The organism is Pseudomonas sp. NY15374 (assembly GCF_048068255.1).
GTDB lineage: Bacteria > Pseudomonadota > Gammaproteobacteria > Pseudomonadales > Pseudomonadaceae > Aquipseudomonas > Aquipseudomonas machongensis.
Genome location: NZ_JBLUPZ010000002.1, coordinates 114,834 through 172,504 on the forward strand (window position 1 = coordinate 114,834; position 57,671 = coordinate 172,504).

Annotated in this window: 48 protein-coding genes (2 of these 48 cut by a window edge); 20 read left to right on the plus strand and 28 right to left on the minus strand. The window is 63.0% G+C overall.

Features of this window, described 5'->3' with window-relative positions:
- Together ACNFHO_RS04865 and ACNFHO_RS04870 are read right to left on the minus strand one after the other, a co-directional pair.
- Positions 1 to 1,509: the 5' portion of a formate dehydrogenase beta subunit gene (locus ACNFHO_RS04865; protein WP_414154010.1), read on the minus strand. Its footprint begins 42 nt before the window's first position; 1,509 of the gene's 1,551 nt are visible here — the first part of the coding sequence; the start codon lies at positions 1,507 to 1,509; its stop codon lies off the left edge, out of view.
- Positions 1,506 to 1,988: a formate dehydrogenase subunit gamma gene (locus ACNFHO_RS04870; protein WP_416765479.1), complete on the minus strand. Its 483-nt coding sequence runs from the start codon at positions 1,986 to 1,988 to the stop codon at positions 1,506 to 1,508. The genes ACNFHO_RS04865 and ACNFHO_RS04870 overlap by 4 nt, the downstream gene beginning before the upstream one ends.
- Before the next feature lie 528 nt (positions 1,989 to 2,516).
- Between ACNFHO_RS04870 and ACNFHO_RS04875 the strand changes: the two genes are divergently transcribed.
- From ACNFHO_RS04875 to ACNFHO_RS04885, 3 genes are all read left to right on the plus strand, one after another.
- Positions 2,517 to 5,834 (plus strand): type III effector HrpK domain-containing protein, encoded by a 3,318-nt coding sequence (locus ACNFHO_RS04875; RefSeq protein ID WP_416765481.1) that lies wholly within the window; start codon positions 2,517 to 2,519, stop codon positions 5,832 to 5,834.
- A 490-nt stretch (positions 5,835 to 6,324) separates the two neighbouring features.
- A complete protein-coding gene (locus tag ACNFHO_RS04880) occupies positions 6,325 to 6,573 on the plus strand; it encodes a hypothetical protein (RefSeq protein ID WP_063545599.1) in 249 nt (82 codons plus the stop codon).
- Between the two features lie 13 nt (positions 6,574 to 6,586).
- On the plus strand, positions 6,587 to 6,826 hold the full coding sequence (locus ACNFHO_RS04885) for a DUF3077 domain-containing protein (RefSeq protein WP_416765483.1): 240 nt from the start codon (positions 6,587 to 6,589) through the stop codon (positions 6,824 to 6,826).
- A gap of 158 nt (positions 6,827 to 6,984) precedes the next feature.
- Here the strand turns inward: ACNFHO_RS04885 and ACNFHO_RS04890 are convergent, their stop codons facing one another.
- Positions 6,985 to 8,226 carry a M20/M25/M40 family metallo-hydrolase gene (locus ACNFHO_RS04890; protein ID WP_200602819.1) on the minus strand — a complete coding sequence of 414 codons (1,242 nt, stop codon included), beginning with the start codon at positions 8,224 to 8,226 and terminating at the stop codon, positions 6,985 to 6,987.
- A gap of 137 nt (positions 8,227 to 8,363) precedes the next feature.
- Entirely contained in the window at positions 8,364 to 8,549 is a 186-nt protein-coding gene (locus ACNFHO_RS04895; RefSeq protein ID WP_081255346.1) for a hypothetical protein, read from the minus strand.
- 325 nt (positions 8,550 to 8,874) lie between these two features.
- On the opposite strand from ACNFHO_RS04895, the gene dusA reads away from it, so the two are divergent.
- From dusA to ACNFHO_RS04910, 3 genes are all read left to right on the plus strand, one after another.
- Entirely contained in the window at positions 8,875 to 9,894 is a 1,020-nt protein-coding gene (gene dusA, locus ACNFHO_RS04900; protein WP_416765485.1) for a tRNA dihydrouridine(20/20a) synthase DusA, read from the plus strand.
- A 195-nt stretch (positions 9,895 to 10,089) separates the two neighbouring features.
- Positions 10,090 to 11,016: a transaldolase gene (tal, locus tag ACNFHO_RS04905; protein ID WP_063545613.1), complete on the plus strand. Its 927-nt coding sequence runs from the start codon at positions 10,090 to 10,092 to the stop codon at positions 11,014 to 11,016.
- 202 nt (positions 11,017 to 11,218) lie between these two features.
- Positions 11,219 to 13,111 carry an alkaline phosphatase D family protein gene (locus ACNFHO_RS04910; protein WP_416765487.1) on the plus strand — a complete coding sequence of 631 codons (1,893 nt, stop codon included), beginning with the start codon at positions 11,219 to 11,221 and terminating at the stop codon, positions 13,109 to 13,111.
- A 28-nt stretch (positions 13,112 to 13,139) separates the two neighbouring features.
- Here the strand turns inward: ACNFHO_RS04910 and rssC are convergent, their stop codons facing one another.
- The 5 genes from rssC to ACNFHO_RS04935 form a co-directional block, all read right to left on the minus strand.
- The gene (rssC, locus tag ACNFHO_RS04915; RefSeq protein WP_054894422.1) at positions 13,140 to 13,622 is read right to left on the minus strand and encodes an anti-sigma factor antagonist RssC; all 483 of its coding nucleotides are present in this window, start codon (positions 13,620 to 13,622) and stop codon (positions 13,140 to 13,142) included.
- Positions 13,619 to 14,803, minus strand: a complete 1,185-nt coding sequence (gene rssB / locus ACNFHO_RS04920; RefSeq protein ID WP_054894423.1) for a two-component system response regulator RssB — start codon at positions 14,801 to 14,803, stop codon at positions 13,619 to 13,621. The genes rssC and rssB overlap by 4 nt, the downstream gene beginning before the upstream one ends.
- 332 nt (positions 14,804 to 15,135) lie before the next feature.
- Entirely contained in the window at positions 15,136 to 16,176 is a 1,041-nt protein-coding gene (gene mgrA / locus ACNFHO_RS04925) for an L-glyceraldehyde 3-phosphate reductase (protein WP_416765489.1), read from the minus strand.
- Positions 16,177 to 16,330: 154 nt separating this feature from the next.
- On the minus strand, positions 16,331 to 17,239 hold the full coding sequence (locus tag ACNFHO_RS04930; protein ID WP_416765491.1) for a LysR family transcriptional regulator: 909 nt from the start codon (positions 17,237 to 17,239) through the stop codon (positions 16,331 to 16,333).
- A gap of 142 nt (positions 17,240 to 17,381) precedes the next feature.
- A complete protein-coding gene (locus ACNFHO_RS04935; RefSeq protein ID WP_416765493.1) occupies positions 17,382 to 18,089 on the minus strand; it encodes a VacJ family lipoprotein in 708 nt (235 codons plus the stop codon).
- Positions 18,090 to 18,288: 199 nt separating this feature from the next.
- Between ACNFHO_RS04935 and ACNFHO_RS04940 the strand changes: the two genes are divergently transcribed.
- Both ACNFHO_RS04940 and ACNFHO_RS04945 read left to right on the plus strand, forming a co-directional pair.
- Positions 18,289 to 18,852, plus strand: coding sequence for a phosphonoacetaldehyde phosphonohydrolase-related protein (locus ACNFHO_RS04940; protein WP_414154024.1), 564 nt, complete (start codon positions 18,289 to 18,291; stop codon positions 18,850 to 18,852).
- 123 nt (positions 18,853 to 18,975) lie between these two features.
- Positions 18,976 to 19,239, plus strand: a complete 264-nt coding sequence (locus ACNFHO_RS04945; RefSeq protein ID WP_063545619.1) for a DUF4404 family protein — start codon at positions 18,976 to 18,978, stop codon at positions 19,237 to 19,239.
- Between the two features lie 88 nt (positions 19,240 to 19,327).
- Here ACNFHO_RS04945 and queF read toward each other — a convergent pair whose 3' ends face one another.
- On the minus strand, positions 19,328 to 20,158 hold the full coding sequence (gene queF, locus ACNFHO_RS04950) for an NADPH-dependent 7-cyano-7-deazaguanine reductase QueF (protein WP_416765494.1): 831 nt from the start codon (positions 20,156 to 20,158) through the stop codon (positions 19,328 to 19,330).
- A gap of 67 nt (positions 20,159 to 20,225) precedes the next feature.
- On the minus strand, positions 20,226 to 20,720 hold the full coding sequence (locus ACNFHO_RS04955; RefSeq protein ID WP_416765495.1) for a cupredoxin domain-containing protein: 495 nt from the start codon (positions 20,718 to 20,720) through the stop codon (positions 20,226 to 20,228).
- A 207-nt stretch (positions 20,721 to 20,927) separates the two neighbouring features.
- On the opposite strand from ACNFHO_RS04955, the gene cinR reads away from it, so the two are divergent.
- Together cinR and ACNFHO_RS04965 are read left to right on the plus strand one after the other, a co-directional pair.
- Positions 20,928 to 21,608, plus strand: coding sequence for a two-component system response regulator CinR (gene cinR, locus ACNFHO_RS04960; RefSeq protein ID WP_063545622.1), 681 nt, complete (start codon positions 20,928 to 20,930; stop codon positions 21,606 to 21,608).
- Positions 21,605 to 22,942, plus strand: coding sequence for a heavy metal sensor histidine kinase (locus tag ACNFHO_RS04965; protein WP_416765871.1), 1,338 nt, complete (start codon positions 21,605 to 21,607; stop codon positions 22,940 to 22,942). Before cinR ends, ACNFHO_RS04965 begins: the two co-directional genes overlap by 4 nt.
- A gap of 83 nt (positions 22,943 to 23,025) precedes the next feature.
- Here ACNFHO_RS04965 and ACNFHO_RS04970 read toward each other — a convergent pair whose 3' ends face one another.
- The 3 genes from ACNFHO_RS04970 to ACNFHO_RS04980 are packed head-to-tail and all read right to left on the minus strand — an operon-like array spanning position 23,026 to position 26,268.
- Positions 23,026 to 24,270 (minus strand): lipoprotein-releasing ABC transporter permease subunit, encoded by a 1,245-nt coding sequence (locus tag ACNFHO_RS04970; protein ID WP_416765496.1) that lies wholly within the window; start codon positions 24,268 to 24,270, stop codon positions 23,026 to 23,028.
- A 56-nt stretch (positions 24,271 to 24,326) separates the two neighbouring features.
- On the minus strand, positions 24,327 to 25,010 hold the full coding sequence (lolD, locus tag ACNFHO_RS04975; protein ID WP_172964760.1) for a lipoprotein-releasing ABC transporter ATP-binding protein LolD: 684 nt from the start codon (positions 25,008 to 25,010) through the stop codon (positions 24,327 to 24,329).
- Positions 25,011 to 25,017: 7 nt separating this feature from the next.
- Positions 25,018 to 26,268: a lipoprotein-releasing ABC transporter permease subunit gene (locus ACNFHO_RS04980; protein WP_416765499.1), complete on the minus strand. Its 1,251-nt coding sequence runs from the start codon at positions 26,266 to 26,268 to the stop codon at positions 25,018 to 25,020.
- Positions 26,269 to 26,361: 93 nt separating this feature from the next.
- Here ACNFHO_RS04980 and ACNFHO_RS04985 point away from each other — a divergent pair, with 93 nt between their 5' ends.
- Together ACNFHO_RS04985 and ACNFHO_RS04990 are read left to right on the plus strand one after the other, a co-directional pair.
- Positions 26,362 to 26,946: a PilZ domain-containing protein gene (locus ACNFHO_RS04985; RefSeq protein WP_416765501.1), complete on the plus strand. Its 585-nt coding sequence runs from the start codon at positions 26,362 to 26,364 to the stop codon at positions 26,944 to 26,946.
- Positions 26,947 to 26,977: 31 nt separating this feature from the next.
- Positions 26,978 to 27,694, plus strand: coding sequence for a glycerophosphodiester phosphodiesterase (locus ACNFHO_RS04990; RefSeq protein ID WP_125929357.1), 717 nt, complete (start codon positions 26,978 to 26,980; stop codon positions 27,692 to 27,694).
- Positions 27,695 to 27,742: 48 nt separating this feature from the next.
- Here ACNFHO_RS04990 and sthA read toward each other — a convergent pair whose 3' ends face one another.
- The 3 genes from sthA to ACNFHO_RS05005 form a co-directional block, all read right to left on the minus strand.
- The gene (sthA, locus tag ACNFHO_RS04995) at positions 27,743 to 29,137 is read right to left on the minus strand and encodes a Si-specific NAD(P)(+) transhydrogenase (RefSeq protein ID WP_054894437.1); all 1,395 of its coding nucleotides are present in this window, start codon (positions 29,135 to 29,137) and stop codon (positions 27,743 to 27,745) included.
- 202 nt (positions 29,138 to 29,339) lie between these two features.
- Entirely contained in the window at positions 29,340 to 30,338 is a 999-nt protein-coding gene (locus ACNFHO_RS05000; RefSeq protein ID WP_416765503.1) for an FAD:protein FMN transferase, read from the minus strand.
- Positions 30,339 to 30,469: 131 nt separating this feature from the next.
- Entirely contained in the window at positions 30,470 to 31,933 is a 1,464-nt protein-coding gene (locus tag ACNFHO_RS05005) for a glyceraldehyde-3-phosphate dehydrogenase (RefSeq protein ID WP_054894439.1), read from the minus strand.
- 167 nt (positions 31,934 to 32,100) lie between these two features.
- Between ACNFHO_RS05005 and mfd the strand changes: the two genes are divergently transcribed.
- From mfd to ACNFHO_RS05020, 3 genes are all read left to right on the plus strand, one after another.
- The gene (gene mfd, locus ACNFHO_RS05010) at positions 32,101 to 35,550 is read left to right on the plus strand and encodes a transcription-repair coupling factor (protein WP_323453745.1); all 3,450 of its coding nucleotides are present in this window, start codon (positions 32,101 to 32,103) and stop codon (positions 35,548 to 35,550) included.
- A gap of 9 nt (positions 35,551 to 35,559) precedes the next feature.
- A complete protein-coding gene (locus tag ACNFHO_RS05015; protein WP_416765506.1) occupies positions 35,560 to 36,135 on the plus strand; it encodes a CsiV family protein in 576 nt (191 codons plus the stop codon).
- Between the two features lie 411 nt (positions 36,136 to 36,546).
- Positions 36,547 to 39,447: a DEAD/DEAH box helicase gene (locus ACNFHO_RS05020; RefSeq protein WP_416765872.1), complete on the plus strand. Its 2,901-nt coding sequence runs from the start codon at positions 36,547 to 36,549 to the stop codon at positions 39,445 to 39,447.
- Between the two features lie 52 nt (positions 39,448 to 39,499).
- On the opposite strand, the gene nagZ is transcribed toward ACNFHO_RS05020, so the two are convergent.
- Genes nagZ through ACNFHO_RS05035 form a run of 3 tightly spaced genes read right to left on the minus strand, consistent with a single transcriptional unit; the run spans position 39,500 to position 41,799 of the window.
- Positions 39,500 to 40,498: a beta-N-acetylhexosaminidase gene (gene nagZ, locus ACNFHO_RS05025; RefSeq protein WP_416765874.1), complete on the minus strand. Its 999-nt coding sequence runs from the start codon at positions 40,496 to 40,498 to the stop codon at positions 39,500 to 39,502.
- Positions 40,499 to 40,520: 22 nt separating this feature from the next.
- Complete coding sequence (locus ACNFHO_RS05030) at positions 40,521 to 41,045, minus strand: L,D-transpeptidase (RefSeq protein ID WP_151925617.1); 525 nt, start codon at positions 41,043 to 41,045, stop codon at positions 40,521 to 40,523.
- 40 nt (positions 41,046 to 41,085) lie between these two features.
- On the minus strand, positions 41,086 to 41,799 hold the full coding sequence (locus ACNFHO_RS05035) for a TetR/AcrR family transcriptional regulator (protein ID WP_153774549.1): 714 nt from the start codon (positions 41,797 to 41,799) through the stop codon (positions 41,086 to 41,088).
- Positions 41,800 to 42,040: 241 nt separating this feature from the next.
- Between ACNFHO_RS05035 and lexA the strand changes: the two genes are divergently transcribed.
- Positions 42,041 to 42,649 (plus strand): transcriptional repressor LexA, encoded by a 609-nt coding sequence (gene lexA / locus ACNFHO_RS05040; protein WP_054894445.1) that lies wholly within the window; start codon positions 42,041 to 42,043, stop codon positions 42,647 to 42,649.
- A 13-nt stretch (positions 42,650 to 42,662) separates the two neighbouring features.
- The gene (sulA, locus tag ACNFHO_RS05045; protein WP_054894446.1) at positions 42,663 to 43,139 is read left to right on the plus strand and encodes an SOS-induced cell division inhibitor SulA; all 477 of its coding nucleotides are present in this window, start codon (positions 42,663 to 42,665) and stop codon (positions 43,137 to 43,139) included.
- A gap of 50 nt (positions 43,140 to 43,189) precedes the next feature.
- On the opposite strand, the gene ACNFHO_RS05050 is transcribed toward sulA, so the two are convergent.
- The 7 genes from ACNFHO_RS05050 to ACNFHO_RS05080 all read right to left on the minus strand — a co-directional run bounded on the left by ACNFHO_RS05050 (position 43,190) and on the right by ACNFHO_RS05080 (position 51,386).
- Positions 43,190 to 43,423 (minus strand): hypothetical protein, encoded by a 234-nt coding sequence (locus tag ACNFHO_RS05050; RefSeq protein ID WP_011534820.1) that lies wholly within the window; start codon positions 43,421 to 43,423, stop codon positions 43,190 to 43,192.
- Positions 43,424 to 43,474: 51 nt separating this feature from the next.
- Positions 43,475 to 43,996: a DUF6586 family protein gene (locus tag ACNFHO_RS05055; protein ID WP_054894447.1), complete on the minus strand. Its 522-nt coding sequence runs from the start codon at positions 43,994 to 43,996 to the stop codon at positions 43,475 to 43,477.
- 89 nt (positions 43,997 to 44,085) lie between these two features.
- The gene (gene topA, locus ACNFHO_RS05060) at positions 44,086 to 46,695 is read right to left on the minus strand and encodes a type I DNA topoisomerase (RefSeq protein ID WP_063545634.1); all 2,610 of its coding nucleotides are present in this window, start codon (positions 46,693 to 46,695) and stop codon (positions 44,086 to 44,088) included.
- A 100-nt stretch (positions 46,696 to 46,795) separates the two neighbouring features.
- Positions 46,796 to 47,047 carry a DUF1653 domain-containing protein gene (locus ACNFHO_RS05065; protein WP_054894449.1) on the minus strand — a complete coding sequence of 84 codons (252 nt, stop codon included), beginning with the start codon at positions 47,045 to 47,047 and terminating at the stop codon, positions 46,796 to 46,798.
- A gap of 78 nt (positions 47,048 to 47,125) precedes the next feature.
- The gene (fadA, locus tag ACNFHO_RS05070) at positions 47,126 to 48,301 is read right to left on the minus strand and encodes an acetyl-CoA C-acyltransferase FadA (protein WP_416765508.1); all 1,176 of its coding nucleotides are present in this window, start codon (positions 48,299 to 48,301) and stop codon (positions 47,126 to 47,128) included.
- A 30-nt stretch (positions 48,302 to 48,331) separates the two neighbouring features.
- Positions 48,332 to 50,479, minus strand: a complete 2,148-nt coding sequence (fadB, locus tag ACNFHO_RS05075; RefSeq protein WP_416765509.1) for a fatty acid oxidation complex subunit alpha FadB — start codon at positions 50,477 to 50,479, stop codon at positions 48,332 to 48,334.
- Positions 50,480 to 50,948: 469 nt separating this feature from the next.
- A complete protein-coding gene (locus ACNFHO_RS05080) occupies positions 50,949 to 51,386 on the minus strand; it encodes a hypothetical protein (RefSeq protein WP_063545637.1) in 438 nt (145 codons plus the stop codon).
- Between the two features lie 109 nt (positions 51,387 to 51,495).
- On the opposite strand from ACNFHO_RS05080, the gene ACNFHO_RS05085 reads away from it, so the two are divergent.
- Positions 51,496 to 51,936, plus strand: a complete 441-nt coding sequence (locus tag ACNFHO_RS05085; RefSeq protein WP_063545638.1) for a universal stress protein — start codon at positions 51,496 to 51,498, stop codon at positions 51,934 to 51,936.
- 60 nt (positions 51,937 to 51,996) lie between these two features.
- On the opposite strand, the gene ACNFHO_RS05090 is transcribed toward ACNFHO_RS05085, so the two are convergent.
- Entirely contained in the window at positions 51,997 to 53,928 is a 1,932-nt protein-coding gene (locus ACNFHO_RS05090; protein WP_054894454.1) for an ATP-binding cassette domain-containing protein, read from the minus strand.
- Positions 53,929 to 54,163: 235 nt separating this feature from the next.
- On the opposite strand from ACNFHO_RS05090, the gene ACNFHO_RS05095 reads away from it, so the two are divergent.
- Together ACNFHO_RS05095 and dsbD are read left to right on the plus strand one after the other, a co-directional pair.
- A complete protein-coding gene (locus tag ACNFHO_RS05095) occupies positions 54,164 to 56,092 on the plus strand; it encodes a transglycosylase SLT domain-containing protein (protein ID WP_063545639.1) in 1,929 nt (642 codons plus the stop codon).
- Positions 56,093 to 56,205: 113 nt separating this feature from the next.
- On the plus strand, positions 56,206 to 57,671 hold the 5' portion of the coding sequence (dsbD, locus tag ACNFHO_RS05100) for a protein-disulfide reductase DsbD (protein WP_416765513.1). 265 nt of this gene lie beyond the right edge of the window; only the first 1,466 of its 1,731 coding nucleotides appear in the window; the start codon lies at positions 56,206 to 56,208; its stop codon lies beyond the right edge, outside the window.

A 57,671-nucleotide genomic window follows, 5' to 3' on the forward strand; every position in this document is an offset into this window, starting at 1 on the left:
GAAGTGCTTGAGGGCGCTGGCCACCGGGTAAGCGGTCATCCCGCCCATGGCGCACAGCGAGCCGTACTGCATCGTGTCGCACAAATCGCGCAGCAGGTGCGCCTGGTCTTCGCGCGCAGCAGGGTCGCTGCTGGCGATCAGGCGATCCACCACCTCCATGCCGCGGGTCGACCCGATGCGGCAGGGCGTGCACTTGCCGCAGGATTCCTCGGCGCAGAACTGCAGGGCGAAACGCGCCATGCCGGCCATGTTCAGCGTGTCGTCGGCGACTACCACACCACCATGGCCGATCATCGCGCCGATGGCAGCGAAGGCCTCGTAGTCCAGCGGCGTATCGAACTGCGACGGCGGCACCCAGGCACCCAGCGGGCCACCGACCTGCGCAGCTTTCAGCGGACGACCACTGGCGGTACCACCGCCATACCCCTCGACCAGCTCACGCAGGGTCAGGCCAAAGGCACGCTCGACCAACCCGCCCTGGCGCACGTTGCCCGCCAGTTGGAACGGCAAGGTGCCCAGCGAACGGCCCATGCCAAAGTCGCGATAGAACGCTGCACCTCTTGCCAGGATGATCGGCACAGAAGCCAAGGTCAGGACGTTATGCACCAGCGTCGGCTGGCCGAACAGGCCCTCGAGCGCCGGCAGCGGCGGCTTGGCGCGCACGATGCCGCGCTTGCCTTCGATCGACTCCAGCAGCGCCGTTTCCTCGCCGCAAATATAAGCACCAGCCCCCACACGCACTTCGAGCTCGAAGGCCACGCCGCTGCCGGTGACGTCCAGATAACCGGCCTCGCGCGCCAGCATGACGGCCTCGTTGAGCACTCGAATGGCGTCCGGGTATTCGGAGCGCACATAGATATAGCCTTTGCTAGCGCCAACCGCGAGGCCGGCGATGATCATGCCTTCGATCAGCAGGAACGGATCGCCTTCCATCAGCATGCGGTCGGCAAAGGTGCCGGAGTCGCCTTCGTCGGCGTTGCAGACGATGTACTTCTGCCCGGCCGGTGCCTGGCGCACGGTGCGCCATTTGATACCCGCTGGAAACGCAGCCCCGCCTCGGCCACGCAGGCCGGAATCCAGAACCGCGGCAACCACTGCATCGCCGTCCATCAATGCAGCCTTGCGCAAGCCCTCGAAGCCCCCATGGGCTTGATAGTCGTCCAGCGAACATGGCCGGGTGATGCCTGCGCGGGCAAACAGCAGGCGCTGCTGGGTCTTCAGGTAAGGGATCTGTTCGACAGGGCCCAATGCCAGTGGATGCTCAGCCCCTTTGTCCAGGGCCTCCAGAAGGCCCGGCACGTCTTCGGGCATGACCGGCCCGAAGCCCAGGCGCCCTTCGGCGCTTTCCAGCTCCAGCAATGGCTCGAGCCAATACAGGCCACGCGAGCTGGTGCGCTGGATCTGCAGCGGCAGTTGCCGCTTCGCGGCCTCACGTTCGAACGCCTCGGCGAGCTGGTCGGCGCCCACTGCGCGAGCCAGCGAATCGCAGGAAATACACAGCTTGATCATGCGCCCGCCCCCACCCTGCAGCTGTCCACCAAAGCCTGCAGACGCTCGGGCGTGAGCCGCGCATGCACCTGCCCGTCCAGCTCCAGCGCTGGCGAGCAGGCGCAAGCGCCGAGGCAGTACACCGGGCGCAGACTCAACGCTCCATCTGCAGTGGTGCCATGGTCGTCCAGCCCAAGCTGTTCGCGCAGCTGCGCGGCCAGGGCTTCGGCGCCGCGGCTCTGGCACGACTCGGCGCGGCACAGGCGCAGGGTATGGCGTGCCGGGGGCGAAGTGCGGAAATCATGGTAGAAGCTGATCACCCCACGCACCTCGGCGAGGCTGAGGTTCAGCGCATGGGCGATCTCGGGGACTGCTTCATCGGGTACATGGCCCAGGCCTTGCTGGATGGCGTGGAGGATCGGCAACAGCGCGCCGGGCACCTCCTTGTGGTTGTCCAGCACACGCTGGATCAAGGGCAGGTCAAGCGTCTCTTCAGGCATACAGCGGACCTCGGCAACCCGGATCCGCCCGAAGGTGCGGGCAGGTGTCCGGCGGTGTTCTGCTGTGGCGTTCCGGGCCTGTCACGGTCACAGGATCACGGTCGCCCTCCTCGTCCAAGCCGGTGCGTCTGTGCGCACTCGGTCCTCGGACATCCTGATAAGAATGGCACCGTTGGCCGAAAACGATAGCGCGCAAGCGACAGGGCACATCCTGAAACCGACGCATGCGAGATTGCACATAAGCTCACCTCCACAAGCGCAGTGCCAATCAGGGAAAGATAGTTACGAGTAATTTCACAACATTTCACTTAGTTAATAGCTTGCCGATAACAATGGCGATTTACCAAACAACACTTCACTTGACAGGCAATTAAATTCACAACTTCCGCCGGGGCAATCACCTCATTTAGCAAACGCGTGAAAACGATAATAAATTCACGCTTCGCACGTTTCTTTTACAATTTGAAACAAATATGACTTATTGCCTCCTTATCGTCGGAATCCTCCTGTATCACTAGGTCCGGCCCCATGAAAACCTCGAACACCGACGCCCCTGGCACAACGTCCTCGGACAATCCCCTCGCTCGTTTCGAAACCGCGGTCACCCGCTCGCTTTCCAACTTCAAGGACACGCCAGACCCCACGCCGGCCGGCAACAAACGCTTCGTCGTCGCCGCCGCGGTCGACAACAAGAAGGAAGCGGAAATCGCCGCCGCACTGGCCACTAACGACCCGGAAGTCATCAAGCACCTCAACGATCCCAACCTCGCCGATATCGGCAACACCGGCATCCCGCTGGCCAACATCGCCTCGATCACCAAGCTCTCCGACAACGTCCTGGACCTCAAGACCCGCGACGGCCGCGACATCGTCATCATCAAGCAGATGACCCCCTACCTGTTCGACGGCATGGCCAGCAAGACCGACGCCGTGGACGCCCTGAACAAGAGCAAGGCCGAGGGCTATCGCATCGCCCAGGCCGGCGATGTGCCACCGGGCATGGACGACTACAAGTTCATCGGCCCTGCCGACGAGGTCGGCCCCGGCCTGATTCGCTACGAAACCCAGTCCGGCGACAAGGTGATCGTCGCCAACGAGACCAACCATGCCCTGTTCGACCAGGTGAAGTCCGACGGCGAAGCCCTCACCCTGATCAACAAGAGCGAGCAGGAAGGCTATCGCCTGGCCAGGGCCGACGAGCCCGCCGATGGCATCAAGGCCATCGGTACGCCCGAGGAACTGGGCCACGGCCTGATTCGCTACGAAACCGAAAGCGGCGAGAAGATCATCGTCTCCCAAGGCATCAGCCCGGATCTCTATGCCTCGATGAGCAAGGCGTCCAACGGCATCTTCGGTGTCGACGGCGCGGTCGACACCAGCTGGATCGACAACTCCAAGTACGCCAGCGGTGTGCGCGACTGGGACACCATCACCGGCAACAAGGGCGGCGACAAGCCCACCCAGGCCGAAAAAGACCTGGAGCGTCCGCGCGCCGCATCCAAGATGCTCAGCGATAACTGGGACAAATGGGGCCTGCACGACCGCAAGATCGACTTCGCCAACCCACCCAGCGACCTGCCGCCCGAGGCGCAGGCCACGCTCAAGTACCTGGCGGGCAGCCCGAGCCTGATGAACGCCCTAGACAGCGGCGGCCTGGGCAAGAGCGATGGCGTCATCACCCACGCCGATGTCGACAAGTTCATCAGCCAGCAGAACAAGGACCTGTCGGCTGCCTCCTCTTCCTATTCGAAGTTTCTCTCGAAAAACCCGGGCGCTTCCGACCTGGCCAAGGAAAACGCCAAGTCCGCAGCCATCGTCATGGCCAACATCTCGCTGGTCAGCAGCGCTGGCCCGCAGATGGAAGGCGCCAACCAGCGCGCCAACAACGGCAGCCTGACCACCGACAACCTCAACGCGATCAAGTCCGACAGCGGCCTGAGCCCCGAGCTGACAGGCGCTGCCGGTTACTGGTCCAACCCAGGCATGTGGCACGTGATGGACTCGGCCGGCGACCACCCCGCGACCGCCTCCTCCGACGGCATCGTCCAGCAGAAGAACATCGGCGCCTGGCTGGAAAACCAGGCGCCGAAGGACGACCACGGCGTGCTGATGATGCTCAGCAACGCCTCGATTCGCGGCTCTCTGGCGGGCGTGGACACCTCCAAGCTGACCAAGGACGTGCTCGAGCACCCCGAGAACTACGACGGCAAGACCAAGGCCGCGGCCATGCTGGAGATCACCGACGCGCGTGCGCGCCTGCAGGCCAGCGACAAGGTCGACGGCGACCTGTATGCCGGCATCACCGCCGACAGCCAGTACCACCTCAACCCGACCAAGTCCAAGGTCATGAAGCAACTGGACGATGCCATCTCCAAGCTGGGCAACGACGCGGACGTCAAGGCCTACATGGCCGCAAACCAGGGCCCGGGCATGCGCGACATCATCAACGCCGACCCGGCGATGAAGAAAGCGCTACAGCACAGCCAGGACAGCCAGATCAACAGCGGCAACATCATCAACACCGCCCTGGCCACCAAGGATGGCAACGGCAACCCGCTCTCGCTGCCCGATGCCCTCGCCCTGGCCGGTACCGATGCCACCCTGACCGACCTCGCCCTGGGCGGCGACGGCAACGTCGACCTGGCATCGATCGCCGACAAGTCGGGCAAGTCCGGGGATATCGAGCAGTATTTCCGCGAGCACATCCTCAACGGCAAGGACCTGGAGGACGGCTTATCCAAGGGTGGCGACCCGATGACCGTCATCGGCCAGTACGCTTCCAACGCCGCGCTGTTCAAAGAGTTCCTCGGCGACAAGGTGACGCCGCAGGAGGCCTCCGAGGTCGGCCAGCGCATCAACCAGGCGGTGTCCGATTCGCTGATCGACGGTGCCGACAACACCACGCTCAAGGATATCTTTGGCGACGGCAGCGGCAACTTCGATGAAAACAAGGCCAAGGCCATCATCGACAAGGCCATGGCCGACGATCCAGACATGTTCAAGGACTCCAGCGGTGCGCCGATCCGCCCGCAGGATGTGATCTCGATGCTGCGCTCGGTGTGGGACACCAACCGCCAGGGCGAGAAGATCAGCGACGTCCTGCCCAAGTCGATCGACGGTCTGAAGCTCAATGTCAGCGAATCCTACAAGCAAGGCCTGCTGCACATCGGCAGCGCCCTGCTCGCCGGTGGTGTGCTGGCCGCACGTTCCGCCACCGGTGGCAACAGCCCGACCGACAACGCCTCGCGGGTTTCGGCAGGCATGCAGTTCGCCGGCCTGATCATTGAGGGCGGCACCAAGTACGCCAAGGAAGCCGGTTATGGCATGGTCTGGAAACCCACCCCGGTCGACCCGTCCAAACCTGCGCCGATCGGCGAGTTCCCGACCGGCAAGATGGTGCAGAACACCGACGGTATCAACCGCCTGGGCAACCTGGGCAAGGTCATCGGCGGTGCGGGCAGCTTCATCGGCGGCGTGCTGGGCCTGATCAGCGGCGTCAACAGCGCCTTCGCCGGTGACAAGGTCGGGGCCGGCTTCTCGCTGACCACCGGCGCGCTGGGTACAGGTGCAGCGATCACCTCGATCATCGAAGGCGGTGCGGGGCTGTTCGGCCTGGCCGATGTCGGCGCCATCGCCGGCGCCTTCTCCGGGGTGCTGGGCTGGGCCACGGCGGGGCTCGGGCTGGTGGCCGGGATCGTGTTGCCGATCATCGAAGTGGCCAAGCGCGAGAAGATGCAGGACCAGTTCTTCGGCGAACTCAAGCCGGTATTGGACAAGTACGACCTCACCGGCGGGCCGATCACCAAGGAAGATCGCGACGAGGAGTACAACTTCGCCTACGGCTGAGGCAAGGCTGCCCGCGCCTGCAGCCCCGCGATACAGGGTTCTCAAAACCTGCGCGGACCTTGTGGGAGCGGGCTTGCCCGCGAAAAAGACACCGCGCTCCCTGGCACGGGCTACGCCCGTGTTCTCGGGACAAACCGGGCCGCCGAACCGCCGCTACCCTCCACTACACCCTCAGAAAATTCCGAATCTCTCCGCCAATACTTCAGCTCAACGCCACCTGGGAATTATCCTACGCAGCACGCAGCCGTTTCTCTGTTGTTGAAGATAAGCATCAGGGCTAATTTCCCCGGGTCGTCCCTATGGCGACCGGGGGTGAGAGCCCGGCTTTACTGAAGAGTTGGCGGCACTGCTATGGCAGCAGTGCGTGGGCAGGCTTCTGCCTGGCCGGTTTTTGCTAACTCTCGCCGGTCTCTCACCCCACGCACCGCTGCCCCCCTTGTCCTGTGAGAGGGATGATGAAGGTGGCTACTTTGCTTAATGGGAGTTAGCCATGAAAAAGATCGTCCCCGATCCACCCCGCCTCAAACTCGTCAACAACCTCTACTTCTCCATCCATTCCGACCTCATTCCGCCCGACGCCTTGGCTCACGCCAGCGAACTGTTGCGCGGCGTCAGCGAAACCCTCGACGAACACTGCCGGGCCCTGGCCGGTACTCCTGGCCTGAACATGCTCGCCAACGCAGCGCACGCCGCAGAAACGGCTCGCGCCTTGATCGAACATGCACTGAGGCGGATGTGAAAGAGGTTCGCTGATGAATGAAGGCACCACACCCGGCATCGCCACTGCGCTAGGGATGTTCCGCGTGCAACCCGGCATTCCCGTCGGCCAGGCTTTCGACGAAGTCTCGCTACTACTGGGATGCGTGCGCGACCTGAGCGAAATGGGTGATGAATCAATCACGCCTGCGGCCATGGTCGCCCTGAGGTATCTGAGCGCCATGGCCAAAGCATTGATGAACGACCTGGAAGTCGCCAGAAATCAGTCGCCCTGAGTAACCGCCCGCAACCATAAAGCCTGCAATGCACTGCCCGCCCCCCGTGGGGGGGCGGCAGTTCGGCGCCCCGACTTGCCCTCAAAGCAGACACCTCGGCAAATCAAACCGGCATCGCCAGCGATCGCAGGACTATAACCAACTGATCCTACCCGCGCTTACTTCGCCGCCTCGGACAACTGCTGGATCAATGCCACTGTCAGATAAAGCCGCGGCGCGATGCTCGACAGCTCGATGTACTCGTCATCGGCATGCAACCCCGCCCCCACCACGCCCATGGTTTCAAGCACTGCAGGCTTCTCGCTGCCGGGCACATAGGCGTAGCCCGCATCGGTCCCGAAACGCATGGCGATCGGCTCGATATTGCGATCGATCTTCGCGTAAAGCGCCTGGGCGGTTTTCGCCAATTGCTCGGAGCCGGCGTTCTTCGCCAGCGGTGGGCGGCCCTTGTCGAGGCGTACCGTCACTTCGGTGCCGTCGATGAGTTTTTTCTGCACCAGGCGTTGCGCGTCGGCCAGCACTCGGTCGCTTTCGCTCAGGTCCGAGTAGCGCATGTCCGCCTCGGCCGTGGCGCTGGCGGGAATGATGTTGCGCTTGTCGCCTGCCTTGACCATCGTCCAGTTGACCGTGGTGCCTTTGGCCGGGTCACCGAGGTCCTTCAACTGCAGCATCTGGTGGGCCAGCTCCATGGCCGCATTACGCCCAGCCTCAGGCGCGGAGCCTGCGTGGGAAGACTTGCCTTTCACTTCGAGAAATACGCCATTGATGCCATTGGTCGCGACCGTCACCGCATCCTTGTCCGGTGGCTCGTACGAGAACACGTAGTCATGCTTGCGCGCCAGTTCCGCGATGATCGCCTTCGAGCCGCTGGAGCCGGTTTCCTCATCCGGGTTGAACAGTACGGTCAAGGTGCCGAAGCCTTTGAACTTCTCGTCCTGCAGCAGCTTCAGCGAATGCAGGATCATCGCCACACCACCTTTGGCATCGGCCACGCCAGGCCCATAGGCACGCTCGCCCTCGACCTTGAACGGCCGCTTGGCAGCGGTGCCCGGCAGGAACACCGTGTCGTAGTGGACCATCAGCAGGAACGACTTGCTGCCGGTGCCCTTGAAGGTGCCGACGATATTGTCGCCCGCCGAGGGGCTTGCAGGGCTGGTCTTGACCTCGGCACCCAACGCCTTGAGCCGCTCGACCAGCAGGGCGCTGACGGTTTTCAGCCCCGGCGCCTGGCCAGTTCCGGTATCGACATTGACCAGTTGCTTGACGGTGGCGAGATAGGCCTTCTGCTCGGCTTCGGCCTTTTTCAGTAGAGCGTCGGGAGTCAGGTTGGCGGCAAGGGCGGAAAACGACAGGAATGACAAGGCGATGGCAGCGGCGATCGGTGAGCGTCGGATGGGCATGCGAAGTCCTTTATCAATGCAAGGGGAACCTGCAGCTTTGACCATCGATGGCGCTGGCGCCAGCTTTGTAGACCATTTGATGAAATGCAGGCCATTGGCCTTGATGCAAGAAACCCCGCGATTGCGGGGCTGGGGATTCAGGCAAAGACCTTGATTGTCAGTGCGGTGATGCCCGCCACTGCTGTCACCAGACCGGTCGCGATGCCGATCGGGTACCAGAAGGTTTCTCGGGTCAATTTGCCTGCTTCGGCATTGAGCTTGCGAGTCTCTGCCATCAGTTTGGCGATTTCGACGTGAATCTTCTCCGCTTCGGCTTGGGGCATGTCGTATGGATGCATGAGTCTTCCCTTCGGTGCGGGCTGTTTGTGGATTTCGACATGGTGCGGGTTGGTTGAGGCGAACAATCTATCGTAAGGAGGATGCTCGGCAAAGTCAGCGGGGAGCTGTCCAGGCCGTAGGCGGTTTCGCAGGCAATGTTTCCTTAACGGACTGACCACCGGGGCCGGTGCAAGCAAGGCTCTACAGGCAAATACCTGGTGCTCTTGGTAAACTGGCGTCTTGAACGCCTCCTGTCGCGGCTCTGTTGGTACAGCGCCCCGAGCGAAGGGTACAACGCGACAAAATTGTCGGTAATCGGTACTGAATACGTTGAACGAACGCACTGCTTCACAAGCCTCAAACCCACAAACCACGCGCCCTGAACCCTCCCGCCGGTTCAGCGTTGCACCGATGATGGACTGGACCGACCGCCACTGCCGGTACTTCCTGCGCCTGCTCTCCCAACGTGCCCTGCTCTACACCGAAATGGTCACCACCGGCGCCCTGCTCCACGGCGATGCGGCGCGTTTCCTGCGCCATGACGAGTCCGAGCACCCGCTGGCCCTGCAGTTGGGCGGCAGCAATCCGGCTGAACTCGCCGCCTGCGCTCGTCTGGCGCAGGAGGCGGGCTACGACGAGGTCAACCTCAACGTCGGCTGCCCCAGCGACCGGGTGCAGAACAATATGATCGGCGCCTGCCTGATGGGCCACCCGGCGCTCGTGGCCGACTGCGTCAAGGCGATGCTCGACGCGGTCGAGATTCCGGTGACGGTCAAGCACCGCATCGGCATCAATGGCCGCGACAGCTATGCCGAGCTGTGCGACTTCGTCGGCCAGGTGCGCGACGCGGGCTGTCGCAGCTTCACCGTGCACGCACGGATCGCGATCCTCGAGGGCCTGTCGCCAAAGGAGAACCGCGAGGTGCCACCGCTGCGCTACGAAGTGGCGGCGCAGTTGAAACAGGACTTTCCGGACCTTGAGCTGGTGCTCAACGGCGGGATCAAGACCCTCGACGAATGCCGCACGCACCTGCAGACCTTCGACGGCGTGATGCTGGGGCGCGAGGCATACCACAACCCGTACCTGCTGGCCGAGGTGGATCAACAACTGTTCGCCAGCGACGCGCCCGTCGTGACGCGCAGCGAGGCGATGGCGCGGCTGATGCCGTATCTGGTGGCGCATGTGGAGAGTGGCGGGGCCATTCATCACATCACCCGGCATATCCTCGGCCTGGGCCAGGGCTTCCCGGGGGCGCGGCGGTTCCGCCAGTTGCTGTCGGCAGACATTCACAAGGCGGCCGAGCCGCTGAAGGTGGTCGAGCAAGCGGCAGAGTTGCTGGCCGGACGCTAGGGGAACCCTGGGCGGGGGCTGGACTCGAAGGGGGAGTCGATGCCCCATCCAGGGGCTGCCATGTGGCCATCGCGGGGCCAGCCCGCGCCCGCATGATGCAGGATAGCCTTAGCCGGTGTTTGGCCTTGAGTGGCCGCCAGGGCTCGGGTAATGTCAAGACACTCACAGGACAGAGCATCAGGACAGAGCACGCCCATGACCTCAAAGCTGGAACAACTCAAGCAGTTCACCACCGTGGTCGCCGACACTGGGGACCTGGATGCCATCACCCGCCTCAAGCCGGTCGATGCCACCACAAACCCGTCGCTGCTGCTCAAGGCCGCGGCCATCTCGGGTTACGCCGACCTGCTCAAACAGGTCAAGGCTGATGCCAAGGGCAACGTCGACCTGGCCTGCGACAAATTCGCGGTGGCCGTGGGCGCGGGCATTCTCAAGGTCATCCCCGGGCGTATCTCCACCGAAGTGGATGCCCGCCTGTCGTTCGATGAGCCGGCGTTGCTGAACAAGGCCCGCCAACTGATCGCCCTGTACGAAGCTGCCGGCATTTCCAAGGATCGCGTGCTGATCAAGCTGGCCTCCACCTGGGAAGGCATCCGCGCCGCCGAGAAACTGGAAAAGGAAGGCATCCAGACCAACCTCACGCTGCTGTTCTCCTTCGCCCAGGCCCAGGCCTGTGCCGATGCCGGGGTGTTCCTGATCTCGCCGTTCGTGGGCCGCATCTACGACTGGTACAAGAAGAGCACCGGCAAAGAGTACGTCGGCGCCGAGGATCCAGGCGTGCAGTCGGTGACACGCATCTACGATTACTACAAGACCAACGGCTACGACACCGTGGTCATGGGCGCGAGCTTCCGCAACGTCGGGCAGATCGAGCAACTGGCCGGGTGCGATCGCCTGACCATCAGCCCGGAGCTGCTGCAACAGCTGAGCGACGACCAAGGCGAGCTGCCGCGCATCCTCAAGCCGGGCAATACCGGCGAAGCCAAGCAAGTGCTGAACGAGAGCCAGTTCCGCTGGGCGATGAACGAAGATGCCATGGCCACCGAGAAGCTGGCCGAGGGCATTCGCCAGTTTGCACGCGATCAGGAGAAGCTCGAGGCGTTGATGGCCGACAAAGGCTGACACATATCCGAGTTGTGGAACGGGCGGGAAGTACTGAGTATTTCCCGCCCGTTTGCGTTTGTGTATTCGAAAAAGAAGCTGCCGGCCCATCGCGGTAAAAGCCCGCTCCCACAGAAGCATGTACCCTGCCACGGAATAGGTGCTGCTGTAGGAGCGGGCTTGTCCCGCGATGGGGCCGGCAGCCTCCCAACAGATGGAAGCAATGACCACCACCCTCCCCCTCGTTCTCGCTGGCCCCGTACTGCGCCGCCTGGAACCGCAACGCCTGGCCATCTGGCTGGTCGCTTCACGACCACTGAACCCCAAGCTCGTGCTGGACTGCCCGCACGTCGGCAGCCAACTGGAGTGCCAGGTCGTCGCCATCGGCGAACATGCTCATGTACACCTGCTGAACCTGCACTTCGACCAGCCCTTGCCCGAAGATGTGCTGCTGGAGTACGACCTGCACCTGGACAATGATCAGAGCATCGCCGACTGGGCGCCGCACCTGCTGTACCCAGGTGCCAGTCGTCCGAGCTTCGTGTTGCGCAAGCGTATCGATCCATTGCTCCACGGCTCGTGCCGCAAACCCCATCACCCCGCCGCCGACGGCCTGCTCTGCGCCGACCGCCTGCTGCTCGACAACCCACCCCCTGAACAACGCCCGGCACTGCTGATGATGACCGGCGACCAGGTGTATGCCGACGATGTGGCCGGCCCCACCCTCAAGGCCATCCACGGCTTGATCGAACGCCTGAAGCTGTTCGACGAGCCTCTCGACGGCGCGCTGGTCGACAGCGGCCAGGCGCTCTATCGTCATCCCGCCTGCTACTACCATCGCGCCGACCTGCTGCCAGCCCAGCAGGGCAATGAGCCGCTGCGCCGGCGTTTCTTCCGGGGCAAGCGCAAGCCGATCTTCTCGTCGAGCAATGCCGACAATCATCTGGTGACCTTCGCCGAGGTCATGGCCATGTACCTGCTGGTCTGGTCGCCCATACCCTGGACACTGGTGGGGCTGGAGGCGCCCGAGGGGCTCTCTGTCACGCGCCAGCAGCGCTACCAGGACGAACTGCCGCTGATCGAGGCGTTCCGCGACGGCCTGAGCCAGGTGGCGCGCGTCATGGCGCACCTGCCCTGCCTGATGATCTTCGACGACCACGACATCACCGATGACTGGAACCTGTCGGCGCAATGGGAGCAGACCGCCTATGGCCACCCCTTCTCGCGCCGAATCATCGGCAACGCCCTACTCGGCTACCTGCTGTGCCAAGGCTGGGGCAACGACCCCAAGGGCTGCACAACACTGGTCGAGGGATTGCAGGCACTGACTGCAAATGCACCGCAGGGCGCATTGGACGGTGAGGCTCTGGATACACTGATCGGTGATCTGCTGCGTTTCCAAGGTTGGCAGTACGACCTGCCCAGCGACCCACCGCTACGCGTACTGGACACCCGCACCCGACGCTGGCGCAGCGAACGCAAGCTGAGCAAGCCGTCCGGGCTGCTTGACTGGGAAGCGCTGTGCGAACTGCAGCAGGCCCTGCTCGATCATCCGTCAGCGATCATCGTGTCACCGGCGCCGATTTTCGGGGTCAAGCTGATCGAGACGGTGCAGCGGGTGTTTACTGCACTGGGCTACCCGCTGCTGGTGGATGCCGAGAACTGGATGGCCCATCGCGGCGCCGCTCAGGTGATCCTGAATATCTTCCGCCATTCCCGCACGCCGGGACACTACGTGATCCTGTCGGGGGACGTGCATTATTCATTCGTCTACGAAGTGCTGATCCGCCACCGCCAACACAGTCCACACCTGTGGCAGGTCACCAGCAGCGGGATCAAGAACACCTTTCCAGTGCGCCTGCTGGATGTGCTCGACCGTCTGAACCGCTGGCTGTACTCACCGCGCTCGCCGCTCAACTGGTTCACCCAGCGCCGATCGATGGAGGTGGTGCCGCGCGTGCCAAGCCGAAGCAAGGCCGGGGAGCGGCTGTGGAATGGTGCGGGCCTGGGGCAGGTATTCTTCGACGAGCAGGGGCGGCCGGCGCGGGTTGTCCAGCTGAGTGCCGAGGGCGATGAAGCGACGGAGTTCGTGCGGTGTGGTGAGAGGGACCGCTAGCGGATCCCGGGGCGCCATTGGTGCCGAATCAGGAACGCTCCAGCGCACTCACCAGATCACGAAACGCTTCGCGGTTGGAGTCGTTCAGGCCCATGAGAATCTTGTGCGCCTCCAGCACCTTGGAGCGCACCACTTCTTCGTTCTGATCCTGCGATGGCAAGTCGCTCAGGCAATCCGGGCATGGCAGCGGACGGTCGACGATGTTGAATACCTGGTCGAATCCCATCGACTGCAATAGCCGGGAAATGTCCGGGTTGGTGGTGACCACGGTCGGCAGCAGGCCGACCTTCTGCCGCGACAGGATCGACAGCTTGGCCAGCAGGCCCAGGGTGGTGCTGTCGATGCTTTCGGTTTCGGTCAGGTCGATGACGATGGCCGAGAAATTCAGTGCGGTGAAGATCTTCTCGATCGTCGCATCCAGCGCCGAACACAGGGTCAGGCGCACTTCACCGACGAATTTCAGCACGAAGGTACCGCTCTGCTCGGCGAACTGGATTCTACCGGTACTCATTGAAGGTTCCTGCTCAACACCAATAGGGCGATATCATCCGGCATCTCCCCAAGCGTAGCCAATCCGAATCGTTGGCGCAGCCCGTCCAGGCTGCCCCCCGCGGTCTTGACGATTTCCGGCAAGGCCGCTTCCTTATCTTTGAGTGTATCCCCAGGCAAAAGGTCCAGGATGCCATCGGACATGAGCGTGAGACTGAAGCGCGGCGGCAGCTCGAGCACATGGTCCTGGTAGGTGGCTTCATCGAACAGCCCCACCGGCAGGCCACGGCCTTCCAGATAGCGGGCCTGCCCCGGGGTGTAGAGCACAGGCAGCGGCAGGTGGCCGCCGACGCTGTAGGTCATCAGGCCGGTGTCTTCGTCGATCACCCCGCCGACCATGGTCACATGCTTGCCCAGCTTGCAGTTGATCAGGCCACGGTTGATGTGCGCCAACACCTGCGACGGCTTGAACTCGCGCATCTTGCCGTTGCGCTTGAATTCGAACAGCAGGCGGGTGGTCATGAACTTGAGCAGCACGGTGACGAAGGCCGAAGACGCGCCATGGCCGGACACGTCGGCCAGGTAGAAGGCGATACGGCGCTCGTCGACGCGGAAATAATCGGTGAAATCGCCGGAGAGGTAGAGCGAGGGGATGATCTGGTGGTCGAACGACAGATCGCCCGCAGTCCACGGCTTTTCCGGCAGCATGTTCATCTGCACCTGGCGACCGGCGGTCTGGTCTTCCTGCAGCAGGTGCAGACTGGCTTCCAGCTCCCGATTGGCAGCTTCGAGCTTGTCGCGATAGCGCTGGTTCTCGAGCACCAGGCGCGAACGATCGAGCGCACGGCGCACCGAGTGTTCGAGCACGGCAAGGTCTTCCAACGGCTTGATCAGGTAGTCGGCCGCGCCCAGGCGCAGGGCCTCGACCGCATCGCTCATGACGCCGGCACCGGATACCACGATCACGGGCAACTGCGGAGCGTGCTCGGTGATCCGGCGGATCAATTCGAGGCCGCCCATCTGCGGCATGCGCAGATCGCAGATCACGAGGTCGGGCTGGTGTTCTTCGAAGACCTGGAGCCCCTGCTGGCCATTACCGGCCTGGAGGACGCTGAAGCCACTGTCTTCCAGATAGGCGGCGAGGCTTGCACGGACCACGTCGTCGTCATCGATGATCAGCAGCGTTGCACTGGTTTTCTGCATGTGGGCGAACGGCGCCGATTGGTTGGCGTAGCGAACATCGGCAAGGGCGACGGACGGCTACTGGAATACTCTGTGACCACTTCTCTTTGAGGTGTAGGACAAGAAAACCTGTCCGGCAAATCGCAGTGGTGCCCTGTAAGGCGCAGACGGTACTCCCATCCGCGGGGCGTTTCAAGCATACGAGGGTCGAGTTCGCTGTGCTAATCACCAGCGGTTATTTGGCAGGGCCGTTTGGCATACGGTTGGGTATAGAAAAGCCCTTGAGCGGCCAGACAATTACAGGATGTAAATGCCTGAGGCTACTCGCGGGCAGGTCTGGAAAAGATCAGGTTTCAGCGACGACCGATGTGCGACGACACACTCCACAAGTCGACGCCACCGTCTGTGGCATGACGGTCGATGGCGGCCAGCTCGTCAGGGGTGAACTGCAGATTGCCCACCGCATCGAGGGAGTCGTCGAGCTGCGCCAGCGTACGTGCGCCGATCAGCGTCGAGGACACCCGCGAATCACGCAGCACCCAGGCGATCGCCATCTGCGCCAGGGTCTGGCCGCGGGCCTGGGCGATGTCGTTGAGGCCGCGGATTCGCGCCAGGTTGTCATCGCCGAGCATGCGCGACGGCAGCGAACCACCCCGGGTGGCGCGCGATTCGCTTGGCGCGCCCTGCAAATACTTGTCGGTGAGCATGCCCTGGGCCAACGGCGAGAAGGCAATGCAGCCGACTCCCAGATCATCGAGCGTGCCGAGCAAGCCCTGCTCGATATCGCGGTTGAGCATCGAGTAGTTGGGCTGGTGGATCAGCAGCGGCACGCCTTCAGAAGCCAGGATTGCTGAAGCTTCGCGGGTCAACTCCGGCGAATAGGAGGAGATGCCCACGTACAGGGCCTTGCCCTGGCGGTGCAACTGCGCCAGCGCGCCCATGGTCTCTTCCAGCGGTGTGTCGGCATCGACCCGGTGCGAATAGAAAATGTCGACATAATCCAGGCCCATGCGTCGCAGGCTCTGCTCGCAACTGGCGATCAGGTGCTTGCGCGAGCCGGTCGGGCCGCCGTAAGGGCCCGGCCACATGTGCCAGCCAGCCTTGGTGGAGATCACCAGCTCATCGCGGTAGGCGGCAAAATCCTGGGCCATCCAGCGCCCGAAGTGTTCTTCGGCGGAGCCGGCAGGCGGGCCGTAGTTGTTGGCCAGGTCGAAGTGCGTGACACCGCGGTCGAAGGCACGGCGCAGCAGGCTGCGGCCGGTCTCGAACTGATCCACGCCGCCGAAGTTCTGCCACAGGCCCAGAGAAATGGCCGGCAGGACCAGGCCGCTGCGCCCAACACGACGATAGGGCATGGCGCCCTCATAGCGACCGGGATCGGCAAAATAAGTCATCAAGTCCACCTCTTGGTCTGGTTACATGCTAGGCAGTGCGCAGCCTGTCGGCGCGACCACCGCTGAATCCATTCAATCAGCAAACGCGCGAACTTCAGACAGAAAAGAACTCAGCGCCATGCTGAACCATTTTCATCATTTAGTCAGACTAGGCTCATGAGAGGCCCTGATCGGCTCGAATCAACTCGATCAGCTGACGCAGGGCGGGTGGCGTCTGGCGGCGGCTGGGGTAGTACATCACCAGCGGCTCGTCGCTGGAGGCCCATTGCGGCATCACCACTTCCAGCGCACCGCTGCGCAGCTCTTCGCGCACGCGCATTTCCAGGCAGTACGCCAGGCCCAACCCCGCAACTGCGGTACCAATGGCCATGTCGCTGGCGTTCAGGCGCAGCGGCCCCGGCCCTTCGATGCGCACCTGCCGTTCTCCGTCACCCAGCTCCCAGGGGTAGACCGAATCGTCGCCGATACGCATCTGGATGCAGCGATGCTGCATGAGCTCGGCGGGCGATGTGGGTCGGCCGTGCTTGTCCAGATATGTCGGCGCGCCAACCACAACCCAGCGCAACACGCCGGTCAGCGGGATGGCGATCATGTCCTGGGGCACGGTTGCACCGAAGCGGATGCCGGCATCGAAGCCTTCGGCAACGATGTCGAGCATGCGGTCGTCCATCACCAGGTCGAGGTGTACCTGGGGAAAGCGCGACAGGAACCGATCAAGCACCGGCAGGATCAGCAGGCGCCCGGCGTCATGGGGAATATTCAGGCGCAGGCGACCGACGGGCGCCTTGCGGTGGTCTTCGAGGGCATTGAGGCCGTGGCCGATGGCTTCGAAGCCCTGGGCCAGGGACTGCATGAGGTCGCTGCCGGCGGCCGTCAGCGCGACCGAGCGGTTGGTGCGATTGAGCAGGCGGACTTCGAGGCGATCTTCGAGCTTCTTCATCGTATGACTCAACGCCGAGGCGGTCAGTCCGAGCTCGTTGGCGGCATCGACGAAACTGCCGCGACGTGCAATGGTGAAAAATACGTTCAGGTCCGCCAGATCGGAGCGCTTGAATGCCGCCATGGGGCCAGCCACCCTTGAGAATGAGAACGACGGCCATTGTGCCGTCAATCAGGGAGAAGCTGAACGCACAGGTGCATCACTTTCACACTGCGCCAAAACGAAGAAGGCGACCCTTGCGGTCGCCTTCTTCTGCTTGCCTGACTCAGAAGTCGTCTTCGACTTCCCCGTCCTTGACCTTGAACTCGCGGTTCTGCAGGTAGGCGTTGCGGATGAAGATGTACTTGTCGCCCTGCATCAGCTTCTCTGCCGACAGCAGGCTGGCGCGGGTGTCGATCACGTCCAGGGCGAAGATCGAGTTGCGGGTCGGTACATGATCGATATAGCGGTAGGGTTCGGTGAAGGAGTCCGGGTACTTGGACAGGCCGTCACGCACAGTACTCGGCCCCAGCAGCGGGATGACCACGTATGGCCCGCTGGGCACGCCCCAGTAGCCGAGGGTCTGGCCGAAATCTTCGTCGTTGCGCTGCAGCCCCATGCGGGTGCCGACGTCGATGAAGCCGCCCAGGCCGAACGTGGTATTGACGATCAGCCGCGCCGTGTCGATGCCTGCCGCGCGAGGCTTGAGCTGCAGGACATTGTTGACCAGGTTGCCGACGTCGCCCAGGTTCAGGAAGACATTGTGAATGCCGTCCTCGAGGAACTGCGGGGTGACCGCCTGATAGCCTTGGGCCAACGGCTTGAGGGCGTAGGTATCAATGGTGTCGTTGAACCTGAAGATCGGTCGATTGACCACTTCCCAGGGATCTTCCTCGGTCGCCGCCTGGGTGGCGGCCACAGGCGCCAGCAACAGAGTGGCACAGACACAGGCCTGGGTGATTCGCTCGATCACACCGGCACCGATCCTCTGCATAGATGTTTCTCCATCGGATTTCACGGTGGCAGCCGCCTGAAGGCGCTGCTGGATAGTACGCCAGTATAAAGGCAATCTGGCAGGCAGCCAGCATTACACACCTTTGTTCAACATTTTGTGAACAAGAGTTTCATCTTCCAACTGTCATCCGACCGTCATGAAGGGCGTTTAGCCTGCGGTGTATTTCAGGGATGTTGCCATGCACGAAGCGCCCGCCCTCACTGCTGTGCTGTTCGGCCTGCGCGGCTGCCTGGTCCAGGCCGCGAACGGCAGCCCCCTACCCGCCCCAGGTGCCCTGGACACTCTCCAACAACTGCGGCGCCAGCAAGTACCTTGCATCTGGCTGGACGACCTGAGCGACCATCAGGGCGAGCACCTTGCCCGCGTGCTCCCCGACTGGCTGCCCGGCCAGGTTGCCAACGGTTCACCATGGCCCTCACCGAATGCTTGCTGGCAGGCATTGATGTCATTGAACAGCGATCGCCTCGATGGCTGCGTGCTGGTCAGTGGCGAGCCGCGCCTGTTGCAGTCGGGCCTGAACGCCGGATTGTGGACGGTCGGCCTTGCCGCCTGCAGCCCAACCTGCGACCTGGCATCGAGCCGGTGGCAAGCCATGAGCACGCAGGAGCAGGAGTTGGCCCGCGGCAAGGCTACCCTCGAACTGTTCGGCCTGGGCGTGCACTCGGTGATCGACCACCTGGAGTCACTGGACACCTGCCTTGCGGACATCGCTCAGCGCCGACGCAAGGGTGAAAAACCCTGACACAGCGTCGTTGATGCCGGTCATGCAAAGCGCCAGCAAGTGGATTACGCTTGAGGTCAGGCCAGAACCTTTGCCGCTTCGCCGAGGTCCATGGCTTGCCAAGTCATTGATGGAGAACAGCCAATGCCCGCCCGCGAATTGCAAGAGCGCCTGAACAGCCTGCGCGAGCAACTGGATCGAAACGTACCGCTGTCGGAAGAAGAACTCGCCAGCCTGCATGAGGAAGCGCGACAGATCGAAGCGCAACTGAAGCTCGAAGAGGCCACGCCAGACAACAACCTGGTCGATGGCGTGAATCTGGCCATCGAGCGTTTCGAAGCCGATCACCCGGACCTCACGGCGACGCTGCGCAGCATTGCCAACTCGCTGCACAGCATGGGGATCTGATTTCATCACCAGGAGCCGCCCCTGCAGTCATCACCTGCGGGAGCGGCCTCGCGCTACGCTGGGGGTATAACGCCCCCAAGCATTGCGCTTACTGGCGCACCAACCGCCCGTTGCTCGGACTGATCGGCCGATTGCTGCGGTAGGGGTTGATGTCCAGCCCACCCCGACGCACATAACGCGCATACACCGTCAGATGCTCCGGCTGCAGCAGGCGCAGCAGGTCCAGGTAGATCCGCTCGACGCACTGCTCGTGGAAGTCGGCATGCTGGCGGAAGCTCACCAGATAGGTCAGCAGGCTGGCATGATCCAGCGCGCGCCCCTTGTACTCGACCACCACACTCCCCCAGTCAGGCTGGCCGGTGACCGGGCAGTTGGACTTGAGCAGGTGGCTGTGCAGGGTTTCCTCGACGATGCGCTGCGAGTCGCAGCGCAGCAGTTCAGGCTGCGGTTGCTCGTAGTTGCTGATGCTCACGTCCAGCCCATCGATGCACTGGCCCGACAAGGCCACCACACCCTGCTGCTCGACCTCACCCAGCGTTCGAACCTGAACCTTCACAGGCTTGCCTGCAGCAGCGGACAAGTCCTTCTCCAGGCACGCCTGCAGCTCGCCGGTCGATGCGAACACCGTCTGGTTCAACGAGTTGAGGTAGAGCTTGAACGACTTGGACTCGATGATGTTAGGCGAGTCGGCCGGAATGGCGAACTCGCCGATGGCCACCACCGGCTTGCCGGAGGGCAGTAACCACGACAGCTCGAAGCAGTTCCAGTAGTCCACGCCCTGCCACGGCAGGGTCTGCGCGGTCACACCCAGCTCGGCCCATTTGGCCGTGCGTGGGATCGGAAACAGCAGCGACGGGGTGTAAGTGGCGATGTATTCGCTGGACTTGCCCAGCGGGGAGTGTTCGGCGGCGGGATGCATGTATCTGACCTGAAAGCGCGGGAATGGCGCCATTCTACCGGTTTTGCACCCCGCCTTGGGGATGATGTCACTCGATGGTCAACTGACCGACCATGCCCGCCTGATAGTGGCCCGGTACATTGCAGGCGAACTCAATGGGCGCCGACTTGCGGAAGGTCCAGGTCAGCTCGGCGCGCTGCCCGGGCTGGACCAGCACAGTGTTGCCCTGATCATGCCCGTTGCCGCCATGGCCCATCTGGCTGTGGTCCATCCCGGCCATGTTGCCATGGTCCATGCCCGCCATGGCCGCCATCTCCTTCTGGTGCTCGACGTGCATGGCCTTGTCACCCAGGTTGAACTCATGAGCCAGCTTGCCTTCGTTGATCACCACGAAGCGCACCGTCTCGCCGGCCTTGACCTGCAGGCTCTTGGGCTCGAAGGCGATATCCTTGAGCACCACATCGACGGTACGGGTGGCCTTGGAGGCCGGCGCCGGTTCGCCGAAGCCGAAGGCCTTGGCGCCATCGGCGAAGACCGGCAGGCTGGCCACGGCAAGGGTGGCGGCGAGGATCAGGTGTTTCATGGCAACTCCGGTTTGTGCGCTAGAGATGGAGCCACTCTAGGGTCATGGGACTGGCGGCTAGCTGACAGGCAGATTACAAGTTTGTCAGCTTGGGCGCGCTTGCCGATCGTCACGTATCATTTGAGCCAATGCTGCGGCACGACACTCCGGGCTGTTCTATGGAAACTGGAGTGCTTGTGCGCTTACCTTTTTGACAATGGACAGTGCATGAAACTGCTGATCGTCGAAGACCAGGCCAGGACCGGCCAATACCTGCGCCAGGGCCTGAGCGAGGCCGGTTTTGCCACGGAACTGGCCGGTGACGGTGAAACGGGGCAATTCCTCGCGCTCACCGGCGACCACGACCTGCTGATCCTGGATGTCATGCTGCCGGGCCGGGATGGCTGGCAGATCCTTCAGGCGGTGCGCCAGGCTGGGCTGGACACGCCGGTATTGTTCCTTACCGCGCGTGACGCTGTCGAAGACCGCGTCCATGGCCTGGAGCTGGGGGCCGACGATTATCTGGTCAAACCCTTTGCCTTCTCCGAGCTGCTGGCCCGGGTACGTAGCCTGCTGCGCCGCGGTGCCAGCCCTTCTCAGGACACCACCCTGGCCCTGGCCGACCTGCGCCTGGACCTGATCCGTCGCCGCGCCGAGCGCGCCGGCAGCCGCATCGACCTGACCGCCAAGGAGTTCGCCCTGCTCGAGCTGCTGCTGCGGCGCCAGGGCGAGGTGCTGCCCAAATCGCTGATCGCTTCGCAGGTGTGGGACATGAATTTCGACAGCGACACCAATGTGATCGAGGTCGCGATCCGTCGCCTGCGCCTGAAGATCGACGACAACCACCCCAACAAGCTGATCCATACCGTGCGCGGCATGGGCTACGTGCTCGAGGAGCGCCACGACTGATGCCCCGACTCTCCCTCAGCGGGCGCCTGGCCCTGCTGTTCGCGGCCTGCACCGCCGCCGTGTCGCTGAGCGCCGGGTTGCTGTTCAGCCATGCCAGTGAACGTCACTTCGTCGAGCTCGACCAGCAGTTGCTCAGCGCCCGCCTCTCGCAATTGCGTGCGCACCTGGCCGATGTCGACTCCCGCGCCGCGTTGGACGACCACCTGCCGACGCTGCGCAGCGAGCTCAGCCACCAGTCGGACCTGGCCCTGCGTATCCGCGGCAACGACGGTACGCTGTGGTTCGACAGCCGCGCAGGCTTGCCGCAGGAGCCCCGTCAGCCGGGCCTGGCCACCCTGCACAGTGACGGCATGGACTACCGCAGCCTGTGCCAGGCGTTGCCAAACGCCCAGATCACCTTGTTTCTCGACATCACCCACCACCAGCACTTTCTGCAACGCATGCAGCAGTTGATCTGGCTGACTGTCGGGCTCTGCGCGCTGGCCACAGCCCTACTCGGCGCCTGGGCTGCGCGCCGCGGATTGCAACCGTTGCGCCAGATGGGCGCGGTGGCCGCCAGCGTCAATGCGCGCTCGCTGACCACGCGCCTGCCAGTGGCGCAACTGCCTGAAGAACTCGCCGAGCTCGGCCACACCGTCAACGCCATGCTGCAACGCCTGGACGATGCTTTTCAGCGCCTCTCGGCGTTTTCCGCCGACATCGCCCATGAACTGCGCACGCCGCTGTCAAATCTGCTCACCCACACCCAGGTCACTCTCACCCGCCCCCGCAGCCTGGAGGAGTACCGCGAAGCCCTTCACGGCAACCTCGAGGAACTGCAACACCTGGCGCAGATGGTCAACGACATGCTGTTCCTGGCCAAGGCCGACCATGGCCTGCTGATGCCCAGCCGACAGGCTTTGGACCTGGCGACCGAGACCGATGCTCTGCTGGAGTACTACGCGCCGCTGGCCGAAGATGCCGGCATCATCCTGCGACGCCGCGGTGAAGCACAGACAGAGGGCGACCGGCACATGCTGCGCCGGGCCATGTCCAACCTGCTGGACAACGCACTGCGCTTCACCCCACCTGGCGGGACCATCGAAGTGACGCTGTCACCGGGGCTGCACATAGAGATCGCCAATACCGGCCCCGCGATTGCACCTCAGGCCCTGCCACGCCTGTTCGACCGGTTCTATCGAGAGGATCCGACACGCCATGAAGGCAGCAGCGAACATGCGGGGCTGGGGCTTGCGATCACCCGGTCCATCGTGCAGGCCCATGGCGGGGGAATTCACGCCCACTGTGAAGGGGGATGGACGCGCTTTGTGATCGACCTGCCCCCGAAGCGCTGAGGCAGTGCAACGGCTGGCGCGGGCTTCGTTTACGCTCGCGCCAGCGCAGGGATCGTGCCCATTTTCAGGCGCAAATCACGACATCACTCGTAACGCAATGCCATCGCAGGTTCGATCTGCGATGCGCGATACGCCGGGTACAACGTGGCCATGAAGCTCATCACCAGGCCGGCGATACAGATGATCGCGACATCACCCCACTGCAACTGCGATGGCAGGCTGCTGATGAAGTACATGTCGGAGGTGAAGATATGCTGGCCGCTGGTGCGTTCCAGCCAACCGACGATGGCGCTGACGTTGAGCGCACCGATCACGCCCAACACCCCGCCAATCAGGGTGCCGACGATACCGATCAGGCTGCCCTGGACCATGAAGGTCCCCATGATCTGCGCCGGCGTCGCGCCGATGGTGCGTAGAATCGCGATGTCGGCACCCTTGTCGTTCACCACCATCACCAGGGTGGCGATGATGTTGAACGCCGCCACGGCAATGATCATCAGCAACAGCAGACCGATCATGGTCTTTTCCATCTTCATCGCGCTGAACAAGCTGCCCTGGGTGTGCGACCAGTCATCGGCGCGGTAGGCATCGCCCAGGCCCGAAGCAATCGCCTTGGACACCTGCGGCGCAGCGTACAGGTCGTGCAGCTTCAGGCGTACGCCCTGCACCTGGCCCGGTGCCCAGCGTTGCATCTCGCCGGCATCGGCCATGTGGATGTAGGCCTGCGAACCGTCCAGCTCGGCGCCGACCTTGAAGATGCCGACCACGGTCAGGCGCTGCATGCGTGGGGTAATACCACCGGGCGCACTGCTCACCTCCGGCACGATCAGGGTGACCTTGTCGCCGGTGTTCAGGCGAAAACGGCGCGCCGTCAGCTCCCCAAGCACCACGCCATACTCACCGGGCTGCAGCGCTTGCAGGGCACCCTGAACGATATGCTGGCCGACAATGGAGACCTTGCCCTCCTGCGCCGGATCGATACCGCTGACCTGGATCGGCTGCATCGCGCCCTTGTAGGAGAGCATGCCTTCCATTTCCGTCAGGGGCGCCGCGGCGATCACCGCCGGGTTCTTCAGCGCAGCCTCGGCAACACGCTGCCAGTTATCCAGCGGCTGTACGCCAAGGATGCTGGCATGCGGCACCAGTCCCAGCACGCGCGAGCTCATTTCACGCTGGAAACCGTTCATCACCGACAACACCACGATCATCGCCAGCACGCCCAAAGAGAGGCCGATCATCGAGGTCATGGAGATGAACGAGATGAAGTGATTGCGGCGCTTGGCACGGGTGTAACGGGCACCGATGAACAAGGGCAAGGGTCTGAACATGTACGCGAACACCCAGTTGAACAGTAGATTGAGGCCGCGCAGGCGGCCCCATGCAATCAGATCGAGATCAGACGACCGTCTTCCAGGCTCAGCACACGGTCCATCTTGCGTGCCAGGCTCAGGTCGTGGGTCACCACCAGGAACGCCGTGCGCGACGCCGTCGACAGTTCCTGCATCAGCTCCTGGATACCCAGAGCGGTATGGTGATCAAGGTTGCCGGTGGGCTCGTCGAGCATCACCAGGCCCGGCTGGTTGACCAGCGCACGGGCAATCGCCACGCGCTGGCGCTCGCCGCCAGACAGTTCGGCAGGCTTGTGATTCAGCCGATGGCTGAGGCCTACACGCTTGAGCAGCGCCTCAGCGCGCTGGCGCGCCTCCGGGATGGGTGTACGACCGATCAGCAGCGGCATGCAGACGTTTTCCAGGGCCGTGAATTCTGCCAGCAGGTGGTGGAATTGGTAGACGAAGCCCAAGGCGCGGTTGCGCAGCAAGCCGCGATCACGTTCGCCGAGCGCCGAAAGCTCTTCCCCGGCCAGCCAGACGCTGCCCTGGGTTGGCGTGTCGAGGCCGCCAAGCAGGTTGAGCAGCGTGCTCTTGCCCGAGCCGGAGCTACCGACGATGGCCACCCGCTCACCCGGGTGCAGCTCCAGGCTCAGGCCCGACAGCACCTGCACCGACTCCGGCCCCTCGTCATAGGACTTGCCCAGGTTGCGGCAACTCAGTACGGCTTTATCACTCATGCGCGACTCACTCATAACGTAGCGCCTCTGCAGGCTGGGTGCGCGCTGCACGCCAGGCCGGATACAGGGTGGCGAGGAAACTCAGGACCAGCGCCGCACCGCAGACCATCCACACGTCCTGGGCGATGATCTGCGACGGCAGGTAATCGATGAAGTACACATCGGCATTGAGGAACTTGTGCCCGATCAGGGTCTCGACGCCAGCGATCGCCGCACTGACGTTGAGCGCGGCGATGATCCCGATCACCGCGCCGATCAGCGTGCCGACCACGCCGATCACCGTGCCCTGGACCATGAAGATCGCCATGATCTGCCGGGGCGTGGCGCCAAGCGTACGCAGGATGGCGATGTCGCCGCGCTTGTCGTTGACCACCATCACCAGGGTGGAAATGATGTTGAACGCGGCCACCGCGACGATCAGCAGCAGGAGCAGGCCGATGATCGACTTCTCCATGCGAATCGCCTGGTACAGGTTGCCCTGGGTGCGGGTCCAGTCGCGGGCGTAGTACTGGTGCTCGCCCAACTGCTGGACGATGCTCCAGGCCTCGCGCGGAGCCTTGAACAGGTCGTCGAACTTCAGGCGCAGGCCTTGCACCTGGTCAGTCTTCCAGCGGTGCAGCCGCGAAAGGTCAGAGAGGTTGGTCAGGCCCAGGAAGCCATCGATCTCGCCAGCGCCGACGTGAAAGGTGCCGACCACGGTAAAGCGCTTCATGCGCGGGAACATCCCGGCCGGGGTGATGCTCACCTCGGGGGCGACGAAGGTGACCTTGTCACCGACCTTGACGCCCAGCTTGGTGGCGGCCTTGTCACCGATGAGGATGCCCCACTCGCCGGGCGCCAGCTGGTCGAGGCTGCCCTGCTGCAGGAAGTTGTCGATGATCGACACCTCGCGCTCGCGGTCCGGCTGGATGCCGTTGAGCAGCATCTTCTGCACCTTGCCGTCATGGGTAAGCAGCCCCTGCATCTGCGTGAAGGGCGCGACCGCCTGCACGTGCGGATTCTGCTTTACTTGTTGAGCAAGGGCCTGCCAGTCGCCGATGGGCTGGTCGCCCTCGATGGTGGCGTGGGGGACCATGCCAAGGACGCGGGTGCGCATCTCGTGATCGAAGCCATTCATCACCGACAGCACCACGATCATCACCACCACGCCCAGGGCGAGGCCGATCATCGAGGTCAGGGAAATGAACGAGACGAAATGGTTGCGTCGCTTGGCACGGGTGTAACGCGTACCGATGAATACGAAGAGAGGTCTGAACATGTCGGGGCTTGTTCGGATGAAAGGGAACGTCCTGGTGGCGAGGCGCCTACGGCGGCTTTACACTCGGACCACCGCCGCAACCATGGGTTCGCCATGACGACATTAGACGAAGAAGATCGCCGGGAATACTACCGCATCGAAGACAGGATCGCACTGGAAATCAGCCCCCTGAGCGCGGCCGAAGCCCTTGAGCCAGAACTGTTGCAGGATGATTCACCACTGTTCAACCTGCTCAGCGAGCTGCACCTGTCGGACTTCGAATCCCAGCACCTGTTGCGCCAGCTCAGCGACAAGGACCGCACCCTGGCCGCCTTCCTGCGCGCCCAGAACAAACGCCTCGACCTGCTCAGCGCGGTGGTCGCACAAACGCTGATCGGCGAGATCGGCCAGCCGCAGCGGGTGATCATCTCCGAAGGCGGTGTCGAATTCGCCCAGGCGCAGCAAATCGCGCCCGGCACTCGGGTCAAGGTGAAGATGGTGCTGATGCCACGCGCCCACGGCCTGCAGCTGCGTGGCCGCGTCACCCACTGCGACCCACGCCCCGAAGGCGACTTCGAAGTTGGCACCGAATTCATCGACATGACCGATGCCCAGCGCCAGCTCCTGGCGCGCTATATCCTGCAGCGCCAGCAACAACAGCGGCGCCAGCAACTCGAACACGACGACCCGGCATCCTGAGCCTTTTCCCTTTAGACCTGAAGGAACGAACGTGACCCTGATCTACGGCCATCGCGGCGCCAAGGGCGAAGCGCCCGAGAACACCCTGACCAGCTTCCGCCAGTGCCTGTCGCACGGCGTCGACCGTTGCGAGCTGGACCTGCACCTGTCGGCCGACAACGAGCTGATGGTGATCCATGACCCGACCCTCAAGCGCACCACCGGCCGACGCGGCAAGGTTGTCGAACACTCGGCAGCGGACCTGGTTACCTACGACGCGCGCAAGGGCGGCCCCGGACATGTGCAGCCCTGCCCTATTCCGCGCCTTGAAGAACTGTTCGAGAAATGCGCCTTTGCCCACTGGCAGCTGGAGGTCAAGAGTGCTTCGCGCACCCGCGCAGCAAGCACGGTGCTGGCCATTCGCGAGCTGGCCCAACAGTACGGCCTGCTCGACAAGGTGACCATCACCTCGAGCTCGCGGGAAGTGCTGGGGGCAGCGCAGGAACTGGTGCCCGACATCGCGCGTGGGCTGGTTGCCGAATACGCCTGGCTCGACCCACTGAAAGTGGCACAGAACTACGGCTGCGAGATGCTCGCGCTGAACTGGACACTGTGCACCCCCGAACGCCTGCTCAAGGCGCAGAAGCAGGGTTTGCATGTGTCGGTGTGGACGGTCAACGAGCCGGCGCTGATGCGCCGACTCGCCGATTTTGGCGTGGACAGCCTGATTACAGACTTTCCCGGTTTGGCCAAGACCACCCTCGGGTAGGGCTGAAATCGGTCTCCCCGACCGGCTCAGGCCACCGGCCGGAGCCGCTCAAAAAAGCCGGTTCAGACCGTCGTAGGCAGCTACCCGATAGGCTTCGGCCATGGTCGGGTAGTTGAAGGTGGTGTTGACGAAGTACTTGAGATTGTTCAGCTCACCCGGCTGGTTCATGATCGCCTGGCCGATGTGGACAATCTCCGAAGCCTGGTAGCCGAAGCAGTGCACGCCAAGGATTTCCAGAGTTTCGCGGTGGAACAGGATCTTCAGCATGCCCTGAGGCTCGCCGGCGATCTGCGCACGCGCCATGCTCTTGAAGAACGCCTTGCCCACTTCGTACGGCACCTTGGCCTGGGTCAGCTCCTGCTCGTTCTTGCCGATCGAGCTGATCTCCGGAATGGTGTAGATGCCGGTCGGCACGTCGTTGACGAAGCGCCAGCTGCCGTTGTCGACGATGCTGCCGGCCGCCGAACGGCCCTGGTCGTGGGCGGCGCTGGCCAGGCTCGGCCAACCGATCACGTCACCGGCACCGTAGATGTTCGGCACACTGGTGCTGTAGTTCTCGTCGACCTCGATCTGGCCGCGGCTGTTGACCTTGATGCCGATGTTCTCAAGGCCCAGCTTGTCGGTGTTGCCGGTACGGCCGTTGCACCACAGCAAGGCGTCGGCCTTGATCTTCTTGCCCGACTTCAGGTGCAGGATCACCCCGTTGTCCAGGCCCTCGACACGCTCGTACTCCTCGTTATGGCGTACGGTGATGTTGTTGTTGCTGAAGTGGTAGCTCAGCGCCTGGGAGATTTCCGAATCCAGGAAGCTCAGCAGTTGACCACGGTTGTCGACCAATTCGACCAGCACACCCAGGCCACTGAAGATCGAGGCGTATTCGCAACCGATCACCCCGGCACCATAGACGATCAGCTTGCGCGGCGTGTGGCTCAGGCTGAGGATGGTGTCGCTGTCGTAGACGCGCGGGTGGTGGAAGTCGATGTCGGCCGGGCGATAAGGGCGCGAGCCGGTGGCGATGATGATGTGCTTGGCGTTGAGCTTCTCGACCACGCCGTTGGGGCAGACCACTTCGACGGTCTGCTCATCGGCGAAGCTGCCGGTACCGACGAACACGTCGACGCGGTTGCGCGCGTAGTAGCCGGTGCGCGAGGCAACCTGCTTGGAAATCACCTTCTCGGCGCTCTTGAGCACGTCAGGGAAGGAGAACCAGCGCGGCTCACCAATGGCACGGAACATCGGGTTGGTGTTGAACTGCATGATCTGCCGCACCGAGTGACGCAGTGCCTTGGACGGGATGGTGCCCAAGTGGGTGCAGTTGCCGCCGACCTGGCGACGGCTGTCGACCATCGCGACCTTGCGCCCCGCTTTGGCGGCGTTCATTGCCGCGCCTTCTCCGGCCGGGCCGGAACCCAGCACCACTACGTCGTAGTTGTAGACAGCCATGCGTACTCCTTCAGAACTGGCCCGCCGGCCGGCTGGCCGCGGGGCTCATCATGTCGCCGAGGCGCCATGAAAAAATTCGGGTGCAGTCTAATCAAGCGTGAACGCCGCGCACATTAACCCTTGGTCGCGTCGTAGGCCATCTTTGCCTGCACTACATGTCATTTCGCCGCTTCCCTGGCCGCGATCATCCGTGCCCTGCCTTTCACCCGCCTTTCAACACCCGCTGGAAACCGGGTGTGGAACGGGAGACGAAACCACCCTCGACCCGGGTCACCAGTACGGCAGCGATGCCGTGGGCCACGGCAAAATCCCAGCCGCGCTCGGGCCCGAGAATCAGCAGCAACGTCGAGTAACCGTCAGCGATCAGTGCCGAGCGGTCAAGCACGGTGACCGCAGCCAGACCGTGGGCGACCGGACGCCCCAGACGGGCATCGAAGGTGTGCGAATAGCGCCGGCCATTGTCCTCGAAATAGTTGCGGTAGTCACCCGAGGTCGACACCGATAGGCCATCGATGGCAATCACCTGGCGAGCGATCTGGCGATCCTCGCGCGGCAGTTCCAGCGCAATGCGCCAGGGGCTGCCATCAGGTTTGCGGCCTGCGACCTGCAACTCCCCGGTGGCTTCGGCGACAAAGCTGTCGATACCCATCGCCCGCAGGCGCTCGGCGATCAGGTCGACGGCGTGACCGGCAGCGATGCTGTTGAAGTCCAGCTCCAGCGCGACATCCTTGCACAGGCGCTCGCCATCGATGTGCAGGTGACGATAACCTACGCGCTGACGGGCCAAGGCGAGGGCCTGAGGATCGGGCACCTGCTCCTGACGCGCCTGCGGGCCGAAACCCCACAGGTTGAGCAGTGGCTCGACACTGAGGTCGAAAGCGCCCTCGCTCACATCCGCCAGGTGCTGGCCGAAGGTGACCAGCTCGAGCATGTCCTGCGGGATGGCCAGGCATTGATTGGCCGGCAACTGGTTGAAGCGACTGACGACAGAGTCGTCACGGTAGGTGGAATACGACGCGTCAATTTCATGCAGGATGGTTTCGACAGCTTCGCGCACCTGGTCCGGTGCCGGGCCGCCGGGGTTGCGAACATACTGGATGCTGTAGCTGCTGCCCATGGTCGGGCCGCCAAGGCGCTCCAGCGTGGGTTGCTGGTCACAGGCCGATAGCAGCATCAGGATAAGCAGTAAGGCTTTGCGCAAGATTCAGACTCTCGGTTGCCTGTGCCGCGTCTACCCTGGGACCAGCGTTTACCGTGGCAGTGCCGGCACAGACACGACATAAAAAAACGGGAACCCGAAGGTTCCCGTTTTTTCATGGCCTTACAAGCCTATCAGCGTGGAAACGCTGGCGGGTTCACACCGGCCATCTCTTCCATCACGCGAACGACCTGGCAGCTGTAACCGAACTCGTTGTCGTACCAGACGTACAGGACAACACGATTATCGTTGCAGATGGTCGCTTCGGCATCGACCACACCGGCGTGGCGCGAGCCGACGAAGTCGGTCGAAACCACTTCCTGGGAGCTGACGTAGTCGATCTGCTTGTGCAGTTCCGAGTGCATGGCGGTCTGGCGCAGGTACTCGTTGAGCTCCTCGCGGTTGGTCGCCTTTTCCAGGTTCAGGTTCAGGATGGCCATCGACACGTTCGGCGTCGGTACGCGAATGGCGTTGCCGGTCAGCTTGCCCTTGAGCACTGGCAGTGCCTTGGCAGCGGCAGTGGCGGCGCCGGTTTCGGTGATGACCATGTTCAGCGGCGCGGCACGACCGCGACGGCTGCCCTTGTGGAAGTTGTCGATCAGGTTCTGGTCGTTGGTGAACGAGTGAACGGTTTCGACGTGGCCGTTGACGATGCCGTACTGATCGTTGATGGCCTTGAGCACCGGCACGATGGCGTTGGTGGTGCAGGATGCCGCGGAGATGATCTTGTCATCGGCAGCGATATCGCCATGGTTGATGCCGTGCACGATGTTCTTCAGCGCGCCCTTGCCAGGTGCGGTGAGGATTACACGGGCAGCGCCTGGGCAGGCCAGGTGCTGGCCCAGGCCGTCGGCATCGCGCCAGACGCCGGTGTTGTCGACGATCAGTGCGTTGTCGATGCCGTACTGGGTGTAGTCGACTTCGCTCGGGCTCTTGGCGTAGATGACCTGGATCAGGTTGCCGTTGGCAGTGATGGTGTTGTTGGCTTCATCGATGGTGATAGTCCCATCGAACGGGCCGTGAACCGAGTCGCGGCGCAGCAGGCTGGCGCGCTTGACCAGGTCGTTTTCGGCGCCCTTGCGCACGACGATGGCGCGCAGGCGCAGGCCGTCGCCACCACCGGTCTTCTCGATCAGGATGCGCGCCAGCAGGCGGCCGATGCGGCCGAAGCCGTACAGGACGACGTCGGTGCCCTTGCGCGCCGAAGCGTTCTGCTGGCCAACCACCTCAGCCAGTTCTTCACGGACGAACTGCTCGGCAGTGCGACCGTTGCCTTCCTGCTTGAACTTGTTGGCCAGCTTGCCCAGGTCGACCGAAGCGGCGCCCAGTTTCAGCTCGCTCATGGCTTTGAGCAGGGGGAATGTCTCGTGTACGGACAGTTCGGTCTCGTCGGTCTGACGGTGACGTGCAAAGCGATGGGCTTTGAGGATCGAGATAACCGAACGGTTGATCAGGCTGCGGCCATAGATCGAGCTCACCACGTTGTTGTTGCGGTAGAGCTGACCGATAAGCGGGATCATCGCTTCAGCCAGGGCTTCACGATCGATCCACTCACCAAGACACTGGTCGGGCTTCTGAGTCACGGGAACCTTCCACATGTAGGGACAGAAAAAAGGGGCTACATTATGACGCCCCGATGCGTATCGGGCAATGAGCGCCTGTCGCTACCCGCAAAGCCAGCCGTCATGCCCTTTCGAGCCTGACAGCGAGCAGCGTCGCCGGTACACTTGACCTCTTTGCCGCAACGCTTGGAGTCGGATCTTCCGTGTCAGTTCTGCGCCTTCCGCAACTGTCGGCCACGGCCGGCAAACAAACCTGGGGCAACCTGCCAGGTGCCGCCCTCAGTCTCGCCATCGCCGAGGCCGCCAGCAGCGCCGGGCGCTTCACCCTGCTGCTGACTGCCGATAGCCAGGCCGCCGATCGCCTGGAACAGGAGCTGCGTTTCTTCGCCCCGCAGCTTCCGGTGCTGCCGTTCCCCGACTGGGAAACCCTGCCCTACGACCTGTTCTCGCCGCACCAGGACATCATCTCCCAGCGCATTGCCAGCCTCTACCGACTGCCAGAGCTGGACCACGGCATTCTCGTGGTGCCGATCACCACCGCCCTGCACCGCCTGGCCCCGACCCGCTTCCTGCTGGGCAGCAGCCTGGTGCTGGACGTGGGCCAGAAGATCGACGTCGAGCAGATGCGCACCCGCCTGGAAGCCAGCGGCTACCGCTGCGTCGACACGGTCTACGAGCATGGTGAATTCGCCGTGCGCGGCGCGCTGATCGATTTGTTCCCCATGGGGAGCAAGGCGCCGTATCGCATCGACCTGTTCGACGACGAGATCGAGACCCTGCGCACCTTCGACCCGGAGACCCAACGCTCGATCGACAAGGTCGACTCGATCCGCCTGCTGCCGGCCCGCGAATTCCCCATGCACAAGGATGAGGTGACACGCTTCAAGGCCCGCTTCCGAGAGCGCTTCGACGTCGACTTCCGGCGCAGCGCGATCTTCCAGGACCTGACCAGCGGCATCATTCCGGCCGGCATCGAATACTACCTGCCGCTGTTCTTCGAAGAGACCGCGACACTCTTCGACTACCTGCCGGCAGACACCCAGGTATTCTCCCTGCCGGGCGTCGAGCAGGCCGCCGAACACTTCTGGAACGACGTACGCGGGCGCTACGAAGAGCGCCGCGGCGACCTCAGCCGCCCGTTGCTGCCACCGGCCGAGCTGTTCATGCCGGTCGAGGACTGCTTCGCCCGCCTCAAGCAATGGCCGCGCGTGGTGGTCAGCGCCGACGAACTCGAACAGGGCGCAGGCCGCGAGCGCTTCCCGGCCCGCGCCTTGCCCAACCTGGCCATCGAGGCCAAGGCCAACCAGCCGCTGGCAGAGCTGTCGAACTTCCTCGACCAGTTCCCCGGCCGGGTGCTGTTCACCGCCGAATCGGCAGGCCGCCGCGAGGTACTGCTGGAGCTGCTCGAACGCCTGAAGCTGCGCCCGCACACCGTCGAAGGCTGGGCCGACTTCATCACGGGCAGCGAACGCCTGGCGATCACCATCGCCCCGCTCGATGACGGCCTGCTGCTGGATGACCCGAGCCTGGCCCTTGTGGCTGAAAGCCCGCTGTTCGGCCAGCGCGTGATGCAGCGCCGACGTCGCGACAAGCGCGGCGAAGCGGCCAACGATGCAGTCATCAAGAACCTCACCGAGCTGCGCGAAGGCGCCCCTGTGGTGCACATCGATCACGGCGTGGGCCGCTACCTGGGCCTGGCCACCCTGGAAATCGACGGCCAGGCCGCCGAGTTCCTCACCCTTGAATACGCCGAGGGCGCCAAGCTCTATGTGCCGGTGGCCAACCTGCACCTGATCGCCCGCTACACCGGCAGCGACGACGCCCTGGCGCCGCTGCACCGACTCGGCTCCGAAGCCTGGCAGAAAGCCAAGCGCAAGGCCGCCGAACAGGTGCGCGACGTGGCCGCCGAGCTGCTCGACATCTATGCCCGCCGTGCTGCGCGCAAGGGCTACGCCTTCGCCGACCCGGCCGCTGACTACGCCACCTTCAGCGCCGGCTTCCCCTTCGAAGAGACGCCCGATCAGCAGGCTGCCATCGAGGCCGTGCGCCTCGACATGCTCGCCGCCAAGCCCATGGATCGACTGGTGTGTGGCGATGTCGGCTTCGGCAAGACCGAAGTGGCCATGCGCGCAGCCTTCATCGCGGTGCACAGCGGCCGCCAGGTCGCGGTCCTGGTACCTACCACCCTGCTCGCCCAGCAGCACTACAACAGCTTCCGCGATCGCTTTGCCGACTGGCCCGTGACGGTCGAGGTGATGAGCCGCTTCAAGTCCGCCAAGGAAGTGGCCGCCGCCGCCGCAGACCTTGCCGAAGGCAAGATCGACATCCTCATCGGCACCCACAAGCTGCTGCAGGACGATGTGCGTTTCAAGGACCTGGGCCTGGCGATCATCGACGAAGAGCACCGTTTCGGCGTACGCCAGAAAGAACAGCTCAAGGCGCTACGCAGCGAGGTGGACATCCTCACCCTCACCGCCACGCCAATCCCGCGCACCCTTAACATGGCCGTGGCCGGCATGCGCGACCTGTCGATCATCGCCACCCCGCCGGCTCGACGCCTGTCGGTGCGCACCTTCGTCATGGAGCAGAACAAGAGCACGGTCAAGGAAGCACTGCTGCGCGAGCTGTTGCGTGGCGGCCAGGTCTATTACCTGCACAACGACGTGAAGACCATCGAGAAATGCGCCGCCGACCTCGCCGAGCTGGTGCCCGAGGCGCGCATCGGCATTGGCCACGGGCAGATGCGCGAGCGCGAGCTCGAACAGGTGATGAGCGACTTCTACCACAAGCGCTTCAACGTGCTGATTGCCTCGACCATCATCGAGACCGGCATCGACGTGCCCAGCGCCAACACCATCGTCATCGAACGTGCCGACAAGTTCGGCCTGGCCCAGTTGCACCAGTTGCGCGGCCGGGTCGGACGTAGCCACCACCAGGCCTACGCCTACCTGCTCACCCCGCCACGCCAACAGATCAGCGGCGATGCCGAGAAACGCCTGGAGGCGATCGCCAACACCCAGGACCTGGGCGCAGGCTTCGTGCTGGCCACCAACGACCTGGAGATCCGCGGCGCCGGCGAGTTGCTCGGCGAGGGCCAGAGCGGGCAGATCCAGGCAGTGGGTTTCACCCTCTACATGGAGATGCTCGAACGTGCGGTCAAGGCGATCCGCAAGGGCACCCAACCCAATCTCGAGCAACCACTGGGCGGCGGCCCGGAGATCAACCTGCGCCTGCCGGCGCTGATCCCCGAGGACTACCTGCCCGATGTGCACGCCCGCCTGATCCTGTACAAACGCATCGCTTCGGCGGCCGACGAAGAAGGCCTCAAGGACCTGCAGGTGGAGATGATCGACCGCTTCGGCCTGCTGCCCGAGCCGACCAAGAACCTCATGCGCCTGACGCTGCTCAAGCTGCAGGCCGAGAAGCTTGGCATCAAGAAGGTCGATGCCGGCCCCAATGGCGGCAAGCTCGAGTTCGAGGCCGAAACGCCGGTCGATCCACTGACCCTGATCAAGCTGATCCAGGGCCAGCCCAAGCGCTACAAGTTCGAAGGCGCGACCCAGTTCCGCTTCCTGGTGCCGATGGAACGCCCGGAAGAACGCTTCAACACTCTCGAGGCGCTGTTCGAGCGCCTGGCCCCACAGTCAAATTAAGGAAGCTCCATGCGTGCCATTCGTTGCCTGACCTTGTTGCTGTCGCTCATCGCGCCAGTGACGGCCTTCGCCGAAGGCCCTTATCAGGTGGAAATCCTCCTCCTGCGGCAGAATGCCGTGCCTGCCGTGACCAGCCCGTTCGCTCCCGAGAACTGGAGCGCCGGCGCCCCACGCCTGGCCAAGGATGCCGAACGCCCACCGGCACTGGTCGACGAAGCCACCCGCCTGCAAGCCACTGCCGACTACACTGTGCTGCTGCACAAGGCTTGGCAGCAGCAGGTGGGCAGCGAGCCCAGCCGCATCGCCGTGAGCGCCGGTGACGAGCAGTTCGGGCACTTCCCCATCGAGGGCAACCTGAGCATCGCCGAGGGCCGCTTCACCCGCATCGAGGCCAACTTCTGGGTCAACGACCTGGACGGCAACGGCAGCGTGCTGCGCAGCGAGCAATTCAAGCAAAGCAACAGCAATGTGAAAAACGGCCAGCTGACCTTCCTCGACGGGGGCCACCTGGCGCTGCTGATCAGGGTCGCACCGGCTGGCATGCGCAAGCTGCCAACGATGGACCCGGAGATGATGGAGCAGTGACACGTGAGTGACGTGCAGAAGCAGGTTGCGGAAAACCCGAGCTGGAAGCGCGAATTCAACGCCGGCGCTCTGCAGCGCGGTGAGCGCTATGCCGAGCAAGGGAGGGTAGAGATTCTCTCCCACGGCGACGCACGTATCGAGGCAACCTGCAGCGGCAACGGCGACAACCGTTATCGTCAGCGGATTACCATCACCTTCAACTCCGCCGGACACTGTCATGTTCGCGGCCAGTGCACCTGCCCGGTCGGCGAGAACTGCAAGCACTGCGCCGCCGTGCTCTACACGCTCGCCCACCGCCATACGGCACAACCGGCGGCCAGCGATCACCTGCCGCACCACCTGCAACACTGGCTGCAGGGCCTAGAGCAACGCGCCACCCCCCACCGGCCTGAAGAAGACAAGCGCGGACGCATGGTCTGCTACCAGCTCATGCTGCTGGGCGATCAAGGCTGCGCCCTGCGCGTGCGCAAGGGCACTCGCAACGATGGCGACATACGCTACAGCCGGGTGCAATCGCTGTATGAACTGCTCTACGAGCCGCCCAAGTTCGTCAAGGAAGAAGACCTGCGCATCCTGCGCCAGTTGTCCGCACAGAACGCCCCCTACGGCCAGGAGCGCGGCTACGTGCTAAAAGGCCAGGAAGGCGGCGAGCTACTGCAACGGGTGCTGGAAACCGGACGCCTGATGTTCATGGAAGAATTGCCGCTGCTGCGCCGCGGCCAGGAGCGCCAGGCGGAATTTCGCTGGGTGCGCCTGGACAGCGGCGAATACCGCGGCATGTGGTACAACGCCGACAAACCGCTGCTTTGCGTCCTGCCGCTGGTGCCGTTGTTTTACTTCGACGTCATGACCAGTGAAGTCGGTACCGTCGCCCACAGTCTCGACCCGCACACCGCCATCCAGCTCTCGCTCGCACCCGATGTACCGGAACACCTGATCGTGCCACTCAGCCACAAGCTCAACGCCCTGAACCACCAACTGCCGACCCCGACAACGGTCAAGCAGGAACTGCTCGACGACATCGAACCCACACCACACCTCACCCTTGGCAGCCTGGAATTCAGCGCCTACACGCCCAAGACCGGACGCATGCAGCGCCAGATGCAGCATCGCGCGGCGCTGTCGTTCGACTACGACGGGCTGCGCGCCAGCGGCCCCGACGACAAGCCGCTGAGCCGCCTGGTGGACAGTACCAGCCAGCATATTCGCCGCCAGCCGCAGCATGAAAAACGCCTGCGCGACACCCTGCACAAACTCGGTTTCAAGCCTGCCACACGTCAGAGCAAGGCCCTGCCCGACAGCGCCGGCGAAATGTTCCAACTGCCCGACGACGAGACCTGGCTGCGCTTCGCCCGCGAAGACCTGCTGCGACTGCGCGAGGCAGGTTGGAAGGTGGACATCCACCGTGACTTCGCCTTCAACCTCCACGACGTGGAAGACTGGTACGCCAACATTCAGGAAGCCCCCGGCCACGAATGGTTCGATCTGGAACTGGGCATCGTCGTCGACGGCCAGCGCTATAGCCTGCTGCCGATCGTCCTGCAGTTGCTGCGCAGCAGCCCCGAACTGCTGCGCCCCAGCGAACTTGCGCGGCGCGGCGACGATGAACACCTGTTGATCGACCTCAACCGCGGTCGCCTGGACAGCCCGGCCATGCGGGTCGCCCTGCCCTACGGCCGGATCAAGGCAGTGATGGGCACCCTCGGCGAGCTGTATCTGCACGAGGATGCCAGCGGACCGACGCTGCGCATGGAGCGCGCCGATGCGGCACGCCTGAACGATATCGAGCACCTGCCCCTGCAATGGGAAGGTGGCGAACAACTGCGCGATCTCGGCCGGCGCCTACGCGATGCGCGTGACCTGGAGGTCGAGCCACCCAAGGGGCTGGCCGCGACCTTGCGCCCCTACCAGCAGCAGGGCCTGAACTGGTTGCAAGCCCTGCGCGAGATGGGCACCGGCGGCATCCTCGGCGACGACATGGGTCTGGGCAAGACCCTGCAGACCCTTGCCCATCTGCTGCTGGAAAAAGAAGCCGGGCGCCTGAACCATCCAGCCCTGGCAGTGATGCCCACCAGCCTTGTGCCCAACTGGCTGGACGAAGCACAGCGCTTCGCACCCAATCTGCGCGTTCTGGCCCTGCACGGCCCCGGACGCACCCGTTTCTTTGGTGCACTGCACGAATACGACCTGATCCTGACCACATACGCCCTGCTGCCACGCGACCTCGAGCCATTGCAGGCCCAACCCTGGCACGTGCTGGTACTGGACGAAGCACAGAACATCAAGAGCAGCACCAGCAAGGCCGCCCAGGCAGCACGGGAGCTGCAGGCCAACCAGCGCCTTTGCCTGACCGGCACACCCATGGAGAACAACCTGGGTGAGCTATGGTCGATCTTCCACTTCCTGATGCCCGGCTGGCTGGGCGATCAGAAACGCTTCAACCAGGATTACCGCACCCCCATCGAACGTCATGGCGACCGCGAGCGGCTGGCCCACCTGGCCAGCCGCGTACGCCCTTTCCTGCTGCGCCGCAGCAAGGAGCAGGTGGCCCGAGAGCTGCCGGCCAAGAGCGAGATGGTTCACTGGGTGGACCTCAGCGACGCACAGCGCGACACCTACGAGACGGTACGCGTGGCCATGGACAAGAAGGTGCGCGATGAAATCGCCCGCAATGGCGCCTCACGCAGCCAGATCGTCATCCTCGATGCCTTGCTCAAGCTGCGCCAGGTGTGCTGTGACCTGCGTCTGGTCAAGGGTGTGGAAGCCAAGGGCAATCAAGCCGACAAGGGCAAGCTGGGCAGCTTGATGGAAATGCTCGAGGAACTGCTCAGCGAAGGTCGCCGAGTGCTGCTGTTCTCCCAGTTCACTTCGATGCTCGCACTGATCGAGCAAGAACTGGAAAAGCGCGACATTCGCTACAGCCTGCTGACCGGCGACACCCGCGATCGCCGCGCGCCGGTTCAACAGTTCCAGAACGGCGACAGCGAAGTGTTCCTGATCAGCCTCAAGGCCGGTGGTACAGGCCTGAACCTGACCGCTGCCGATACGGTGATTCACTACGACCCCTGGTGGAACCCGGCCAGCGAGAACCAGGCCACCGACCGCGCGTACCGTATCGGCCAGGACAAGCCGGTGTTCGTCTACAAGCTGATCACCCGCGGCACGGTGGAAGAAAAGATCCAGCAGTTGCAGCAAGAGAAAGCCGCCTTGGCGGCCGGTTTGCTCGATGGCGGGCAGGCCGGTCAGTGGCGGCTGGGGGATGAAGAAATCGAGGCACTGTTCGCCCCGCTGCCGGGCAAGCGAGGGCGCTGAATCCGGGGCGTCCCCTTCGCGTCCCGACTTGCCCGCGAAGGGAACACCACGGTCAATCCACCAGCTGCGCGTCCTTCAACGCCCCCAGCGCCTCAAGCCAGCGCGGCTGCTGGCGGTAGTCGGTGCGCGCGAAGCCTTGCCCACGCATGCCGGCGATGCGCGGCGACGGCCGCACCCTCAAGCGCTGCGCCGCACTCAGCGCGAGCTCCGCCGCAGCTCGGTCATTGCACACCAGCCCCATGTCGCAACCGGCACTCAGCGCTGCCTCGATGCGACTGGCGGCATCGCCCACCACATGCGCGCCAGCCATGGACAAGTCGTCACTGAAGATCACCCCCTCAAAGCCCAGCTCGCCGCGCAGGATGTCCTGCAGCCAGCGCTGCGAGAAGCCCGCCGGCTGGTTGTCGACCTGCGGATAGATCACATGCGCCGGCATCACCGCTGCCAGTTGGCCGCTGAGGCGAGTGAACGGTACCAGATCAGCCTGGCGTAGCTGCTCCAGGCTGCGCTCATCGGTGGGGATCGCCACGTGCGAATCGGCTTCCGCCCAGCCATGTCCGGGGAAGTGCTTGCCGCAGGCCGCCATGCCAGCCGCGTTCATGCCACGAATGAAGGCACCGGCCAGTTGCGTGGCACGCTGCGGATCCCCTTCGAAGGCACGGCTGCCAACGACCGCGCTGCGCTGGTGATCAAGATCCAGTACCGGTGCGAAACTCAGGTCCAGGCCGACCGCCAGAACTTCCGTGGCCATCAGCCAACCGCATTGTTCGGCCAGGTAATCGGCGTTGGCGTTGTCGGCAATGGCACGCATGGCCGGCAAACGCACGAAGCCCTGACGCAGACGCTGGACCCGACCACCTTCCTGATCGACCGCCAGGATCAGGTCAGGACGAATAGCACGGATCGAGGCGCACAGCTCGCGCACCTGGCGTGGGCTGTCGATGTTACGGGCAAAGATGATCAGACCGGCCACTTCGGGCTGGCGCAGGAGGTGACGATCCTCGGCGGTCAACCATTGACCGGCGATATCCACCATCAGGGAGCCTTGCAGGCTGGCAGTCATAGGGTGTCCTTCATTGAATATCCAGAGAGGCCCATTGCGGGCAGGCAGCCTCGCTTATGCGCACCGGGCAATGGACCGGCACGCGCTCGAACAGGTCCAACAGCTCGCGGTTGCGCAGGCGCACGCAGCCATGGGACAACGGCACGCCCAGCGGTTCGCTGTCCGGCGTGCCGTGCAGATAAATGTAGCGACGAAAGGTATCGACCCGTCCCAGGCGGTTGACGCCTGGCTCGCAGCCACTGAGCCAGAGGATGCGGGTGAGGATCCAGTCACGGCCTGGAGATTGCGCGTGCAAGGCGGGCGACCAGACTTCACCGGTCCAGCGTCGGCTGCTGAGCACAGCCCCTTGCGGCAATCCAGCGCCGATCTTCGCCCTGACCTGATGCAGGCCACGCGGCGTGCAGCCAGAACCCTTGAGTTCACCTGCCCCCAGGCGCGCAGTGGAAACGTCCAGGCGCACGCACAACGTCCCCCGGGAAAATCCGTAAAGGCGTTGGTCAGCGAGGGAGATGTGCAGGAAATCAAGGTCGGGCATGGGCGCTAGCTTAGCCGAAGCGCCCTGCCCCGCCCAGTGTTCAAGCCTTGGCTGGCGCGCCGGTGACTGCGCTCTTGCTGCGTGGCCGCAGTTGCGCGGCCGCCATGGCCTCGTCGGTTACCCCGCTATCGGCACGCATGCCGGCGGCGAGGAACGGCACCATCAGACGCATGACCTGCTCGATCGAAGTGTTGATGCCGAAATCGGTTTCAGCGATGGCGCGCAGCGCCTTGATACCGGACATGCTGAACGCGGCGGCACCCAGCATGAAATGCACGCGCCAGAACAGCTCGATGGGGGGAATACGCGGTGCCGCTTCGTTGACCAACAGCATGTAGCGCCGGAACACCTTGCCGTACATGTCTTCAAGATAGCGGCGCAGGTGGCCCTGACTCTGACTGAAGGCCAAGCCCAGCAGGCGCATGAAGATCGACAGGTCGTTGTTGCTGCGCGGCTGCACGGCCAAGGCCTGCTCCACCAGCATCTCCAGCAGTTCTTCGAGCGTCGGCTTCTGCTCAGGGCGCGCCTGACGGCGCTCGAGTTCACGCTCCAGGCTGGCACAGAACGGACCGAGGAAGCGCGAGAAGACCGCCTGGATAAGCGCCTTTTTGGAGCCGAAATGGTAGTTCACCGCCGCCAGGTTGACCCCGGCCTTGCTAGTGATCAAACGCAACGAAGTTTCCGCGAAACCTCTTTCCGCGAACAGCTGCTCGGCAGCATCGAGAATGCGTTCAACGGTTTCCGATTGGGCCATGACTTATCCGCCTGACAAACAGTTGTTTGAAACATACGTTTCAAGCACGCGCATGTCAAGGTTCGGTGACCCGACGGTCGCCCTTTTTAAAGCGCCGGAGCTCAAGCTGCAAGCCACAAATATCAAGGGCTGGGCACAACGCTTGGAGGACCGCGGCGATTTTCTTCAAGCGTGGTGCTTGCAGCAGGCCTTGTACTGTATATAATCCCAGTCACTGTATAAAAAGACAGAGCCACTCGCCATGCTGAAACTGACGCCACGCCAAGCCGAGATCCTGGCCTTCATCAAACGTTGCCTTGAAGACAACGGCTTCCCGCCTACCCGCGCAGAAATCGCACAAGAGCTAGGGTTCAAATCGCCCAATGCCGCTGAAGAGCACCTCAAGGCCTTGGCGCGCAAGGGCGCCATCGAGATGACGCCAGGCGCCTCCCGCGGCATTCGCATCCCGGGTCTCGAAGCCAAGCCTGACGACAGCGGCCTGCCGATCATCGGCCGTGTTGCAGCAGGTGCCCCGATCCTCGCCGAGCAGCACATCGAGGAATCCTGCAATATCAATCCAGCCTTCTTCCATCCTCGCGCCGACTACCTGTTGCGCGTTCACGGCATGAGCATGAAGGATATCGGCATCGTCGACGGCGACCTGCTCGCCGTGCACACCTGCCGCGAAGCCCGCAACGGCCAGATCGTGGTCGCCCGCATCGGTGACGAAGTGACCGTCAAGCGCTTCAAGCGCGAGGGCAGCAAAGTCTGGCTGATTGCCGAAAACCCCGAATTCGCCCCCATCGAAGTCGACCTGAAAGATCAGGAACTGGTGATCGAGGGCTTGAGCGTCGGCGTCATTCGCCGCTGATCCAGGAGGCGTCATGCAGCAGTCCGCCCATTTATCGCAGCCCGCACAATTGCCATTGTTCGAAGCCTTTCTCGCACAGCCGGTACTGCCAGGCCTGAAAAGTCGCGAGCAGTCGCGCAAGCCCGGCCAACCAGAACTGTTCAGTGAACTGTCCCTGCGCGGCGCGCCAGGGCACTGCCAGAGCCTGTTGGCCCCTATCCTGCGCGAGCTGAGCGAAGAAGATGACGCACGCTGGCTGACACTGATCGCACCGCCGGCGAGTCTCACACAAACCTGGCTGCGTGACGCCGGCCTGAATCGCGAACGCATCCTGCTGCTGCAACCCGGAAGCAACCAGAGCGCCCTGCAACTGGCCTGCGAAGCGCTACGCCTGGGTCATAGCCACACGGTGGTCAGCTGGTTCGGCAACGTCAATGCCAGCATCCGCCAGCAGCTCGTTCGTGCCGCCACCTGCGGAAACGCACAAAGCCTGAACATCCGCCTCGGCTGATGTCCAGGCTTTGCCTGTGACGCACTGCAGTGATGGCCCAACTGGCGTGTTCAGTGCAGAACCCGCGGTCCCTCATCACGCTCGAAGTCACCTTCGACCAGCTTACCTGCCATCTGCACACCAACGCTGAGCATGGCTTTGGCCACTTCTACATGCTGCCCCTGAAGAAATGCCTTGGCATCTTCGGAGAAATCCAGGGTAACCAGCGAACCCTCGTCCTCGGCACGGCGCAGTTCGATCCGGCCATCAGGCAATTCGACAATTTCTAGAAAGGACGTTGACATAAAGGGCCTGCTGTTCACGAAAGGCGAGTAGTGTACCAGCCGCGCCGACTGTCAGCACTCACTCAACGCTTCTCGGAAACGTCTTACAAGCCCTTTTAGGTCCTGCCGCCAGCGCTCCAATTCCGCCCGAGACAGCACGACATCCTCGACTTCATCGAGATTGACAGCCTGGATCAACGGCTGCGTGACATCTGTCTTGGCGACTTTCTTCGCGACCGGTGGTTGGAACAAATCGGCATAAGCCTTGATCAACTGCGCCAGCCAGGTCTGCGGTTGGCGTGCCAGCTCAAGCATCTCGGCCATTTCCGGAATGGCGACGGTCTTCAGCGTGTCATCGTTAAGCAACAGCTCTGCACGCGCGGCGTTCGCCTGGGGCAGACGATAGAAGCCGGCAATCTCATGGCACAGCCCGAGCAACGCCCCATACAAATGGAACACCGCCGCCTCGCGCTCAGCCTGGATCAGGCCCTGGGCATTCATGGCCTGGCTCTGCTCGGCCTTGGCCATGGACTCAAGAGCCAGGCCTGCAAAGAACAGTTTCTGGTTGGTGCGGGTGTAGAGTTCCTGGGCCATTTCGGATGACCTCCCATGGGCAGCAAGGCGAATAGCTGCATCATAAATGATTGGGGCCGCAAAGCGGCCCCAATTACAACACCGACGAATCAGCGCTTGTCTTCGACCTTCCACGCCTTGCCGTCGTAGAACGCCTTCCAGCCTGTCGGCTTGCCATCGACCTCGGATTGCACGTACTGCTCCTTGGTCTTGCGGCTGTAGCGAATCACCGCCGGACGACCGTCCGGATCCTTCTGCGGTGCGTCGCAGAGGAAGTGATACTTCGGATCGATCTCATGCTTGTGCGGGATGATTTCCAGCACCAGCGGCGCACGGGTCTCGCGATTTTTCGGGAACTGGCTGGCCGCCAGGAACAACCCCGAAGCGCCGTCACGCAGCACGTAGGTGTCGTCGACCTTCTCGCACTTGAGCTCCGGCATGTCCACCTTGTCCATCTTCGGTGGCGCAGCCTCGCCGCTCTTGAGCAACTTGCGGGTGTTCTTGCACGCCGGGTTGGTGCAACCGAAGAACTTGCCGAAACGGCCAGTCTTGAGCTGCATCTCGCTGCCGCACTTGTCGCACTCCAGGCTCGGCCCTTCGTAGCCCTTGATGCGGTAGCTACCCTCTTCGATCTCGTAGCCAGGGCAATCCGGGTTGTTACCACAGATATGCAGCTTGTGCTTTTCGTCGAGCAGGTAGGCGTCCATCGCCGTCGAGCAGATCGGACAGCGGTGCTTGCCACGCAGCACCAGCGACTCGGATTCACCCTCGTCGTCAGCTGCGATCTCGTCACCCGGCACCAGATTGACGGTGGCCTTGCAGCGCTCCTTCGGCGGCAGGCTGTAACCCGAGCAGCCCAGGAATACCCCGGTCGAGGCGGTACGGATCATCATCGGCCGACCGCATTCCTTGCAGGCAATGTTGGTCAAGGTCGGCTGATTGGCTCGCATGCCGTTTTCGCTGGACTCTGCTGTCTGCAGCTTCTTGCTGAAATCACCGTAGAACTCGTCGAGCACGTTTTTCCAGTCACGCTCGCCCTGGGCCACGTCATCGAGATTCTCCTCCATGCCGGCGGTGAAGCCGTAGTCCATCAGGTTGGAGAAGCTTTCGGACAAGCGCTCGGTAACGATGTCGCCCATCTTCTCGGAATAGAAGCGGCGGTTGTGCAAAGTCACATAGCCGCGATCCTGGATGGTGGAAATGATCGCTGCGTAGGTCGACGGACGACCGATACCACGTTTTTCCATTTCCTTGACCAGGCTGGCCTCGGTGAAACGCGCCGGCGGCTTGGTGAAGTGCTGGCTTGGGTCGAGCTGGATCAGCTTGAGCGTCTCGCCCTGCCCCATTTCCGGCAGCACGTCGTCCTCGCCCGGCTTGGCCTGTTGTGGCAACACACGGGTGTAACCGTCGAACTTGAGAATACGGCCCTTGGCACGCAACTCGAAATCGCCAGCCGCCACGGTGACGCTCGTGGACAGGTACTGCGCCGGTGGCATCTGGCAGGCCAGGAACTGGCGCCAGATCAGCTCGTACAGGCGCTCGGCATCACGCTCCATGCCACTGAGCTTGCTCGGGTGGGTGTTGACGTCGGAGGGACGAATCGCTTCGTGCGCCTCCTGTGCGCCTTCCTTGCTGCCGTAGACGACCGGAGCGGCCGGCAGGTACTGCTTGCCGAACTCGCTTTCGATGTAGCTGCGCGCCATTTCAACGGCATCGGTCGACAGGTTGGTCGAGTCGGTACGCATGTATGTGATGTAGCCGGCTTCATACAGACGCTGGGCCATCATCATGGTCTTCTTCACCCCGAAGCCCAGGCGGTTGCTTGCCGCCTGCTGCAAGGTCGAGGTGATGAAGGGCGCCGATGGCTTGCTGCTGGTCGGGCGATCTTCACGTTTGACCACGCTGTAGCTGGAAGCCTTGAGCTTCTCCAGCGCCGCCATGGCCTGCGCTTCGTTCAACGGCTTGAAGGCTTCGCCGTTCTCGCGCGCCACTTCGAAGCGCACCTTGGCGTTCTTCGCCGTGCCCAGGTCAGCATGGACCTCCCAGTACTCTTCGGGATTGAACGCACGGATCTCGCGCTCACGCTCGACCACCAGCTTCACAGCCACCGATTGCACACGGCCGGCGGACAGGCCACGGGCGATCTTGGACCAAAGCAGCGGCGAAACCATGTAGCCCACCACGCGGTCTAGGAAGCGCCGCGCCTGCTGGGCATTGACCCGGGCGATATCCAGATCACCAGGCTGCGAAAACGCCTCCTGAATGGCCTTCTTGGTGATTTCGTTGAACACCACGCGCTTGTAGCGGCTGTCGTCTCCCCCGATGGCTTCGCGCAGGTGCCAGGCAATGGCTTCCCCCTCGCGATCCAAGTCGGTTGCGAGATAGATGGTGTCGGCATCCTTGGCCAAACGACGCAACTCGTCGATCACCTTCTCCTTGCCGGGAAGGATCTCGTACTTGGCCTTCCAGCCGGCCTCTGGGTCGACACCCATGCGCGCCACCAGTTGGCGCCGGGCTTTCTCCTTCGGCGTCAGCGCCGGAGCCTCACTCGCGGTCTTGCCGCGCTTGGCCGCCGGTTCCTTGGCCGTACTGGCCGAACCGCTGGTGGGGAGGTCTCGGATGTGGCCGATACTCGACTTCACCACGTACTGGCTGCCCAGGTACTTGTTGATGGTCTTGGCCTTGGCCGGGGATTCCACAATGACCAGCGATTTGCCCATGGATCGGAGTATTCCTGAATCTGAAGATGAAAAACGCGTCAGGTGCCGGACGCGGCACCGCTATATATAGTGGCAAAAGAGTGAGGTCAAGCGCGGTCGTTCACTCGCGAGGCTTCCCGGCCAGTGCCGCAAGCCCCTCTTCGGCCTTGACCAAAGCAAAGCGTGGCACCTGCTCGCCGTCAACCTCGACCGACTCCTGGAACATCGAAAGTGGCCGCACCCAAAACCCATAGTCACCATACAGGCATTGGTAGAACACCATCCACTCTTCGCTCTCCGAGTGCCGCGCAACGCTGAAGACACGGTACTCAGGCCCTTTGTAATGCCGGTATACGCCTGGTTGTATCTGCATGCTGCTCACCCTCTTGAACAAATCCTGTAAAAAACAAAAACCGGGGCACAAGGCCCCGGCTGCTGTCCTGCGAAGCGATCAGACGCGTTCGAAGACAGTGGTGATACCCTGACCCAGGCCGACACACATGGTCGCAACACCCAGCGTACCGCCATTCTGCTTCATGACGTTGAGCAGAGTGCCGGAAATCCGCGCACCGGAGCAACCGAACGGGTGACCCAGGGCGATGGCGCCGCCGTGCAGGTTAACCTTCTCATCCATCTTGTCGAGCACTTTCAGATCCTTCAGCACTGGCAGGGCCTGTGCGGCGAAGGCTTCGTTGAGCTCGAAGAAATCGATGTCGGCAATGGTCAGACCCGCGCGCTTGAGGGCTTTCTGAGTCGAAGGCACCGGCCCATAACCCATGATCGCCGGATCCACACCGGCTACTGCCATCGAACGAATCACGGCCAATGGCTGGATGCCGAGGTCCATGGCACGCTGGCCGGACATGACGATCATGCACGAGGCACCGTCGGTGATCTGCGACGATGTGCCAGCGGTGACAGTGCCACCCTTGGGGTTGAACGCCGGCTTGAGCGCAGCGAGGCCCTCGAGGGTGGTCTCGGGGCGAATGGTTTCGTCGTAATCAAAGACCTTGAGGAAGCCGTTCTCGTCGTAGCCCTGCATCGGGATGATCTCATCCTTGAACTTGCCCTCGACCGTGGCCTTGTGGGCCAACTGGTGCGAACGCAGGCCGAACAGGTCCTGATGCTCACGGGTGATGCCGTGCATCTTGCCGAGCATCTCCGCAGTCAGGCCCATCATCCCGGAAGCCTTGGCAGCGTGCAAGGACAGGTGTGGGTTCGGGTCGACGCCGTGCATCATGCTGACGTGCCCCATGTGCTCGACACCACCGATCACGAATACATCGCCGTTGCCGGTCATGATCGCCTGGGCAGCGGTGTGCAGCGCGCTCATCGACGAGCCGCACAGGCGGCTGACGGTCTGCGCAGCGGAAGTGTGCGGGATCGGGGTCATCAGCGACGCCATGCGCGCGATGTTCCACCCCTGCTCCAGGGTCTGGTTGACGCAGCCCCAGATCACATCCTCGACCTCTTTCGGATCGACCTTGTCGTTGCGCTCCAGCAGCTTGCTGATCAAGTGCGCCGACATGTCCTCGGCACGGGTGTTGCGGTGCATGCCACCCTTGGAACGGCCCATCGGCGTGCGACCGAAGTCGACAATCACCACGTCTCTTGGATTCAGGCTCATATCAATAATCTCGCTCTAGCTCGTGGCCGTTCAGTTGAAGAAGCGCTGGCCGTTCTTGGCCATCTCACGCAGCTTCGCAGTCGGGTGGTACAGCGGACCCAGATCGGCGTACTTGTCGGCCAGGGCAACGAACTCGGCGACACCGATCGAATCGATGTAGCGCAGCGCACCACCGCGGAAGGGAGGGAAACCGATGCCGTAGACCAGGCCCATGTCCGCCTCGGCTGCAGTTTCGACGATGCCATCTTCCAGGCAACGCACGGTCTCCAGGCACAGCGGCACCATCATCCAGTTGATGATGTCCTCGTCACTGACTTCACGCTGCTCGAAGATCACCGGCTTGAGCACGTCCAGCACGGACGCATCGGCGACTTTCTTCGGCTTGCCGCGCTTGTCGGTCTCGTAGGCATAGAAGCCCTTGCCGTTCTTCTGACCCAGGCGATTGGCTTCGTACAGGGCGTCGACGGCGGAGCGGCGGTCGTCCTTCATGCGGTCCGGGAAGCCTTCTGCCATCACGTCACGCCCATGGTGGCCGGTGTCGATGCCGACCACGTCCATCAAGTAGGCCGGGCCCATCGGCCAGCCGAACTTTTCCATGACCTTGTCGATACGCACGAAATCGACGCCTGCGCTGACCAGCTTGGCGAAGCCACCGAAATACGGGAACAGTACGCGGTTGACCAGGAAGCCCGGGCAGTCGTTGACCACGATCGGATTCTTGCCCATTTTCTTGGCGTAGGCCACGGTGGTGGCGACAGCCACTTCACTGGACTTCTCGCCACGAATGACTTCGACCAGCGGCATCATGTGCACAGGGTTGAAGAAGTGCATGCCAACGAAGTTTTCCGGACGCTTGAGCGCCTTGGCCAGCAAGTTGATCGAAATGGTCGAGGTGTTCGACGCCAGAATCGCATCTTCCTTGACCTGCCCTTCCACCTCGGCCAGCACCGCCTGCTTGACCTTCGGGTTCTCGACCACAGCCTCGACGACGATGTCGACGTTGGCGAAATCGCCATACGACAAGGTCGGGCGAATGGCGTTGAGAGCTTCGGCCATCTTCGCCGGGGTCAAGCGGCCTTTCTCGACGCGCTTGCCCAGCAGCTTGGACGCTTCGTTAAGGCCCAGCTGGATAGCTTCCTCGCGAATATCCTTCATCAGGATCGGCGTGCCCTTGACCGCCGACTGGTAAGCAATACCGCCGCCCATGATGCCGGCGCCGAGTACGGCGGCCTGCTTCACGTCACGAGCGATCTCGTCGTGGGCCTTGGCTTTGCGCTTGAGTTCCTGATCGTTCAGGAACAGGCCGATCAGGCTCTCGGCGACCGAGGTTTTGGCCAACTTGGCAAAACCGGCAGCTTCGACTTCCAAGGCCTTGTCACGGCCAAAGTTGGCGGCCTTCTGGATGGTCTTGATGGCTTCGACCGGGGCCGGGTAGTTCGGGCCGGCTTGACCGGCGACAAAACCCTTGGCGGTTTCGAAGGCCATCATCTGCTCGATGGCATTGAGTTTGAGTTTCTCGAGCTTGGGCTGACGCTTGGCCTTGTAGTCCAGCTCACCGGCGATGGCGCGCTTGATCAGGTCCAGAGCACCGGCCTGCAGCAGTTCAGGCGCGACCACGGCATCGACGGCACCCACTTTCAGGGCGTCTTCGGCGCGGTTTTCCTTGCCCGAGGCGATCCACTCGATGGCATTGTCCGAGCCGATCAGACGCGGCAGGCGAACGGTGCCGCCAAAGCCTGGGTAGATGCCCAGCTTGACTTCCGGCAGGCCGATCTTGGCGCTGCTGGACATGACGCGGTAATCCGCCGCCAGGCACATTTCCAGGCCGCCGCCCAGGGCGATGCCGTTGATGGCCACGACGGTCGGCACCTCGAGGTCTTCGAAGTCGCTGAAGATACGGTTGGCTTCCAGGTTGCCGGCCACCAGCTCGGCCTCGGGCAGCTTGAAATTGTCGACGAATTCGGTGATGTCGGCACCAACGATGAACACGTCCTTGCCGCTGCTGACGATCACACCCTTGATGGAAGCGTCGGCCTTGATGGTATCCACGGCCTGACGCAGCTCGTTCAGGGTAAGGCGGTTGAATTTGTTGACGGACTCACCCTTGAGGTCGAACTTCAGTTCGACGATGCCGCTTTCAAGAGCCTTAACCGTGATGGCTTTACCTTCGTAAATCATCAACTGATCTCCACGATATGGAAGCTGAACTGTACACGCCGATCACTGGCAGGAAGGCCATCTTCAAGCCCTCCCCCAGGCACACCCGTCAGCGCGCTAGTCGGGATTCTGTACGAGCGATGTGAACATACAAACGCTCAATTCATACGCCCGTTTGATTTGGGTACGCACACATTCTCCGAAAAGGTCGGCGTTGTCAAATGCTCGAAAGCACCCGGAAAACGCGACTTTCCAGTCATTTTGTAACACCAGGGGATAAAACATGATGACAGTGATTGTCGATCATTCATGTCGACAATCGACTAACGGGTTGGGGGCTACTTGAGGTTTCAGCCTGCTGATTTTTCGTGCGCACGTTCGAGACAAGGGTCTACACTGCCCTCGAATCGAATGTTTTCCCGGCCTGCCTGGCCAGCTTCACCACTGTGGGATCAGGGTTGCCCTGCTCCCACTTTTTTTTGCGCATGCTTCAGGCGAGGGTTTCGAGGGTGTGGGCAATATCCTGCAATACAGATTTTTCCCCGCGCTCGCTCCAGTACAAGGCGATCATGCGGGTATCGGCCTCCACCTTGTAGACGTTGGCCGGCAACCGCGCAAAACACTCCGCCAGACGCGGCTCCTCGCACGGTTCACGCCATTTGTTCCACCACACTCCCGGGCTGACCTGCCAATAGCACCAGCTATCCTCACGCCCCTTGCGCCGGCCTCGGTGATACTGCGGACACGGGCTTGGGGGCTCGCTTTGCAGCCAGTGCGGCCACTGCTGGGGCGCCAGTTGCATGGCCAGGCCCATGCGTCGCCCCTCCAGGCGCAAACTCATCTGTTCACTCTGCTTGCGCGACGGTCGCAACCAGGCCAACGGGCTGAGAATCAGCGCAAGGATTGACACCACCAGCCATACCGTCATATCTGTAGTTCCCATAAAGCGTTGCAAATGAGCGGGTTAGTCTTTTTCACGCAAGACCTGCCAGAAAGCGACCATACTTTCACTATTGCGATTGTCAGGAGTGCCGCTCATGTCCTACGAACATCTTCTGGTTGCCGTCGACCTGACCGAGGAATGCGACCCGGTGATCAAGCGTGCCATGAAGCTCGCCGAACCCAACGGAGCCAAGGTTTCCCTGGTGCATATCGTCGAGCCGATGGCCATGGCATTTGGTGGCGACGTGCCGATGGACCTGTCGCAACTGCAGCAACAGCAGTTCGACCAGGCCAAGGAACGCATGGATCGCCTGTTCAACAAATATCCAGACATCAATCGCGGCGATTCGCACCTGATCTACGGCCAGCCGCGCCAGGAAATCCACCAACTGGCGAAGGATCAGAAGTGCGACCTGATCGTGGTCGGCAGCCATGGCCGCCATGGTCTGGCGCTGCTATTGGGTTCTACGGCCAATGACGTGCTGCATGGGGCACCGTGCGATGTACTGGCGGTGCGCTTGCAGAAGAAAGAATGATATAGCCCGAGCCGGCCCTATCGCTGCGACTTGTCCCGCGATAGGGCCGGCTCGATCGACTCAACCTTCCAGCTCGGCCCAGCGCTCGACCAGCACATCCAGCTCGGCCTGCAACTTCTCGAGCTTGGCCAGTACGTCCGACGTTTCGCCAATCGGCCGCTGATAGAAGCCAGGCGCGTTCACCTCTTCCTGCAGCACCGCCATCTTCTGCTCCAGCGCATCGATCTGCCCAGGCAGCATCTCCAGCTCACGCTGCAGTTTGTAGCTCAGCTTTTTCTTGCTGCTGTCGGCCACCACAGGCGCCACGGGCTCCGGGGCGACCTCGACCGCAACCTTCTCGACCACGGCACTGTTGAGCTCGGACTTGCCGCCCTTGCTCTCGGTCACGCCCAGCAGTTTCGGCGAGCCCCCCTGGCGGATCCAGTCTTCATAGCCACCCACGTACTCACGCACCTTGCCCTCACCCTCGAACACCAGGGTGCTGGTGACCACGTTGTCGAGGAAGGCCCGGTCGTGGCTGACCATCAGTACCGTGCCCTTGAAGTTGGACAGCACTTCCTCAAGCAGCTCGAGCGTCTCGACGTCCAGGTCGTTGGTCGGCTCGTCCAGCACCAGCAAGTTGGCCGGTTTGCTGAACAGCTTGGCCAGCAACAGACGCGCACGTTCACCACCAGACAGCGCCTTGACCGGCGTGCGTGCACGCTGGGGGCTGAACAGGAAGTCGCCGAGGTAGCTCAGCACGTGGCGATTCTGACCATCGATCTCGATGAAGTCGCGACCTTCGGCGAGGTTGTCGATCACCGTCTTCTCAAGGTCGAGCTGGTGACGCATCTGGTCGAAGTAGGCCACCTCCAGCTTGGTGCCGCGATCGACCTTGCCGGCGGTCGGCTCCAGGTCACCCAGCATGAGCTTGAGCAAGGTGGTCTTGCCGGTGCCGTTGGCGCCGAGCAGGCCGATACGGTCCTGGCGCTGCAGGACCATGGAGAAATCCTTGACCAGCTTCGGCCCCTGAGGGTGCGCGAAGCTGACGTTTTCCAGCACCATCACCTGCTTGCCGGACTTGTCGGCGACCTCGATCTGGATGTTCGCCCTGCCCTGGCGCTCGCGACGCTCGCTGCGCTCCACGCGCAGGGCCTTGAGGGCACGCACACGGCCTTCATTACGGGTACGCCGGGCCTTGATGCCCTGGCGGATCCAGACCTCTTCCTGGGCCAGGCGCTTGTCGAACAGCGCATTGGCGGTTTCCTCGGCGGCCAGCGCAGCCTCCTTGTGCACCAGGAAGCTGGCGTAGTCGCCGTTCCAGTCAATCAGCCCACCGCGGTCCAGCTCGAGGATCCGCGTGGCCAGGTTCTGCAGGAACGAGCGGTCGTGAGTGATGAACAACACGGCGCCGTTGAAGCCGCTCAGGGCCTCTTCGAGCCAGGCGATGGCACCGATGTCCAGGTGGTTGGTCGGTTCGTCGAGCAGCAGCAGGTCAGGCTCGGACACCAGCGCCTGGGCCAGCAGCACGCGACGGCGCCAGCCACCGGACAGCTCGGCGAGGGTCTTGTCGGCCGGCAGTTGCAGGCGGCTCAGGGTGCTCTCCACGACCTGTTGCAGGCGCCAGCCGTCGCGGGCTTCCAGCTCATGCTGGACATGCATCAGCTTGTCCAGGTCGGCATCATTCTGGATGTTCTGGCTCAGGTGGTGATATTCGGCGAGCAGCGCACCGACGCCGTCGAGGCCCTCGGCGACCACATCGAACACGCTGCGATCGTCGGCCACCGGCAATTCCTGCGGAAGCTCACCGATCTTCAGTGCCGGCGCACGCCAGATTTCCCCTTCGTCGGGTTTCTGCTCACCCTTGACCAGGCGCAACATGCTCGACTTGCCGGTGCCGTTACGGCCGATAATGCACACCCGCTCGCCACGGGCGATCTGCCAGGACACCTTGTCCAGCAGCGGCATGGCGCCGAACGCGAGGGACACATCGCTGAATTTGAGCAGGGTCATGATCATCTCCAAAAACCGGGCGCGCATTCTACCTGACTTTCACGCCTACTTCGCCCCTGCGTGACATTCCGGGTGCGATGGCAGCGAGCGCTTGGCGACGCGTGGTCGGTGTTAACGATTCGATACAAGCACAGTGCTTTCATCCATCGCCGGCAAACGGCTAAGCTAAGGAAACTAGATTTCAACAGTGCTGGCTTCGCCGTCACTTTTCATGGTTCAACTGCCCGGACGTATCATGCGCAGCCGCCTGTTCCAATTCGTTTCCTGCCTGGTGCTCACCGCTACGACCGCGAGTGCTGCACAGGCCATCGACATCACCCAGCAGCGCCAGTACTACGACGAGGCCAAGCGTGCCCTCGCCAAAGGCGACAAGGGTCCCTACCTGCGCTATGCCCAAGCGCTCAGCGACTATCCGCTCACACCCTACCTGGCCTACGACGAACTCACCGCGCGGCTGAAGACTGCCAGCAACGAGGAAGTCGAAGGCTTCCTCGCCAAACATGGTGACCTGCCCCAGGCCAACTGGATGAAACTGCGCTGGTTGCGCTGGCAGGCCGAACGCGGCGACTGGAAGACCTTCGCCAAATACTACGACCCGAAGCTGAACTTCACCGAACTGGATTGCCTCAACGGCCAGTACCAGTTGACCAACGGCCTGCGCGCCGAAGGTTTCGCCACTGCCGAAAAACTGTGGAACGTCGGCAAGTCGCAACCTGCGGCCTGCGACACCTTGTTCGGCCTGTGGGCCGCAGAAGGCCAGCTCACCGAGGCCCGCCGCTGGCAGCGAGCCAAACTGGCGGCCGAGGCGCGCAACTACAGCCTGGCCAACAACCTGGTGCAAACGCTCACCACACTCGGCCCGCAAGGCAAGCTGCTGATCGATGTGGCGCAGAAACCCGAGCTGCTCAAGCAGCCTTCGCGCTTCATGCCGGTCAACGAAGCGATGTCCGATGTGGTCAGCCTCGGCCTGCGCCGCCTGGCGCGGCAGGATCCCGAGCAAGCCATGGCCCTGCTCGACGACTACGCCCAGCGCATGCATTTTTCCCGCGACGAGAAGGTCGCCATCGCCCGCGAGATCGGCCTCACGCTCGCACGGCGCTACGATCCGCGTGCCCTCGACCTGATGACCCGCTACGACCCTGAACTGCGCGACAACACCGTCAGCGAATGGCGCATGCGCCTGCTGCTGCGTCTCGGGCGCTGGGAAGAAGCCTACGAACTGAGCCGCCGCCTGCCCCAGGACCTGGCCGACAGCAGCCGCTGGCGCTACTGGCAGGCACGCAGCCTGGAGCTGGCGCAACCCAACAACCCGCAGATCCCGCTGCTCTACAAGAACGTCTCGCGTGAGCGTGACTTCTATGGTTTTCTTGCTGCCGATCGCGCGCAAACACCGTACCAGCTCAACAACAAGCCCCTGGTACTGAGCCAGCAGTTGATCAACAAGGTGCGTAACACCCCCGGCGTGCGCCGCGCCCTGGAGTTCCACGCCCGTGGCCAGATTGTCGAGGGGCGCCGCGAGTGGTACCACGTCAGCCGCCACTTCAACCGTGACGAAATGGTCGCCCAGGCCCGCCTGGCCTACGACCTGCGCTGGTACTTCCCGGCTATCCGCACCATCAGCCAGGCTAAGTACTGGGACGACCTGGACATCCGCTTCCCGATGGCCCACCGCGACACCCTGGTGCGCGAAGCCAAAGTCCGCGGCCTACACTCGAGCTGGGTATTCGCCATCACCCGTCAGGAAAGTGCCTTCATGGACGATGCCCGCTCGCCAGTAGGCGCCAGCGGCCTGATGCAACTGATGCCAGGAACCGCCAAGGAAACCGCGCGCAAGTTCAGCATCCCACTGGCCTCGCCTGCGCAGGTGCTCGATCCGGACAAGAACATCCAGCTCGGCGCCGCCTACCTGAGCCAGGTGCACGGCCAGTTCAACGGCAACCGCGTGCTGGCGTCGGCCGCCTACAACGCAGGCCCCGGTCGCGTACGTCAGTGGCTCAAGGGCGCCAAGCACCTGAGCTTCGATGTATGGGTCGAGTCGATCCCGTTCGATGAGACACGTCAGTATGTGCAGAACGTGCTGTCGTACTCGGTGATCTATGGCCAGAAACTGAACGCACCACAACCGTTGGTGGACTGGCACGAACGCTACTTCGACGACATGTGATCCGGCCCAGGCCCTGTCGGAGCACCGACAGGGCCTCATGTCGGACCGGGTTAACTTTCGGTTAATCAGTCTGCTCCAGCATGGTGCACTCAATGCACTGCCAAGGCGTCGACATGCGTGTTCTCCTGCTCTTCCTGACATTCCTGCTCGCCGGCCCGCTCCAGGCCAATCCCTTCGCTCCCAAGTCGGATTTCCTGCCGGTGAGTCAGGCTTTCGTCCTGAGCCAGGACCGCTTGCCTTCCGGGCAGATGCGCCTGTATTTCCAGATCAAGGATGGCTACTACCTCTACCAGAAGCGCCTGAAGTTCGACGGCATTCCCGTCGATCAGCAACCGCAACTGCCTGCGGCTCTCAACCATCATGACGAGTTCTTCGGCGACAGCGCCGTCTATCGCACCGAACTCGAGTTGCTGCTGCCCGCCAATACCACTGGCGAACTGCGACTGGGCTGGCAGGGCTGCGCCGATGCCGGGCTGTGCTATCCACCGCAAACCACCGTGATCGACCTGGGCGGCCAGCCGGCTTCTGCTGCGCCAGCGGCACCGGATGGCGGGCAAGCCAGCGACCAGGCCCTGGCCAGCGGCCTTCAGCACAGCAGCCTGGCCTGGAGCCTGCTGGCGTTCTTCGGCCTGGGTCTGCTGCTGGCCTTCACCCCCTGCTCGCTACCGATGCTGCCCATCCTCGCCGGGTTGGTCATGGGCAATGGTGCCAGTGCACGACGTGGCTGGATTCTGGCCGGCGTCTACGTTCTGAGCATGGCCTTGGTGTACGCCGCACTGGGTGTGGTCGCCGCGCTGCTCGGCGCCAGCCTGCAGGCCTGGCTACAGCAACCTTGGCTGCTGGGCAGCCTGGCCGGCCTGTTCGTGATCCTCGCCCTGCCGATGTTCGGGGCCTTCGAACTGCAACTGCCCGCCGCCGTGCGTGACCGCCTCGATCGTGCAAGCCAGGGAACGCGTGGCGGCAACCTGTATGGCGCAGCGTTGCTTGGCGCGCTCTCGGGCCTGCTGATGGGGCCGTGCATGACCGCGCCACTGGCCGGTGCGCTGCTCTATATCGCCCAGAGCGGCGATGTGGTTCAGGGTGCGCTGGTGCTGTTCAGCCTGGGGCTGGGCATGGGCGTACCACTGCTGTTGCTGGTCACCCTGGGCAACCGCTACCTGCCACGCCCTGGAGCCTGGATGAACCTGGTCAAGGGCGTGTTCGGCTTCGTCTTCCTGGCAATGGCGCTGTACACCCTGCGCAGCCTGCTGCCAGAACCACTGCTGCTGGCACTGGTCGGCGCCTGGCTGATTGCCCTGGCCTGGGCTGCATGGCCTGCCCTGCAGCGTCTGCCGGCGCTGCGAGCCCTGCCGTTGCTGGGTGCGCTCTGGGGTGGCCTGTTGCTGGTCGGCGCTGCCGCGGGTGGCAGCGATCTGTGGCAACCGCTGCAGCCATTCACCGGTGGTGGCGCCGCGCCGATGAGCAGCGCCCATGACCAGCGGGTCATCACCATCGACAACCCGCAGGACCTGCAGCGCGAACTGGATGCCGCCAAAGCGCGCAACCAATGGGTGTTAGTCGACTACTACGCCGACTGGTG

Excerpts from the sequence above, each read along its gene's own strand:
- ACNFHO_RS04870 (WP_416765479.1), bottom strand. The coding sequence starts at position 1,988 with ATGCCTGAAGAGACGCTTGACCTGCCCTTGATCCAGCGTGTGCTGGAC.
- ACNFHO_RS04875 (WP_416765481.1), top strand. The coding sequence starts at position 2,517 with ATGAAAACCTCGAACACCGACGCCCCTGGCACAACGTCCTCGGACAAT.
- ACNFHO_RS04880 (WP_063545599.1), top strand. The coding sequence starts at position 6,325 with ATGAAAAAGATCGTCCCCGATCCACCCCGCCTCAAACTCGTCAACAAC.
- ACNFHO_RS04885 (WP_416765483.1), top strand. The coding sequence starts at position 6,587 with ATGAATGAAGGCACCACACCCGGCATCGCCACTGCGCTAGGGATGTTC.
- ACNFHO_RS04890 (WP_200602819.1), bottom strand. The coding sequence starts at position 8,226 with ATGCCCATCCGACGCTCACCGATCGCCGCTGCCATCGCCTTGTCATTC.
- ACNFHO_RS04895 (WP_081255346.1), bottom strand. The coding sequence starts at position 8,549 with ATGCCCCAAGCCGAAGCGGAGAAGATTCACGTCGAAATCGCCAAACTG.
- tal (WP_063545613.1), top strand. The coding sequence starts at position 10,090 with ATGACCTCAAAGCTGGAACAACTCAAGCAGTTCACCACCGTGGTCGCC.
- ACNFHO_RS04910 (WP_416765487.1), top strand. The coding sequence starts at position 11,219 with ATGACCACCACCCTCCCCCTCGTTCTCGCTGGCCCCGTACTGCGCCGC.
- rssC (WP_054894422.1), bottom strand. The coding sequence starts at position 13,622 with ATGAGTACCGGTAGAATCCAGTTCGCCGAGCAGAGCGGTACCTTCGTG.
- rssB (WP_054894423.1), bottom strand. The coding sequence starts at position 14,803 with ATGCAGAAAACCAGTGCAACGCTGCTGATCATCGATGACGACGACGTG.
- mgrA (WP_416765489.1), bottom strand. The coding sequence starts at position 16,176 with ATGACTTATTTTGCCGATCCCGGTCGCTATGAGGGCGCCATGCCCTAT.
- ACNFHO_RS04930 (WP_416765491.1), bottom strand. The coding sequence starts at position 17,239 with ATGGCGGCATTCAAGCGCTCCGATCTGGCGGACCTGAACGTATTTTTC.
- ACNFHO_RS04935 (WP_416765493.1), bottom strand. The coding sequence starts at position 18,089 with ATGCAGAGGATCGGTGCCGGTGTGATCGAGCGAATCACCCAGGCCTGT.
- ACNFHO_RS04940 (WP_414154024.1), top strand. The coding sequence starts at position 18,289 with ATGCACGAAGCGCCCGCCCTCACTGCTGTGCTGTTCGGCCTGCGCGGC.
- ACNFHO_RS04945 (WP_063545619.1), top strand. The coding sequence starts at position 18,976 with ATGCCCGCCCGCGAATTGCAAGAGCGCCTGAACAGCCTGCGCGAGCAA.
- queF (WP_416765494.1), bottom strand. The coding sequence starts at position 20,158 with ATGCATCCCGCCGCCGAACACTCCCCGCTGGGCAAGTCCAGCGAATAC.
- ACNFHO_RS04955 (WP_416765495.1), bottom strand. The coding sequence starts at position 20,720 with ATGAAACACCTGATCCTCGCCGCCACCCTTGCCGTGGCCAGCCTGCCG.
- cinR (WP_063545622.1), top strand. The coding sequence starts at position 20,928 with ATGAAACTGCTGATCGTCGAAGACCAGGCCAGGACCGGCCAATACCTG.
- ACNFHO_RS04970 (WP_416765496.1), bottom strand. The coding sequence starts at position 24,270 with ATGTTCAGACCCTTGCCCTTGTTCATCGGTGCCCGTTACACCCGTGCC.
- lolD (WP_172964760.1), bottom strand. The coding sequence starts at position 25,010 with ATGAGTGATAAAGCCGTACTGAGTTGCCGCAACCTGGGCAAGTCCTAT.
- ACNFHO_RS04980 (WP_416765499.1), bottom strand. The coding sequence starts at position 26,268 with ATGTTCAGACCTCTCTTCGTATTCATCGGTACGCGTTACACCCGTGCC.
- ACNFHO_RS04985 (WP_416765501.1), top strand. The coding sequence starts at position 26,362 with ATGACGACATTAGACGAAGAAGATCGCCGGGAATACTACCGCATCGAA.
- sthA (WP_054894437.1), bottom strand. The coding sequence starts at position 29,137 with ATGGCTGTCTACAACTACGACGTAGTGGTGCTGGGTTCCGGCCCGGCC.
- ACNFHO_RS05005 (WP_054894439.1), bottom strand. The coding sequence starts at position 31,933 with ATGTGGAAGGTTCCCGTGACTCAGAAGCCCGACCAGTGTCTTGGTGAG.
- ACNFHO_RS05015 (WP_416765506.1), top strand. The coding sequence starts at position 35,560 with ATGCGTGCCATTCGTTGCCTGACCTTGTTGCTGTCGCTCATCGCGCCA.
- ACNFHO_RS05020 (WP_416765872.1), top strand. The coding sequence starts at position 36,547 with ATGGTCTGCTACCAGCTCATGCTGCTGGGCGATCAAGGCTGCGCCCTG.
- ACNFHO_RS05030 (WP_151925617.1), bottom strand. The coding sequence starts at position 41,045 with ATGCCCGACCTTGATTTCCTGCACATCTCCCTCGCTGACCAACGCCTT.
- ACNFHO_RS05035 (WP_153774549.1), bottom strand. The coding sequence starts at position 41,799 with ATGGCCCAATCGGAAACCGTTGAACGCATTCTCGATGCTGCCGAGCAG.
- lexA (WP_054894445.1), top strand. The coding sequence starts at position 42,041 with ATGCTGAAACTGACGCCACGCCAAGCCGAGATCCTGGCCTTCATCAAA.
- sulA (WP_054894446.1), top strand. The coding sequence starts at position 42,663 with ATGCAGCAGTCCGCCCATTTATCGCAGCCCGCACAATTGCCATTGTTC.
- ACNFHO_RS05050 (WP_011534820.1), bottom strand. The coding sequence starts at position 43,423 with ATGTCAACGTCCTTTCTAGAAATTGTCGAATTGCCTGATGGCCGGATC.
- ACNFHO_RS05055 (WP_054894447.1), bottom strand. The coding sequence starts at position 43,996 with ATGGCCCAGGAACTCTACACCCGCACCAACCAGAAACTGTTCTTTGCA.
- topA (WP_063545634.1), bottom strand. The coding sequence starts at position 46,695 with ATGGGCAAATCGCTGGTCATTGTGGAATCCCCGGCCAAGGCCAAGACC.
- ACNFHO_RS05065 (WP_054894449.1), bottom strand. The coding sequence starts at position 47,047 with ATGCAGATACAACCAGGCGTATACCGGCATTACAAAGGGCCTGAGTAC.
- fadA (WP_416765508.1), bottom strand. The coding sequence starts at position 48,301 with ATGAGCCTGAATCCAAGAGACGTGGTGATTGTCGACTTCGGTCGCACG.
- fadB (WP_416765509.1), bottom strand. The coding sequence starts at position 50,479 with ATGATTTACGAAGGTAAAGCCATCACGGTTAAGGCTCTTGAAAGCGGC.
- ACNFHO_RS05080 (WP_063545637.1), bottom strand. The coding sequence starts at position 51,386 with ATGACGGTATGGCTGGTGGTGTCAATCCTTGCGCTGATTCTCAGCCCG.
- ACNFHO_RS05085 (WP_063545638.1), top strand. The coding sequence starts at position 51,496 with ATGTCCTACGAACATCTTCTGGTTGCCGTCGACCTGACCGAGGAATGC.
- ACNFHO_RS05090 (WP_054894454.1), bottom strand. The coding sequence starts at position 53,928 with ATGACCCTGCTCAAATTCAGCGATGTGTCCCTCGCGTTCGGCGCCATG.
- ACNFHO_RS05095 (WP_063545639.1), top strand. The coding sequence starts at position 54,164 with ATGCGCAGCCGCCTGTTCCAATTCGTTTCCTGCCTGGTGCTCACCGCT.